The 55,415-nt window shown below is 70.6% G+C and carries 51 protein-coding genes and 1 tRNA gene (2 of these 52 cut by a window edge); 25 read left to right on the forward strand and 27 right to left on the reverse strand.

Annotated elements, in window-relative coordinates:
- The 5 genes from ACN4JJ_RS03645 to ACN4JJ_RS03665 form a co-directional block, all read right to left on the reverse strand.
- On the reverse strand, positions 1-245 hold the start of the coding sequence (locus ACN4JJ_RS03645; protein ID WP_440708539.1) for an LLM class flavin-dependent oxidoreductase. It extends 853 nt beyond the left edge of the window; the window shows 245 of its 1,098 coding nt (coding positions 1-245); its start codon is at positions 243-245; its stop codon lies beyond the left edge, outside the window.
- A 26-nt stretch (positions 246-271) separates the two neighbouring features.
- Complete coding sequence (locus ACN4JJ_RS03650) at positions 272-1,951, reverse strand: asparaginase domain-containing protein (protein WP_440708540.1); 1,680 nt, start codon at positions 1,949-1,951, stop codon at positions 272-274.
- A 100-nt stretch (positions 1,952-2,051) separates the two neighbouring features.
- Positions 2,052-3,683 carry a DUF2142 domain-containing protein gene (locus ACN4JJ_RS03655; protein WP_440708541.1) on the reverse strand — a complete coding sequence of 544 codons (1,632 nt, stop codon included), beginning with the start codon at positions 3,681-3,683 and terminating at the stop codon, positions 2,052-2,054.
- Positions 3,680-4,063: a DUF2304 domain-containing protein gene (locus ACN4JJ_RS03660; RefSeq protein ID WP_440708542.1), complete on the reverse strand. Its 384-nt coding sequence runs from the start codon at positions 4,061-4,063 to the stop codon at positions 3,680-3,682. The genes ACN4JJ_RS03655 and ACN4JJ_RS03660 overlap by 4 nt, the downstream gene beginning before the upstream one ends.
- On the reverse strand, positions 4,060-4,821 hold the full coding sequence (locus tag ACN4JJ_RS03665) for a glycosyltransferase family 2 protein (RefSeq protein WP_440708543.1): 762 nt from the start codon (positions 4,819-4,821) through the stop codon (positions 4,060-4,062). Before ACN4JJ_RS03665 ends, ACN4JJ_RS03660 begins: the two co-directional genes overlap by 4 nt.
- 140 nt (positions 4,822-4,961) lie before the next feature.
- On the opposite strand from ACN4JJ_RS03665, the gene ACN4JJ_RS03670 reads away from it, so the two are divergent.
- A complete protein-coding gene (locus ACN4JJ_RS03670; protein WP_440708544.1) occupies positions 4,962-6,326 on the forward strand; it encodes a hypothetical protein in 1,365 nt (454 codons plus the stop codon).
- 187 nt (positions 6,327-6,513) lie between these two features.
- On the opposite strand, the gene ACN4JJ_RS03675 is transcribed toward ACN4JJ_RS03670, so the two are convergent.
- Positions 6,514-7,458 carry a glycosyltransferase gene (locus tag ACN4JJ_RS03675; RefSeq protein ID WP_440708545.1) on the reverse strand — a complete coding sequence of 315 codons (945 nt, stop codon included), beginning with the start codon at positions 7,456-7,458 and terminating at the stop codon, positions 6,514-6,516.
- 56 nt (positions 7,459-7,514) lie between these two features.
- On the opposite strand from ACN4JJ_RS03675, the gene ACN4JJ_RS03680 reads away from it, so the two are divergent.
- Together ACN4JJ_RS03680 and ACN4JJ_RS03685 are read left to right on the forward strand one after the other, a co-directional pair.
- Positions 7,515-8,807 carry a hypothetical protein gene (locus ACN4JJ_RS03680; protein ID WP_440708546.1) on the forward strand — a complete coding sequence of 431 codons (1,293 nt, stop codon included), beginning with the start codon at positions 7,515-7,517 and terminating at the stop codon, positions 8,805-8,807.
- Positions 8,804-9,586: a glycosyltransferase gene (locus ACN4JJ_RS03685; protein ID WP_440708547.1), complete on the forward strand. Its 783-nt coding sequence runs from the start codon at positions 8,804-8,806 to the stop codon at positions 9,584-9,586. Before ACN4JJ_RS03680 ends, ACN4JJ_RS03685 begins: the two co-directional genes overlap by 4 nt.
- 42 nt (positions 9,587-9,628) lie before the next feature.
- Here ACN4JJ_RS03685 and ACN4JJ_RS03690 read toward each other — a convergent pair whose 3' ends face one another.
- The 4 genes from ACN4JJ_RS03690 to ACN4JJ_RS03705 are packed head-to-tail and all read right to left on the reverse strand — an operon-like array spanning position 9,629 to position 14,504.
- Positions 9,629-10,519, reverse strand: a complete 891-nt coding sequence (locus tag ACN4JJ_RS03690) for a glycosyltransferase family 2 protein (protein ID WP_440708548.1) — start codon at positions 10,517-10,519, stop codon at positions 9,629-9,631.
- Positions 10,516-11,907 (reverse strand): O-antigen ligase family protein, encoded by a 1,392-nt coding sequence (locus ACN4JJ_RS03695; protein WP_440708549.1) that lies wholly within the window; start codon positions 11,905-11,907, stop codon positions 10,516-10,518. Before ACN4JJ_RS03695 ends, ACN4JJ_RS03690 begins: the two co-directional genes overlap by 4 nt.
- Positions 11,904-13,286 carry an O-antigen ligase family protein gene (locus tag ACN4JJ_RS03700; protein ID WP_440708550.1) on the reverse strand — a complete coding sequence of 461 codons (1,383 nt, stop codon included), beginning with the start codon at positions 13,284-13,286 and terminating at the stop codon, positions 11,904-11,906. The genes ACN4JJ_RS03695 and ACN4JJ_RS03700 overlap by 4 nt, the downstream gene beginning before the upstream one ends.
- Before the next feature lie 39 nt (positions 13,287-13,325).
- A complete protein-coding gene (locus ACN4JJ_RS03705; protein ID WP_440708551.1) occupies positions 13,326-14,504 on the reverse strand; it encodes an acyl-CoA dehydrogenase family protein in 1,179 nt (392 codons plus the stop codon).
- Between the two features lie 176 nt (positions 14,505-14,680).
- Here ACN4JJ_RS03705 and manA point away from each other — a divergent pair, with 176 nt between their 5' ends.
- Positions 14,681-15,964, forward strand: coding sequence for a mannose-6-phosphate isomerase, class I (gene manA / locus ACN4JJ_RS03710; protein ID WP_440708552.1), 1,284 nt, complete (start codon positions 14,681-14,683; stop codon positions 15,962-15,964).
- A 19-nt stretch (positions 15,965-15,983) separates the two neighbouring features.
- Here the strand turns inward: manA and ACN4JJ_RS03715 are convergent, their stop codons facing one another.
- Positions 15,984-16,940 carry a GlxA family transcriptional regulator gene (locus ACN4JJ_RS03715; protein ID WP_440708553.1) on the reverse strand — a complete coding sequence of 319 codons (957 nt, stop codon included), beginning with the start codon at positions 16,938-16,940 and terminating at the stop codon, positions 15,984-15,986.
- A gap of 187 nt (positions 16,941-17,127) precedes the next feature.
- Between ACN4JJ_RS03715 and ACN4JJ_RS03720 the strand changes: the two genes are divergently transcribed.
- From ACN4JJ_RS03720 to ACN4JJ_RS03730, 3 genes are all read left to right on the forward strand, one after another.
- Positions 17,128-17,448, forward strand: a complete 321-nt coding sequence (locus ACN4JJ_RS03720) for a WhiB family transcriptional regulator (RefSeq protein ID WP_440708554.1) — start codon at positions 17,128-17,130, stop codon at positions 17,446-17,448.
- A gap of 160 nt (positions 17,449-17,608) precedes the next feature.
- The gene (locus tag ACN4JJ_RS03725) at positions 17,609-21,037 is read left to right on the forward strand and encodes a glycosyltransferase family 2 protein (protein WP_440708555.1); all 3,429 of its coding nucleotides are present in this window, start codon (positions 17,609-17,611) and stop codon (positions 21,035-21,037) included.
- On the forward strand, positions 21,027-22,490 hold the full coding sequence (locus ACN4JJ_RS03730; protein WP_440708556.1) for a DUF5719 family protein: 1,464 nt from the start codon (positions 21,027-21,029) through the stop codon (positions 22,488-22,490). The genes ACN4JJ_RS03725 and ACN4JJ_RS03730 overlap by 11 nt, the downstream gene beginning before the upstream one ends.
- Positions 22,491-22,505: 15 nt before the next feature.
- On the opposite strand, the gene ACN4JJ_RS03735 is transcribed toward ACN4JJ_RS03730, so the two are convergent.
- Positions 22,506-22,946, reverse strand: a complete 441-nt coding sequence (locus ACN4JJ_RS03735) for a metallopeptidase family protein (protein WP_440708557.1) — start codon at positions 22,944-22,946, stop codon at positions 22,506-22,508.
- 117 nt (positions 22,947-23,063) lie between these two features.
- On the opposite strand from ACN4JJ_RS03735, the gene ACN4JJ_RS03740 reads away from it, so the two are divergent.
- Positions 23,064-23,267, forward strand: a complete 204-nt coding sequence (locus ACN4JJ_RS03740) for a DUF3499 family protein (RefSeq protein WP_440708558.1) — start codon at positions 23,064-23,066, stop codon at positions 23,265-23,267.
- Positions 23,268-23,307: 40 nt separating this feature from the next.
- The gene (gene ahcY, locus ACN4JJ_RS03745) at positions 23,308-24,807 is read left to right on the forward strand and encodes an adenosylhomocysteinase (protein WP_440708559.1); all 1,500 of its coding nucleotides are present in this window, start codon (positions 23,308-23,310) and stop codon (positions 24,805-24,807) included.
- A gap of 81 nt (positions 24,808-24,888) precedes the next feature.
- On the opposite strand, the gene ACN4JJ_RS03750 is transcribed toward ahcY, so the two are convergent.
- A complete protein-coding gene (locus tag ACN4JJ_RS03750) occupies positions 24,889-25,707 on the reverse strand; it encodes an RDD family protein (RefSeq protein ID WP_440708560.1) in 819 nt (272 codons plus the stop codon).
- A gap of 47 nt (positions 25,708-25,754) precedes the next feature.
- Here ACN4JJ_RS03750 and ACN4JJ_RS03755 point away from each other — a divergent pair, with 47 nt between their 5' ends.
- On the forward strand, positions 25,755-26,750 hold the full coding sequence (locus tag ACN4JJ_RS03755) for a stage II sporulation protein M (protein WP_440708561.1): 996 nt from the start codon (positions 25,755-25,757) through the stop codon (positions 26,748-26,750).
- A gap of 244 nt (positions 26,751-26,994) precedes the next feature.
- Here the strand turns inward: ACN4JJ_RS03755 and ACN4JJ_RS03760 are convergent, their stop codons facing one another.
- The 5 genes from ACN4JJ_RS03760 to ACN4JJ_RS03780 all read right to left on the reverse strand — a co-directional run bounded on the left by ACN4JJ_RS03760 (position 26,995) and on the right by ACN4JJ_RS03780 (position 32,660).
- The gene (locus ACN4JJ_RS03760; protein WP_440708562.1) at positions 26,995-28,302 is read right to left on the reverse strand and encodes a DUF58 domain-containing protein; all 1,308 of its coding nucleotides are present in this window, start codon (positions 28,300-28,302) and stop codon (positions 26,995-26,997) included.
- A 37-nt stretch (positions 28,303-28,339) separates the two neighbouring features.
- Complete coding sequence (locus ACN4JJ_RS03765; protein WP_440708563.1) at positions 28,340-29,332, reverse strand: AAA family ATPase; 993 nt, start codon at positions 29,330-29,332, stop codon at positions 28,340-28,342.
- A gap of 75 nt (positions 29,333-29,407) precedes the next feature.
- Positions 29,408-30,667 carry a DUF4350 domain-containing protein gene (locus ACN4JJ_RS03770; RefSeq protein WP_440708564.1) on the reverse strand — a complete coding sequence of 420 codons (1,260 nt, stop codon included), beginning with the start codon at positions 30,665-30,667 and terminating at the stop codon, positions 29,408-29,410.
- Positions 30,664-31,350: a DUF4129 domain-containing protein gene (locus ACN4JJ_RS03775; RefSeq protein WP_440708565.1), complete on the reverse strand. Its 687-nt coding sequence runs from the start codon at positions 31,348-31,350 to the stop codon at positions 30,664-30,666. Before ACN4JJ_RS03775 ends, ACN4JJ_RS03770 begins: the two co-directional genes overlap by 4 nt.
- On the reverse strand, positions 31,347-32,660 hold the full coding sequence (locus tag ACN4JJ_RS03780; protein ID WP_440708566.1) for a hypothetical protein: 1,314 nt from the start codon (positions 32,658-32,660) through the stop codon (positions 31,347-31,349). The genes ACN4JJ_RS03775 and ACN4JJ_RS03780 overlap by 4 nt, the downstream gene beginning before the upstream one ends.
- 117 nt (positions 32,661-32,777) lie before the next feature.
- Between ACN4JJ_RS03780 and mtrA the strand changes: the two genes are divergently transcribed.
- From mtrA to secA, 6 genes are all read left to right on the forward strand, one after another.
- Positions 32,778-33,455 (forward strand): MtrAB system response regulator MtrA, encoded by a 678-nt coding sequence (gene mtrA / locus ACN4JJ_RS03785; RefSeq protein ID WP_440708567.1) that lies wholly within the window; start codon positions 32,778-32,780, stop codon positions 33,453-33,455.
- 13 nt (positions 33,456-33,468) lie between these two features.
- Complete coding sequence (gene mtrB / locus ACN4JJ_RS03790) at positions 33,469-35,199, forward strand: MtrAB system histidine kinase MtrB (RefSeq protein ID WP_440708568.1); 1,731 nt, start codon at positions 33,469-33,471, stop codon at positions 35,197-35,199.
- Positions 35,192-36,907: an LpqB family beta-propeller domain-containing protein gene (locus tag ACN4JJ_RS03795; protein ID WP_440708569.1), complete on the forward strand. Its 1,716-nt coding sequence runs from the start codon at positions 35,192-35,194 to the stop codon at positions 36,905-36,907. Before mtrB ends, ACN4JJ_RS03795 begins: the two co-directional genes overlap by 8 nt.
- Positions 36,908-36,970: 63 nt before the next feature.
- A complete protein-coding gene (locus ACN4JJ_RS03800; protein WP_440708570.1) occupies positions 36,971-37,729 on the forward strand; it encodes a ComF family protein in 759 nt (252 codons plus the stop codon).
- Between the two features lie 96 nt (positions 37,730-37,825).
- Positions 37,826-38,551, forward strand: coding sequence for a ribosome hibernation-promoting factor, HPF/YfiA family (gene hpf, locus ACN4JJ_RS03805; RefSeq protein WP_440708571.1), 726 nt, complete (start codon positions 37,826-37,828; stop codon positions 38,549-38,551).
- 140 nt (positions 38,552-38,691) lie between these two features.
- Positions 38,692-41,607, forward strand: coding sequence for a preprotein translocase subunit SecA (gene secA, locus ACN4JJ_RS03810; protein ID WP_440708572.1), 2,916 nt, complete (start codon positions 38,692-38,694; stop codon positions 41,605-41,607).
- 35 nt (positions 41,608-41,642) lie between these two features.
- Here secA and ACN4JJ_RS03815 read toward each other — a convergent pair whose 3' ends face one another.
- Entirely contained in the window at positions 41,643-42,074 is a 432-nt protein-coding gene (locus ACN4JJ_RS03815) for an Rv3235 family protein (RefSeq protein ID WP_440708573.1), read from the reverse strand.
- 389 nt (positions 42,075-42,463) lie between these two features.
- On the opposite strand from ACN4JJ_RS03815, the gene ACN4JJ_RS03820 reads away from it, so the two are divergent.
- Positions 42,464-43,957, forward strand: a complete 1,494-nt coding sequence (locus ACN4JJ_RS03820) for a sensor histidine kinase (protein ID WP_440708574.1) — start codon at positions 42,464-42,466, stop codon at positions 43,955-43,957.
- Positions 43,958-44,003: 46 nt separating this feature from the next.
- Here ACN4JJ_RS03820 and ACN4JJ_RS03825 read toward each other — a convergent pair whose 3' ends face one another.
- Positions 44,004-44,252 carry a WhiB family transcriptional regulator gene (locus tag ACN4JJ_RS03825; protein WP_055808652.1) on the reverse strand — a complete coding sequence of 83 codons (249 nt, stop codon included), beginning with the start codon at positions 44,250-44,252 and terminating at the stop codon, positions 44,004-44,006.
- A 193-nt stretch (positions 44,253-44,445) separates the two neighbouring features.
- Here ACN4JJ_RS03825 and ACN4JJ_RS03830 point away from each other — a divergent pair, with 193 nt between their 5' ends.
- The gene (locus tag ACN4JJ_RS03830) at positions 44,446-44,892 is read left to right on the forward strand and encodes a hypothetical protein (RefSeq protein ID WP_440708575.1); all 447 of its coding nucleotides are present in this window, start codon (positions 44,446-44,448) and stop codon (positions 44,890-44,892) included.
- 15 nt (positions 44,893-44,907) lie between these two features.
- Here the strand turns inward: ACN4JJ_RS03830 and bcp are convergent, their stop codons facing one another.
- Positions 44,908-45,390, reverse strand: a complete 483-nt coding sequence (gene bcp, locus ACN4JJ_RS03835) for a thioredoxin-dependent thiol peroxidase (protein ID WP_440708576.1) — start codon at positions 45,388-45,390, stop codon at positions 44,908-44,910.
- Positions 45,391-45,474: 84 nt separating this feature from the next.
- Between bcp and ACN4JJ_RS03840 the strand changes: the two genes are divergently transcribed.
- Positions 45,475-45,550, forward strand: a tRNA-Lys gene (locus ACN4JJ_RS03840).
- Positions 45,551-45,881: 331 nt separating this feature from the next.
- Here the strand turns inward: ACN4JJ_RS03840 and ACN4JJ_RS03845 are convergent.
- Entirely contained in the window at positions 45,882-46,373 is a 492-nt protein-coding gene (locus ACN4JJ_RS03845; RefSeq protein ID WP_440708577.1) for a hypothetical protein, read from the reverse strand.
- A gap of 354 nt (positions 46,374-46,727) precedes the next feature.
- Between ACN4JJ_RS03845 and ACN4JJ_RS03850 the strand changes: the two genes are divergently transcribed.
- Positions 46,728-47,222, forward strand: a complete 495-nt coding sequence (locus ACN4JJ_RS03850) for a hypothetical protein (protein ID WP_440708578.1) — start codon at positions 46,728-46,730, stop codon at positions 47,220-47,222.
- 32 nt (positions 47,223-47,254) lie between these two features.
- On the opposite strand, the gene ACN4JJ_RS03855 is transcribed toward ACN4JJ_RS03850, so the two are convergent.
- Complete coding sequence (locus ACN4JJ_RS03855) at positions 47,255-47,545, reverse strand: hypothetical protein (RefSeq protein ID WP_440708579.1); 291 nt, start codon at positions 47,543-47,545, stop codon at positions 47,255-47,257.
- Positions 47,546-47,768: 223 nt separating this feature from the next.
- On the opposite strand from ACN4JJ_RS03855, the gene ACN4JJ_RS03860 reads away from it, so the two are divergent.
- Together ACN4JJ_RS03860 and ACN4JJ_RS03865 are read left to right on the forward strand one after the other, a co-directional pair.
- Complete coding sequence (locus ACN4JJ_RS03860) at positions 47,769-48,005, forward strand: helix-turn-helix domain-containing protein (RefSeq protein ID WP_440708580.1); 237 nt, start codon at positions 47,769-47,771, stop codon at positions 48,003-48,005.
- Positions 47,998-49,308: a HipA domain-containing protein gene (locus tag ACN4JJ_RS03865; protein ID WP_440708581.1), complete on the forward strand. Its 1,311-nt coding sequence runs from the start codon at positions 47,998-48,000 to the stop codon at positions 49,306-49,308. Before ACN4JJ_RS03860 ends, ACN4JJ_RS03865 begins: the two co-directional genes overlap by 8 nt.
- Positions 49,309-49,344: 36 nt before the next feature.
- Here ACN4JJ_RS03865 and ACN4JJ_RS03870 read toward each other — a convergent pair whose 3' ends face one another.
- From ACN4JJ_RS03870 to ACN4JJ_RS03885, 4 genes are read right to left on the reverse strand one after another with little or no spacing between them, the layout of a single operon-like run.
- Positions 49,345-50,148 (reverse strand): ABC transporter ATP-binding protein, encoded by an 804-nt coding sequence (locus ACN4JJ_RS03870; RefSeq protein WP_440708582.1) that lies wholly within the window; start codon positions 50,146-50,148, stop codon positions 49,345-49,347.
- Entirely contained in the window at positions 50,145-51,206 is a 1,062-nt protein-coding gene (locus ACN4JJ_RS03875; RefSeq protein ID WP_440708583.1) for a FecCD family ABC transporter permease, read from the reverse strand. Before ACN4JJ_RS03875 ends, ACN4JJ_RS03870 begins: the two co-directional genes overlap by 4 nt.
- Positions 51,203-52,246 carry a FecCD family ABC transporter permease gene (locus ACN4JJ_RS03880; protein WP_440708584.1) on the reverse strand — a complete coding sequence of 348 codons (1,044 nt, stop codon included), beginning with the start codon at positions 52,244-52,246 and terminating at the stop codon, positions 51,203-51,205. The genes ACN4JJ_RS03875 and ACN4JJ_RS03880 overlap by 4 nt, the downstream gene beginning before the upstream one ends.
- 10 nt (positions 52,247-52,256) lie before the next feature.
- Positions 52,257-53,291 carry an iron-siderophore ABC transporter substrate-binding protein gene (locus ACN4JJ_RS03885; protein WP_440708585.1) on the reverse strand — a complete coding sequence of 345 codons (1,035 nt, stop codon included), beginning with the start codon at positions 53,289-53,291 and terminating at the stop codon, positions 52,257-52,259.
- Between the two features lie 231 nt (positions 53,292-53,522).
- Between ACN4JJ_RS03885 and ACN4JJ_RS03890 the strand changes: the two genes are divergently transcribed.
- From ACN4JJ_RS03890 to ACN4JJ_RS03900, 3 genes are all read left to right on the forward strand, one after another.
- Positions 53,523-53,693 carry a hypothetical protein gene (locus ACN4JJ_RS03890; protein ID WP_440708586.1) on the forward strand — a complete coding sequence of 57 codons (171 nt, stop codon included), beginning with the start codon at positions 53,523-53,525 and terminating at the stop codon, positions 53,691-53,693.
- Positions 53,694-53,891: 198 nt separating this feature from the next.
- A complete protein-coding gene (locus ACN4JJ_RS03895) occupies positions 53,892-55,211 on the forward strand; it encodes a phenylacetate--CoA ligase family protein (protein WP_440708587.1) in 1,320 nt (439 codons plus the stop codon).
- A gap of 41 nt (positions 55,212-55,252) precedes the next feature.
- A protein-coding gene (locus ACN4JJ_RS03900) for a hypothetical protein (protein ID WP_440708588.1) crosses the window boundary here: on the forward strand, positions 55,253-55,415 show its 5' portion. The gene runs 41 nt beyond the window's last position; 163 of the gene's 204 nt are visible here — the first part of the coding sequence; the start codon lies at positions 55,253-55,255; its stop codon lies off the right edge, out of view.

Here is a 55,415-nt window from a genome sequence, read left to right on the forward strand (position 1 = left end):
ATCGTGGAGGTGACCGGGGCCAGCGCCGCCATCAGCGTCATCGGGTCGATCGTGTGGTTCCAGTGCTGGGTCTCGCCCCCGTAACCGCGGTACTTCAGCATCGCCAGCGCGAAGTCGAAGCCGTGCTTCTCGGCGCGCTCCACGACGGCGCGCTGCAGCGCGAAGGTGGGCTCGTACTGGGGCGAGGTGTTCGAGAGGATCCAGCCGTTGTTGCCGACGGGGAGGAAGACTCCGTAGCTGACCATTTGTGGTGCTCCTATCGGTCGAAAGATCAGTGCGAGTCGAAGACGGCCTGGTACTCGGCCACCTTCTCGCGGATGGCGTCGAGCTCGGCCGGCGTCGGGGCATCCGGATCGGCCGGCACGGGCAGGGCGCCGAACTTCAGAAGGCTCGCCATCAGCAGGATGCGGGCCTTCGGCGCCGAGAGGTTGCTGCCGCGGATGAGCAGGCCGCCCATCGTCGACTGGCCGAAGGCGTACCCGCCGCCGCCACGACCCACAGCCACAACCGGCATGCCGCGGAACACGCCCTGCAGCAGCGCGGCGCGCATCGACTCGTAGACGCCGCCGTAGGGCGCCGATCCCTCGGCCACGATGCCCGAGAGCGGGTGGTCGCGCAGGTTCTTCTGCACCCGGGCCAGGATCTCGACCTCGCTGTCGGCGGAGTCGGAGAAGTCGTCCTGCCCGTAGTTCACGTAGCGGGCGATGGTGACCTTGGGCAGCGCGTCGGCCCGCAGGTGACCGTTCTCGTCGCGCGTCGGCACCGGCGAACCGTGGATGCCGGTGACCGCGGTGGGCAGCTGGTCGAGGGTCAGCGCGGACGTGTGGGTGTGCCGGGCCACCGGCACGAACGAGAGCACCGGGTCTTCGACCGTGTTGCCCACGATGCCGCCGTGACCGCCGTAGGCGATGTACCCGCCGGGGCGGGCATCCGCCTTCTGCACCTCGCGCGAGGTGAACACCTGACCGTTCTGGATCATCACGGCGCCGACGCGATCGCGGCCCTCGGCATCCGACCACACCTTCGAGGCGATGTAGGTCGCCGACTGCACCAGGTTGTGGTCGCCGTCGTTGCCGAACACCCCGTGGCCGTACTGCGAGCAGTTGCCGATGAGCGGCTTCGTGGTGGGGATGAGCAGGTTGAACCAGTACACCGTCTCCTCGGTGGTGGGGCTGCCCTCGAGCCAGATGGCGCCGTCGTAGTCGCCGCCGGCGAGGGTGTCGTAGACGATGTTGGTCAGTGCCGCGAGCGTCGGCAGCGCCGGCTCCTGGCGCATCGGCATGTAGGGGAAGAAGTGCTCGCCGAGCGTCTCGGGGGCGAGGTCGCCCGGTTCGCCGCGGTGCCCGGCCGGCGTCGGGGTGTCGGTCCGTTCGGCGGCGGGCTGCCCCTTGGTGTAACCGCCGGAGGGCGCGGCCCGCACGAAGTCGAAGTCGGCGAGGTCGCTCATCAGGTTGTTGGCCCCGTAGCCGTCGAGTCCGAAGTGGTCGATCTCGCGCACGATCCGCGAGGCGTCGGGGTAGAACAGCTGCCGGGCGGTGCCGGCGTCGTCGAAGGGCCCGTCCCAGGGCTGCCCGTTCGCCTGCGTGGCGGCGTAGGGGAGGGGGAAGGGGCCGTCGGCGGGGTCGAGGGTGACCTTGTAGACGGGAGTGCCCCCGGGGGTCTCCTCGGCCGAGAACGCGCCGGTGTCGGGGTCGAGCCAGCCGTCGACCGGACCGTAGAGCTCGGCGGCGTCCTTCTCGAGCGGATGCGCCGAGAACGCCGACACGTAGGCGGTGACCGGCGCGGCCAGGTTCTGCGCACGCAACGACTCGGGCCGGGTGGCGTCGGCCCCGGCGAGACCGCGCTCGCGGCGCACCGACTGGCTGGTGCGCAGGGCGGGGCTGTTCTGGATGGTGGCGCGTGGGCCGGAGAAGATCACGATCCGAGCGCGTTCTGCGGGGGTGGAGGCCATGTCCCGAAGCGTAGGCGGCCGGTGTTTCACCGAGGTTGCTGCTGTGTGTTCACCGCGCTTCGCCACCCCGGATGCGGCATCCGGCCCGGAACGACGGGGATCAGTCGGAGGTTACGCCGCTCGGCCGGCGGTCGCGGCCGGCGAGCACCACCCAGAGCGCGAACAGCGCGGCGGTGACGGCGAAGGCGATGGCGAGCGGGACGGCGCCGATCGGTGGCGCCCAGGCACCCGGATCGGCGACCTGGGCCCACTCGTTCTCGTACCCGATGGCGAAGCGGCGCATGGTGGTCTGGAACGAGTACGCGATCGCGTAGGTCCAGGCGATCCCGGCCAGCACGGCCACGACCGTGAGCACCCAGCGGCCGCGGCTCCAGCGCAGGAAGCGCGGCGACGCGGCGATGCACGCCGCCATCCCGAGCAGCAGTGCCATGGCGAGGATGAGCGTGTAGCGGCCCTGCCAGATCAGCCCGCCACGGGTCACATAGAACGACTGGATCAGCGGGGGGAGGAAGAAGAACGCCAGCGCCAGCGCGATCACGAACACGAGCTTGCGGCCGCGCACCCAGATGACCGTGCCGAGCGCCAACAACCCCACCAGGGCGTAGGTGACGAAGTAGACGGTCGGATGCAGCGGGGTGTCGAGCCAGCCCAGGATGCCCACCATCTGCCGGGCCTGCAGGTAGAACTGGCCGATCATGGCGAAGAAGCCCTCGACCGGGGTGAGGCCCACGCCGGGGGCCTGGGAGACCACATCCGGGGTCGCACTCGGCCCGGTGCCCAGGGAGTTGCTCGACAGCGTCCAGCCGATGCTCGCCACGGCTCCGATGGCGATCAGCAGGATGCTGATGATGACGCCGGGCCGTTTCAGCAGCGCGCCGAGTTCGCGCCCGGTGAGCAGGATGAGCGGCAGCACCAGCAGCACGGCCACCCAGAGCGGCGAGATGCCGCGGGTGTTGCACACCAGGGCGGCCGCGATCACCAGTATCGTCAGCCGGGATCCCAGCAATCGGGGATCGGGTTGCAGCACGATGCCGAGCATGGCCGCGAACATCGCCAGGCCCGCGGTGAACTCCAGGGTGTTCGGGTTCACGGTGCCCATCAGGTAGAGCACGATGGGCGTGATCGCCGCCATCACCGCCAGCGTGGGCACGCGGTGCGAACGCCAGGCGCCGATCATCCAGAACGTGGCGGCCAGGAAGAACGCGGTGAGCACGGCGCTGACGATCCGCATCGCGTAGATGCCCGTGTAGTCGGGCGCGATCAGGGTGGGCCAGCCCACCATCCAGTAGTAGACGGGGTTGTACAGGCTCGCGGCCGAGTAGCTCTCGACGATCTCGTTCGGGTCGCCCGTGAACGCGGGGGCGCAGGCGGCCGAGACGTCGGCGAAGAACGCGAAGCAGCCCTGTTCGTACTCGAAGGCGAGGGCCGCCGGCACGTGCAGCACGCCGCCGCTCGGGATCATCTCGCTCGGCAGCAGTTCGCCGCGCACCACGGAGCCGGCCTTCACCACGTGCGCCGGCTCGTCGGGCGAGCCGCCGATCGGGGTGGCGAGCGCCCAGAGCGCTCCGAGCACCGAGAGCAGGATCCAGGGCAGCAGCAGCCAGCGCCAGACGGATCGGCGGGGGGCGGGCTGGGAGCCGTACGCCGACCCGGCGGCACTGGCGGGTGCGGAGACGGTGCCGTCGCCGTGGCCGTCGGAGCGGGCGCCGGATGATGCGGGGGCGTACGTCATGGGTTCCTTCGGGTCTCGAGAGCCTCGGCGAGGGACTTCTCGAGCTCTTTGATGCGCAGGTCTTGCAGGGCGACCGCTTCGGCCAGGGTGCGGGTCTCGCTCTCGAGCTCGGTGAGCTCGCCCGAGTGCTGGATCGACACCAGGAACAGCACCGCGATGCTGAGGAAGAAGACGAGGTTCGTCGGCACCGTCACCCCGAACAGGCCGGCCAGAGCCCCGAGCAAATTGGGGAAGACGCCGATGACCAAGGCGATCACGCCGGCCGCCAGCCACCAGATGGCGTGGCGCTCGCGCAGGTGGTGCCGGCGCAGCGACTCGATCACCACGCCGAGCACGATCAGCGCGGCGACGATGCCGAGGATGTAACTGGCGACGCTCATCCGCCCACCACCGGGATCGCGGAGGTGGAGGCGGGCGGCTCGGAGATGGTGATGCGCGGGCGGATCAGCGCCACGAACAGGGCCATTCCGGCACGGCCGAGGTAGATCGCGGCCTTGTACGGGTTGTGCGAGGGCACGCCACCGGCCCGCGGCCGCATGGCGACGGGCACCTGCGTGACGGTGAGGCCCGAACGGGCGGCGATCACGAGCGACTCGACGGTGTCGCCGAGGTACTCGGAGGGGTAGTGCTGGGCGAACAGGGCCACCGCGCGCGGCCCGCTGGCCCGGAAGCCCGAGGTGGTGTCGGTGAGCTTGGTCTTGGCGATCTTCGACAGGATGCCCGAGAGCACCTGCATCGCCCAGCGACGGGGACCGCGCACCGCGTAGTCGCCCACCCCCGCGAACCGGGCGCCGAGCACGAGGTCGTACCGGCCGAGCTGGGCCACCAGCTCCTCGATGCCGCGGGGGTCGTGCTGGCCGTCGGAGTCGACCTGGATGACGTTGGAGTAGCCCGAGGCCACGGCGTACTTGAAGCCCGCGCGCATCGCACCGCCGACGCCGAGGTTGATCGGCAGCCGCAGCACGGTGGCCCCGGCGGCCTCGGCCTCGCGGGCCGTGGCGTCGAGCGATCCGTCGTCGACGACGAGGCAGGCGACCCCCGGGGCCGTGGCGAACACCTCGCGCACGACGGCTCCGACCGCCTCCTCCTCGTTGAACGCGGGCATCACGATCAGCGTGCGTTCGAGGGCGGTCGGCATGACCCCCATCATAGCTGCGGGCCTCTCGGGCGAGCCCTGGGAGCCCGCGCGGCGCGGGTCCCGATCCGGGCCCGGGGATGGCCTATCGTGAGTCGGAACAAGGGACGCCGCGAGGCGCCGGCGCACCGGAAGGGGAACGGGTGGACCATCGATCCGTCCGCGCCGCCACCCGCTTCGGGCTCCTCGTGCGGCGGCACGAAGCGCTCGCCGCGATCACGCTGGGGCTGCTGGCGCTGGCCATCGGACTGCTCAGGATCCCTCCGGCCGACAGCGACGTGATCTGGGCCGAGGACGGCCGCGTCTTCCTGGCGCAGCGGCTCGCCGCCGGCCCGTTCCAGGGCTGGTTCGCCGCCTACGACGGCTATCAGCACCTGTTGCCGCGCATCCTGACCGATCTGGTGGTGTCGACGCTGCCGCTGGCCTCGTTCGGGCTCGGCATCACGATCGCGACCTGCGTGGTGGCGGGCGGTGTCGCCGCCCTGGTCTACGTCTGCTCGCGCGATGCGGTGGGCTGGCTGCCGGCGCGGGTGGCGCTGGCGCTGCTCGTGGTGCTGCTGCCGACGGTGACCTTCGAGGTGCTGGGCGACGTGGCGAACGTGCACGGGCTGCTGCTCTGGCTGGCGCCGTGGCTGGTGATCGTGCGGCCGCGCGGGCTCGCCGGCGGCATCGCGCTGGGCGTGGTGGGGCTGCTGGTCGGGCTGACCGAGATCCAGGCGCTGGTCGTCGTGCCGTTCCTCCTCTGGCGGCTGCGGGACCGGATGCGCTGGCCGGTTCGGGCGGGCCTGCTGCTGGGGCTGGCCGGCCAGCTGCTGACGCTGCCGTTCAGTGCGCGGGCGCCGCGGCCGGCCGGCCTGCCCGACCTCGCCTCGACCTTCCAGGGCTTCGTGGTGAACGCGATGATGATGCCGTGGATCGGATCGGGTCACACGGCGGCCCTGGTCGTGCGCACCGGCTCGCTGATCGTCGTCCCGGTGGCCCTGCTGGGGCTGGTGGTGCTCGCCTACATCCTCTGGCGGGGGACACCGGCCCAGAGGGTGGCCGGTGGCCTGCTGGCGTTCGGCGCCGTGGCGGTGTGGTCGGCGGGGTTCGTGCTGAATCCCAACCCCGGGTTCTACTACTCGACCTTCGACGCGGCCACCTGGCAGCAGCTCGGGGCGCTCCGCTACGGCATCGTGCCCGCCCTGTTCGTGGGCGGCCTGGTGGTGGTGTTCGCGGCCGTGCTGGTCGGGCGGGTGTCGCCCGGGCGGGCGGCTCGCGGGCGGACGCGCCGGCTGCCGCGGATCCTCGGGGTCTCGGTGCTCGTGCTGGGCCTGCTGCTCACGGTGTGGCAGCTGCGTTCGGCGGTCTCGACCATCCGCAGTGGAGGCCCCAGCTGGTCGGCGGCGGTCACCGACGCCCGCGAGGCCTGTGCCCTGCCGGAGGCCCCCGCCACGGTGGAGGTCCCCATCCTCCCCGACACCTGGACCGTCCCGATCGCCTGCGACACCCTCGAACGCACCCCCTGAAGAAGAGTGCACCCCCCGAAGAAGAGTGCACCCCCCTTGAAGGAACCGGTCTCAGGCCGCTCTCGACGACCCAGGGTGAGCGCGCGGCCGCGACAGCGACCGCACGCGAACATGCCGCCTCGCACCGGGCGGGGACCGGCGCGACCGCGAGAGGCCCCTCGCCGCAGGCGAGAGGTCTCTCGCGCAGCTAGCCCGGCATGCGGCCGGTCCGGCCGGCCCAGCCGGCGCGGAGGCCTGCGAGCATCGCGCGGCCCCGCGCGCGGCGGCCGGGCACGAGCAGCTGCACGATGAGGCAGTGGCGGAGGTCGGCGAGGGTCTGCTGCACGGCCCAGGCGCGGTGGGTGCGGGCATAGCGGCGGTTCAGCAGGATGCGGTTGCGCACGAGGTAGTAGTACCGGAAGGGCTTGCTCACCACGAGCGCCAGGGGCGCGCCGCCCGGCGCGATCGGGCGGCCGAGAAGGCGCGGGACGTGGCGCTCGCCGAGGCTGTGGCCGAGTTCGGTGCCCACGGCCAGCAGCACCCGTCGCCCGGAGGCGGTCACCCGCAGCGCGAAGTCGGTGTCGACCCCGTCGATGAAGAGGGCTTCGGCGAACGGGCCCACGGCATCCAGAGTGCCGGCGGGGATCAGCATGCCGGACTGGATGGGGGTACCGCCGATCAGGAAGCCCTTCTCGCTCGACACGGCGGCCGAGGGCAGTCCCTCGATGCGGGCCGGGGCCACGAGTCCGACCCGGATGCCGGCGGTCGCGGCATCCTGAGCCGTCGCCACGAGCCGGGCGGTGAGCGTCGCGTCGATGCGGGAGTCCTGGTCGAGGGTGAGGAGGTAGGCGGGGGAGGGGGTCTGACGGGCGGCGGCGATGCCGGTGTTCAGGGCGGCGGCTATGCCGCGGTTCTGCGCATGCCGCAGCACGGTCGCGCCGGCGGCCTCGGCCCGGGCCAGCACGGCGTCCGATCCGGAGCCGCTGCCGTCGTCGACCACCACGACCGCGCCCAGCACGGGCGCGAGCGTCTCGACCAGCCCCACCAGGTTCTCGCCCGCGCCGAAGGCGGTCACGACGGCGGCGACGGAGCGCAGGGTGCCGGTCGCGGAGTCGGCGGCGCCCGGTCGACCGGGGGTGGCGGCGGCGTTCACAGAACCTCCCTCGCGCCCCGGAACCTCCGAGACGGCGACTACTATGCTTGCACCTTATGACCGATCCGAGCGGCGCCCAGGACGGTCCGGCCACCGGCCCCACCATCGGCCGGCGCTCCTTCGTGGGTGTCGGCGCCGCCTCGCTGATCTCGGCCGGCGTCGGCTTCGCGGTGCTGCTGATCGTGCCCATCGTGCTCGACACGGCCGCCGCGGCTGTGTTCATCGCGTTCTGGTCGTTCCTGTTCGTCTGGTTCGGCATCCTGGGCGGTCTCTCCGCCGAGACCACCCGCGCGGTGCACAACAGCGACCGCATCACGGTTCCGGATGCCCAGCGGCGCGAGCCCCGGATGGTGCCGGTCGGCCTCGCGGTCGGCGTCACCCTCGGGGTGCTGCTGTGGGCCACGAGCTTCTGGTGGGCGCCGCTGGTGCTGGTGCCGCAGTTCGCGTACCTCGCCGTCCCACTCAGCTGCGCCGTCGCGCTGTTCTCGGGCCATGCGACCATCGTCGGCATCCTGGGCGGCCGGCTGCAGTGGGGCACGTACACCCGCCTGCTGATCGGCGACTCGCTGCTGCGGCTCGGGCTGGTGGTGGTGGCCGCGATCGTCGCCGCGAGCGTCGGCGGGTTCGCGGTGGCCGCGAGCGTGTCGACCGTCACGTGGCTGATCGGGCTGCTGCTCTCGCCCACGCTCCGCTCGGCGGCGCGGGCTCGGGCGGATGTGCCGCTCGGTGCCTTTCTCAAGCGCGTGGGGCACGCCAGCCTCGCGTCCGGCTCGAGCGCCGTCCTGGTCGTCGGCTTCCCGGTGGTGCTCCGCCTGACCTCGAGCGAGGCGGTCTACCTCGCCGCGGCTCCGCTGCTTCTGGCGGTGACCTTCACCCGGGCTCCGCTGCTCATCCCGCTGAACGCCTACCAGGGTGTGGCGATCGCGCACTTCGTGAACAACCGGTCCGCCGGCCTGCGCGCCCTGGCGCCGGTCGCGCGCCTGATCGCGCTGATCGCCGTGGCCGGGGCGGTGCTCGGCTGGCTGCTCGGACCGCTGCTGCTGACGCTGGTCTATGGTCCCGACTACTACGTCGACCCGTGGACCATAGCCGGCCTCGTGCTGGCCGCGGGGATGCTCGCTCTGGTCACCATCACGGGCGCGCTGTGCCTCGCTCTCGACAAGCACCGCGCGTACTCGACCGGGTGGATCGCGGCGACCGTGCTGGCCGTGCTGATCCTGCTGCTTCCGCTGCCGATCGAACTGCGGGCCGTGCTGAGCCTGCTGCTCGGCCCGCTCGCCGGGCTCGCGATCCACTTCGCGGCCCTGCGACCGCGCGCCACCGCGACCGACCCGAAGGGAACCGCATGAGCCGCGGCATCCGCGCCAGTGTGTGCATGGCCACCTACAAGGGCGCCGCGTACGTCGCCGAGCAGATCGAGTCGATCGTGGCGCAGCTCGGCCCCGACGACGAGCTCGTGATCGTCGACGACTGCTCGCCGGACGACACCGCCGCCGTCATCGTGGAGACCATCGACCGCCTCGGCGAGTCCCGGGTCTTCCTCACCAAGACCGACACGAACGTCGGCTACGTGCGCGCCTTCGAGGCCGCGATCCGCCGCGCGCGAGGCCGATTCGTGTTCCTCTCCGACCAGGACGACGTCTGGACCTCTGGCCGCCACGAACTGATGATCGCCGGCCTCTCCCGCTCGCTCGTCGTCGCCGGCAACCACTCCATCCTCGGCCGGAACGGAGCCCGCCTCTGGTACCCGCCGCTGCGCGCGGGCGGTTCGCGCCACCACCTGGCCAACCTGTTCGCGATCATGATCGGCTATCGGCCGTATTTCGGATGCGCCATGGGTTTCCGGCGCGAGGCGATCGACGGCGGCATCCTGCCGATCCCCGACTACGTCACCGAGTCGCACGACATCTGGATCGCCATCACGGGGAACGTGCGCCACAGCATCCGTCACCTCGACGAGGTCGTGGTGGAGCGCCGCCTGCACGACAGCAACCAGACCCCCCTCGGCATCCGCGGCCTCCCCACCATCCTCGCCGCGCGCCGCCGCTTCGCCCGCCTCATCGCCGAGGCGCACCGCCGAGCCCGAGCCGCCCGCCGCGCCCCCGCGTCACGCCCCTCCCGCCCCTGAGGCTCTACCCGCCCTCGAGGAGGGGGTGCGGGGTGCGCGCGGCTAGCGGCCGAAGGCGTGCCGCAGCAGGGCCCGGCGGCCCTGCGCGTCGCGGGCGCGCAGCGCCGCGGGCAGCTCGCTCAGCGCATTCAGGCGTGAGGTGACGTGCAGCCGCGCCGCGCGGGCGGCCGCAGGCCAGCCGCGGGCGCGCATCCGCGAGGCCGCCTCGGCGAACAGCGCGCGCTCCTCGGCGAACTTCGCGCCGTCGGGGCCGGTGACCGCCGAGACGCTGGCCGCGTGCCGGCGGTAGGAGAAGCACACCTCGTCGTCGAGCACGAACGAGCCGCCGTCGAGGATGATGTCGATCATCAGCGCCAGATCCTGCACCACCTCGAAGCCCGGCCGGAATCCGTGCCGCCGCAGCTCCTCCGAGCGCCACACGATCGACGGGAAGTACGCCCAGTTGCCGCGCAGCAGGCTCGTCGCGAGTGGTTCGCCCGAGTACGAGCGGGCTCCGGATCCGCGAAAGCGCAGCAGCCCCTTCACCCGGTCGGCCAGCGGATGATGCACCGCACCCTCCGCGTCGATCACCTCGACCCCGGGCTGCAGGATCGAGGCCGACGGGTAGGCCGCCGCGAGCGAGGCCATCCGCTCCACGTACCGGGGATGCATCCGGTCGTCGCACCCCATCAGCACCGCCCGCTCGTTCTCGAGCAGCCGCACGCACTCCCGGAAGTTGCCCCCCACGCCGAGGTTCACCGCGTTGCGGAGGTAGTGCACCCGCGGGTCGGCCGCCGCCAGCGATGCCGCCCACTCGCCCGGTGCGGTATCCGGGTACACGTCGTCGACGATCACCAGCCGCCAGTCGGGGTCGCTCTGGGCCAGCACGCTCTGCACGGCCTCGCGGAAGTGATCGGGGCGGCCGTAGAACGGCATCATGATGTCGAGGGTCATCGGGTGCTCTCCGGGGAGTTCTGCGGATGCGGATACGGATGCGGGCCGGGGCCGGGGTGCGCCGGCCCGCCGGGTTCGGGATGCGGCTCGTCGGCCCGCCGCAACCGCATGCGCCAGCTCAGGTCGCGCGCGGCCTTCACCGAGCAGATCACCAGCAGCAGCCAGCCGTACTCCACCAGCACCGCGCTCTCGGCCACCGAGGTGGCCAGCAGCACCACGAGCACGAGCGCGAGCCAGAGGTACACGATGCTCTTCTTGGCCGCCGCCAGCACCCAGGCGCGCCCGACGGTGAGCCCCACGAACCCCACGAAGATCACGAAGCCGATCAGCCCGAGCTGGAAGTACACGTCGATGAACGCGTTCAGCGCCGAGGTGTGCGCCCGGTTGCCGATCACGTCGAGCGCGAAGAACGGCGACACGTCCGGCCGCCAGTAGCCCGCCCAGCCCCAGCCCTCGAGCGGGTTGAGGTCGATCAGCCGCCCGAGCTCGCGCCAGATCTCGAGCCGGTAGGTGAACTCGCGCCGGCTCGAGAGCAGCTCGAGCACCCGCACGCGGCCGAAGAACAGCAGCGATCCGGTCAGTAGTCCCAGGGCCAGCAGCACGAAGTGCCAGCCGCGCCGGGTCTCCGGCGCCGCTCGCCGCAACGCCAGCAGGATGCCGGCGGCCAGGGCCGTCACGAGCGTGACCCCGAGCGTCACGGGCGATCCGGAGAACACCACGCACAGCGCCGCCACCACGACGCTGTAGACGCCCACCCCGCGCCGCACCGAGCGGGTCGCGAGCTCCACGGCGAAGGTCACGATCGCGATCAGCGCCACGAACCCCAGCATGTTGCGGGTGCCCAGGATGCCCTGGGCCGGGCCGCCCGCGGCGAGCGACCCGGTGATGTTGAGGAAGCGGATCGGCGTGTCCAGCAGCACCCCGGCGATGATCTCGAGCACCAGCGAGAGCGTCAGCACCACCCGCAGCACGTCGCCGACGGCGCGCACGATCTGGATCAGGTCGCGCACCACCGCGATGTACACGCCGAGGAACGCGTAGGCCAGCAGGTAGGCCAGCCCGTTCAGCGTCGAGGGCAGGTACTTGCTCCAGAACATCGTCATGACGCACCAGCCGAGGAACACCAGCAGCGACACCGGCAGCAGACCGTGCCAGTCCAGCTGCGCCCACCGGCCGACCAGGCTGAGGGCTGCGAAGAGCACGAGCGCCGACACCACGGCGATCAGCCCGGGCCAGCCGATCGTGGCCCGCAGGGCGAACGAGCCGAACCCCGTGGCGAGCACGGTGACGGTGAGGGCCTTGGCGAAGCGGGTGTGCCCGAAGAAGGCCAGAACGGCGGTCGATCCGGGTCGCGGATCGGGCCGGGAGGGGGCCGGCGGCGCCGTCATCGGCGGGCGGACGCCGTTCGCTCCGACAGCCCCCGCAGCCCCCTGAGGTTCGTGCGACCGCGCGAGTCGTCGTCGAGGTCGAGCGCCACCGCCCCCAGCTCGAGCTTGGTCTTGACGGCCACCAGCACGAACAGCACCCAGCCGCCCTCGACCAGCATCCGGCTCTCGAAGAAGCTCTGGGCGATCAGCGCGGTGAGCAGCAGCATCGGCGTGAGCGCGACGGCGAGGCGGGGGAGCGGGCGCCCGCCCGCGTCGAGCGGGTGGTCGACGGCGAACCACCAGCTGCGGTACCAGGCGCCCACCATCAGCAGCACGATCAGCACCAGGCCGACGATGCCGAGCTGCAGCCAGACGTCGAGCCAGGCGTTGTGCGCCTGGAGGTAGGTGACGCCCTTGCGCACGGCGAGGTCGTCGAACGGCTCGACCCACGGCACCCAGTAGCTCACCCAGCCCCAGCCGAAGACGGGGCGCTGCTGGGCGAGCCCGGTGACGGCGTTCCAGATGTCGAGCCGCCCGGTGAGGTCTTCCGACTTGCCGAACAGGCCGAGGATCTGCGACCAGAAGGCGCTCACGCCCACGGCGGCCAGAGCGGTGACGGCCGCGCATCCGGCCAGCACCCAGGCGCGACGGCCGGGGCCGACCCGGCGCGCCAGCAGAAGCACGCCGAGCATCGCGGCCACCAGCACGGCGGCGGCGATGGCCGTGGCCGAGCGGGTGAGGGCCAGCACGAGCACGGCGACGGCGATCCAGGCGATGGTCGGGCGGGCGCGGCGCAGCTTCTGCACCAGCTGCACGCCGAGCACGATCAGGGCGAGCACGGCGACGAAGGCCAGGATGTTGCGGTTGCCCACGATGCCCTGGATCGGGCCCCCGCTGAACAGCGTGCCCTGCGTCCAGTAGAAGGCCTTCGGCACGGCCGCATCGCCGTAGTCGGTCCAGAACGGGAAGATCGGGGCGCGCACGAACACGGCCACGAACAGCTCGAAGCCGAGCGAGAGCCCGAGGATCCAGTTCAGCGCCGAGGCCAGCGCGCTCACCAGCCGCGGCCAGCTGAGCGCCACGCACAGGTAGAGGGCGCCCAGTGTGGTGGCCGCCTGGGCCAGGATGCCGATCACCGAGGCGCCCGGGTAGTACGACCAGGCCAGCGAGAGCACCATCAGGATGCCCAGCAGCAAGAAGGTGCGCGGGAGCCGCCGCAGGTCGAGCGCCCGCCACAGCCGCTGCCGGGTCATCAGCACCGCGATCACCACCGTGAGCGCACCGACGAGCGCGAGATACCCCCACCAGCCGATCAGGTCCCGCCAGAACTCGCCCGCGAAGACCGTGAACAGGATGAACACCGAGAGAGCGCGGGTGGCGGCATCCGTCGGGTATCGCATACGGAGAGCCTACTTACTCGCCGGGCGTGCCGGCGCGGCCTACACGAAGGCGGCGAACCCGGTGAGGCTGCGGCCCACGATGAGGGTGTTCATCTCGCGCGTTCCCTCGTAGGAGTAGAGCGCCTCGGCATCGGCGAAGTGCCGCGCCACGTCGTACTCGAGCGTGATGCCGTTGCCGCCGAGCGCCTCGCGGCACCAGGCGACCGTTTCGCGCATCCGGGCCGTCGTGTACGCCTTCGCCAGCGCCGAGTGCTCGTCCTTCTGGGTGCCCTCGTCGAGCATCTGCGAGACCCGCACCACCATGCCGAGGCTGGCGGTGATGTTGCCGATCGACTTCACCAGCAGGTCTTGGATGAGCTGGTGCGAGGCGATCGGCTTGCCGAACTGCACGCGCTCCTTGGTGTAGCGCAGCGCGGCCTCGTAGGCGCCCACCGAGTTGCCGACGGCGGCCCAGGCCACCTCGGCCCGGGTCAGCCGCAGCACCTTCGCGGTGTCGCGGAACGAGTTCGCGTTCTGCAGCCGCAGGCGCTCCGGGATGCGCACGTCTTCGAGCGTGATGTCGGCGTTCTGCACGATCCGCAGGCTCTGCTTGCCCTCGATCTTGGTGGCCGTGTACCCCGGAGTGGAGGTCGGCACGATGAAGCCCTTGACCTGGCCGTCTTCCGCATCCTTCGCCCAGATCACCGTGATGTCGCTGAAGGTGGCGTTGCCGATCCATCGCTTGGAGCCGTTCAGGATCCAGTCGTCGCCGTCGCGGGTGGCGATCGTGCGCAGGCCCTGGGCGCTGTCGGAGCCCGACTGCGGCTCGGTGAGGCCGAAGGCGCCCACGATCTCGCCCGAGGCCATCTTGGGCAGCCACTCGGCGCGCTGCTCGGCACTGCCCGTGACGCTGATCGAGCCCATGGCCAGGCCGTTCTGCACGCCCACCAGGGTGGCGATCGAGGCGTCGACGCGCGCCAGCTCGAGAGCCACGAAGCCGCGGAAGACGGCCGAGTTCTCGAACGGCTTCGTCTCGTCCCAGGCGAACGCGAAGGCGCCCGTGGCGGCGAGGCCCTTCATGATGCCCTCGGGTGAGGTGGCCTTCTCCCAGTGCTCGTTCACGACCGGCTTGACCTCGGTCTCGAGGTAGTGGCGCAGGGCGGCGATGGCCTCGGCCTCCTGCTCGGTGAGCAGGCTCTGGTAGCCGTAGAAGTCGCTGGCGAGGGGCTCGAAAGACATGGGTGCTCCGTTGCGTTTTTCGTTGCGGTGAGGCGGTGGTCCGCGCGATCCGGGATCGGCGAGCCGAGCCTAATCCGGTGGACCGGGAGGGGCATCCATGGTTGGTAGTTTGGTCTAACCGGCCCGAACGCCCGAGACGCGTGCGTTGTAGGTCGCTGATAGTCGGAGGATCAAGGATGTTCGTCGAGATCGCCAACACGCCCCGCGATTACGCCTGGGGCTCCACGACCGCCATCCCGGAGCTGCTCGGCACGCCCGAGACCGGGGAGCCGCAGGCCGAGCTCTGGCTGGGGGCGCATCCCGGAAGCCCCTCGAAGATCGTCGACCCCTCGCTGACCGACGGCGCCGCCGACCTCGCGGAGTGGTTCGCGCGCTCGCCGCAGGCCGCCGGGGCGACCGGTTCGCTGCCGTTCCTGTTGAAGGTGCTCGCGGCCGAGCATCCGCTCTCCCTGCAGGCCCACCCCACGCTCGAGCGCGCCCGCGAGGGCTTCGCCCGCGAGAACGCGGCCGGAATCCCGCTCGACTCGCCCGAGCGCAACTACAAAGACCCGCTGCACAAGCCCGAGATCGTGGTGGCGCTGAGCGAGCGGTACGAGGCGCTGTGCGGATTCCGGCCGCTCGAGGAGGTGCGCGAGATCGTCTCCCTGCTCGTGACCATCGACAACTCCTCCACGGCGCCGCGCTGGGAGCTCTACGGCCCGATCGTGCACCTGCTCGAGGACTCGATCACCGAGACCGAGACGGATGCCGAGGTGCTGCAGTCGGTCGTGGCCTGGCTGCTGGAGGGCGGCGAGGCCGTGTCGGCACTCGTCGGCCACCTGGTGCGCACCGCCGAGAAGGCGCTGCACCCGGCGCACGCGCACATGACCGACCCGTACACGCCGTCGCTGGAGACCGTCGTACGGCTGAACGAGGAGTACCCGGGCGACCCCGGGATCATCATCTCGCTGCTGCTGAACCGGGTGACGCTGGCGGCCGGCGAGGCGCTCTACCTGCCGGCCGGCAACATCCACGCCTACCTCCGGGGGCTCGGTGTCGAGTTGATGGCGGCCTCGGACAACGTGCTGCGCGGCGGCCTCACTCCCAAGCACGTCGACGTGCCCGAGCTGCTCGAGGTGCTGGAGTTCCGGCCCGTGCCGGTGCCCCGCCTCGTGCCGTCGCAGCCCTCGGCCGGTGTCACGCTGTTCAAGCCCGACGTGCCCGACTTCGAGCTGGCCCGCATCGACCTGGCCCCGGATGCCGCGTCCGAGGCGTCGTTCGCGCCCCAGGGTCCCTCGATCGTGCTGTGCATCGCCGGCGAGCTGCAGGTCACGGCGGTCTCGGGTGCCACGTTCGCCCTGGTGCGGGGTACAGCGCTCTACGTCACCCCCGACGAGGGCTCGCTCGCCTTCGCCGGCTCCGGTACCGCCTTCGTGGCGGCCCCCGGAGCCCCCGCGCACGCCCTCCCCACCCAGGCCTGAGGGCGGCGCCGCGGCGCCGTCAGGCGGGGATGCGGAGGGTGAACGCGCGGCGGTAGGCCGCGGGGGTGGTGCTGAGCGTCTTCGCGAAGTGGTGGCGCATCACGGCGGCGGTGCCGAAGCCGCTCTCGGCGGCGACGCCGTCGAGGCTGAGGCTGCTCTCCTCGAGCAGGCGTTGCGCGTGCAGCAGGCGCTGCCGGTTGAGCCAGGCGCCCGGCGTGGTGCCCAGGTCGGCCTTGAAGCGGCGCGCGAAGGTGCGCGGCGACATGAGTGCCTTGCGGGCCAGCTCGTCGACGGTCAGCTCCTGGTCGAGGTGTTCGAGCATCCAGGCCGTCACCTCGGCGAACGAGTCGCTCTGGCACACCGGTATCGGCGTCGCGATGTACTGCGACTGCCCGCCCGAGCGCTGCGGCGGCACCACCATGCGCCGGGCCACCACGTTCGCGGCCGAGGCGCCGAGCTCCTTGCGGATGAGGTGCAGGCAGGCGTCGATGCCGGATGCCGTCCCTGCGCTGGTGATGATCCGCCCGTCCTCCACGAACAGCACGTCGGGGTCGACCGAGATCGACGGATGCTCCGCGGCGAGGCGATCGGCGTGCATCCAGTGCGTGGTGGCCGAGCGGCCCTCCAGCACCCCGGCCTTGGCGAGCGTGAACGCCCCTGAGCAGATGCTGAGGATCCAGGCCCCGCGCGCCGCCGCATCCTGCAGCACCTCCACGACGGCCGGATGCACCTCGGCGTCGATCATGTGCGCGGGCACGGCGACGAGGTCGGCCGTGGCGGCGCAGGAGAGGTCGCTCGCGATGATCATGTCGTAGCCGAGGCTCGTGCGCACCGGGCCGGGCTCGGCCGTGGCGATCGTGAAGTCGAACTCCGGGCCGCCGTGCTCGCTGCGGTCGATGCCGAACACCTCGCAGACCACGCCGAACTCGAACGGGGCGACCCCGGGGATGGCCAGCAGCACGACGTTCTTCAGCATGCTGGCAGGATATCGATGATCACTGAAGAAAGTCCACTGAGTCGGATGCGACACGGTCGTGTCGTAACCCTTAAGGCGGAGTTGAGGGTTTACGATCCGCGACTTGACGTGAGCGAACTACACCGATGTAATTAGTGAACGGGGTTTTTCGGCAGGTCGCAAACGAGTTCAGAGGGTGGAGCGTGATATGGCCATGTCAGAGTATCGCCCAGGCGTTCCGGACGACTGGTTCGTCGATCCGGTCAACCTCGGTGTCCCCGGCGTCCGTCAGCCCAGCGATGACGAGAATCCGCTGGCCTGGCAGGCCGACTCGCTCTGTGCGCAGACCGATCCCGAAGCCTTCTTCCCGGAGAAGGGCGGCTCGACCCGGGACGCCAAGCGCATCTGCACCACCTGCGAGGTCAAGGCCCAGTGCCTCGAGTACGCCCTGCAGAACGACGAGCGCTTCGGCATCTGGGGCGGCCTCAGCGAGCGCGAGCGTCGCAAGCTGCGCAAGAAGGCCGTCTAGGTCCAGCCTCTTCGGTCGTGGGTGCTGTTGCGGCACGCCGGCCCGTAAGTGAAGCTCACCGGCTGACACGGACGGTCGCGTCTCACACGCGATTCATAAGAACCCGGCACGCCGACCGAGTCGCCGGGCATTGCGCACGGGCCCGCTTAGAGTCAGTGCGATGCACGCCCGAGTCACAGCCGTTCTGGTCTCCTCCAACGGAGCCGACCACCTTCCGCGAACCCTGGAAGCCCTCGCGGCCCAGACCCGAGCCCCCGATGCGCTGATCGTGGTCGACTGCGCGTCGAGCGACGACACCTCGAAGCTGCTCGCCGCCGCGCAGCCCACGCGGTTCATCTCGGCCTCCACCCGGCTGAACTTCGGAACCGCCGTCGCGCACGCCCTGGGTGTGGCCCCGCCGCCGGCCAGCGAGAACGAGTGGCTGTGGCTGCTGGCGCACGACACCGCGCCCGAACCGGACGCCCTGGCCGCCCTGATGGCCGCCGTCGAGGTCAACCCCTCGGTCGCCGCCGCCGGCCCCAAGCAGATGGAGTGGGACGACCCCGCCTACATCAGCGAGTTCGGCGAGACGGTCACGAGCCTCGGCGCGAGCGTCCCCCTCGTGGAGACCGAGCTCGACCAGGCCCAGCACGACCGGATGAGCGACGTGCTCGCGATGGGCGCCGCCGGCCTGCTGGTGCGGCACACCGTGTGGAACGAGGTCGGCGGCTTCGATCCCGCTCTGCCCACGGCCGACAACGCCCTCGACTTCTCCATCCGGGTGCGCCTGGCCGGCCACCGCGTGCTGGCGGTTCCCGCCGCCAGGGTCGCCACCGACGGCGACGGCTTCTCCGACCCCGGCCGCTCCACCAAGGGATCGGCGCGCCGCAAGCGCCAGACCGCTCGCCGGGCCGCCCAGCTGCACCGCCGCCTGGTCTACGCACCCCCTTTCGCCGTGGTCTTCCACTGGCTCTCGCTCGTGCCGCTGGCCGTTTTGCGCTCCCTCTTCCAGCTCGTCCGCAAGCAGCCGGGCGCGATCGGCGGCGAGTTCGCGGCGGCGTTCAAGACGGCGTTCGGATCGAAGACCACCGAGGCTCGATCGAGGCTGAAGGCCTCGCGCAAGGTCGGTTGGCGTGCGATCGCACCGCTCCGGATGCCGGGCGACGAGATCCGCCGGCGCCGCTCCCTGCAGCGCGAGATCGCCCTCACCTACCTCCGCGGCGACCGCGACCGCATCCAGTTCATCTCCAGCGGCGGTGTCGCCACCGTTCTGATCGTCGCGCTCGTCGGTGTGGTGGCTTTCATCCCCGTGTTCGGTGCGGCCGCCATCACCGGTGGCGGCGCTCTTCCCCTGGAGAGCACGGTCGGCGGGATGTGGGCGCAGATCGGGACGGGCTTCCGCGATCTCGGCCTCGGCTTCGTGGGGGCCGCCGATCCGTTCGCCACGGTTCTCGCCCTGCTCGGCTCGCTCACCTTCTGGTCGCCGTCGTTCGTCATCGTCTGCCTGTACCTCGTCGCGCTGCCGCTCGCTGCGCTGGCCGCGTGGTTCTGCGCCGCGCAGCTCACCCAGAAGCCGGTGCTGCGCACGATGGCCGCGGTGCTCTGGGTGCTCGCGCCGCCGTTCCTCGGGGCGCTGGACTCGGGCATGATCGGCCCGATCCTGGCCCACCTCCTGCTGCCCTGGCTGATGCTCGCGGGGCTCGCGGCGCCGAAGTCGTGGTCGGCCTCGGCGATGGCGTCGATCCTGTTCGCCGCCGTGCTGGCCGTGGCGCCCTCGCTCTGGCCCGCCCTGCTCGTGATCTGGCTGATGGCCACGATTGCCTCGCGCCGCAACGTGGTGCGCCTGATCGGTGTGCCGATCCCGGCCCTGGTGCTGTTCGCGCCGCTGATCTGGGACCAGTTCCAGCGCGGGACGCCCCTGGCGGTCCTGGCCGACCCCGGCGTGCCGGTGTGGCGCGCCCAGGTGCCCGTGATCGACCTGCTGATCGGCCTGCCGCAGACCGGTCTGGCCGGCTGGGAGTCGCTCGCCGGCACCGTCGGCATCCCCGCCGGTGTCGTGCTGGTGGTGCTCGGCGTCCTCGCGGTGCCGCTCGGGCTGATCGCCCTCGCGTCGCTCTTCCTGCCCGGGTCCTACCGCGCCGTGTTCGCGGTCGTGATCGGGATCCTCGGGTTCGCCACCGCGGTCGGCGCCGGCCAGCTGGCGCTGGCCACCAGCGGATCGCAGGCCGTGTCGATCTGGCCCGGTTCCGGCCTCAGCCTCTACTGGATGGGCCTCGTCGGCGCCGCCGTGCTCGGTCTCGCCTCGCTGCCCAAGCTCGTCGGGCTGCCGGCCGTCGTGGCATCGGTCGCCGTCGGTGTCATCGTGCTGCCGATGGGTCTCGGGGTGCTGCTCGGCACGGCCGAGGCGGCTCCCGGATCCGGCCGGCTGCTGCCGGCCTACGTCACGGCCGAAGCCTCCGCCAACCCGCGGGTGGGCACGCTGGTGCTGGCCCCGCAGGCCGATGGGGCGCTCGGTGCCACCGTCGAGCATGGATCGGGTCCGACCCTGAACCAGCAGTCGACCCTCGGCTCGACCGCCGACTTCGCCAGCGAGGGCCGCACCGAGCTGGCGGGCCTCGTCGGCAACGTGGCCTCGATCAGCGGATCGGACGTCTCGGCCCGGCTGAGCGAGCTCGGCATCGAGTTCATCCTGCTCGCCCCGGCCGCCCCGGCGCAGGCCGGAGAGGCGGCGTCGGCCACGACGGCCCGTAGCGCCAACGCGCTCAGCAGCAATCCGCAGCTCACCTTCATCGGCGCGACCTTCGCGGGCGACCTGTGGCAGGTCTCCGGCGACGGGGCGCTCGCCACGCTACCTGAGCCCGTGCCGACCAACACGGTAACGCCTCTGGGCGTCCTGATCCTGGTCGTGCAGGCCTTCGTGTTCGGCATCGCGCTGCTGCTGGCGCTGCCGGCCGGTCGCCTGCAGACGCAGGGCAATCGGGCCGTGAGCGCCACGGCCCACGTGGCTCCGGCCGACTCGCCCGAAGAGCTGATCGCCGAGAAGAAGCGCTCGGAGTTCGACGACGACGAGGCCGTGGGCGAAGAGCCCGAGGCACTCGACGTGGTCGAGGAGCGCGACGTCGTCGACGACGAGGTGGCTCCGACCGCTCCCGACGCGACGCCTGCTCCGGATGCGGCGGCCGAGCCGGTGCAGACGGCCACGGGTGTCTACGCGGCCTCGTACGTGACGGATGCCCCCGCCGAGGCCGAGGCGCAGGCAGCCCCGGTGTCCACTGCCGACGCCGACGCCGACGTCGAGGCCGACGCCGACGTCGAGGCCGAGGCACCGGCCGCCCCGGCGGTCAACCCCGTCATCGACGTGTACGCCGTCACCCCTCCCGTCCCGGTCGCGCCGCAGCCCGACCTCGACGAGACCGCGGTCCCCGCATCCGGAGCCGCCTCGTCCGGTCCCGAGTTCGACGACTACGACCCCAACGACGAGACCGTGCTGAGCGTGCGCGACGCCCTCGGGCGCGACGCGCAGAGCGAGCGGACCGACGAGAGCCCGCACGCCGAGAACCTGAACGCGCAGAACCCCCACCACGAGGAGGGCCGCACCGATGGCCGCTGATCGCAAGCTCGTGGCGACCGGTGCCCGCGTGGCCACCGGCGTCGTCGTCGCGGCCGTCGCGGCGGCCGTGGCCGGTGCCGCCCTGGTGCTGCCCCTGCCCTCGGTGACCGCGGTACCCGCATCCGTCACCGTCGACCCCGCGCCCGCCGAGGAGGTGCGCGCCTGCGCCGGTCCGCTCGTGCGGCTCTCCGACGACACCGGGCAGGATGCGACCGCCATCTCCGGTGTGGGGAACCCGCAGCTCGTCTCCGGCTCCTCCTCGCCCTCGGCAGCCTTGGACATCGCCGGCCTGACCTCCATCGACGACCGCGCCGCCACCGAGGCGTCGACGCCGGTGCGGGTCGCCCTCCCGGCCGCGGCCGCCGGCGCCGCCGGGACGGCCGACGACGCCTCCGCCGGCGTGCTGTTCGGCGCCGCCCAGTCGCAGTCCGTCGCCACCGGCGAGCTCAGCGGCTTCGCCGCGAGCGCGTGCGGAGAAGCCACCTCCGACAGCTGGCTGGTCGCCGGCTCCACCACCGTGGGCCGCACCAGCTTCGTGGTGCTGGCCAACCCGGGCGACGTGGCGGCCGTGGTCGACCTCGCCATCTACGGCGACCAGGGCGTCGTCGTCTCGCCCGGAGCGAACAACATCGACGTGCCCGCCCGCTCGACGCGCACCCTGTCGCTGGCCGGTCTCGCGCCGTCGCTCGCCGACCCGGTCGTGCATGTCACGGCCAGTGTCGGGGCGGTGTCGGCCTTCGTGCAGCAGAGCGTCGTTCGCGGCCTCGAGGCCGGGGGAGTCGAGCAGGCCGGCCCCACCGCCGCTCCCGCGACCGAGCAGACCATCGCCGGCATCCAGATCGCCGGCACCTCGGCCATCGCCGAGCGCCTCAGCGACCCCGACTACGTCGATCTGCAGAGCATCCTGCGGATGTTCGTGCCGGGCGATGCGCCGGCATCCGTCACCATCCGCATCGCGGAGGAGAAGACCGGCGGCGCGCAGACCGAGTACCAGGTGGGCCTGACGCCCGGCATCGTGACCGAGTTCCCGCTGCAGGACATCCCCGACGGCATCTACTCCGTCCAGATCAGCTCCGACCAGCCGATCGTGGCCGCCGCGCGCACCTCGACGCTCACCGAGGCCGGCAGTGACTTCGCCTGGTACCCCTCGCTGCCCGAGCTCGGCGACGAGTTCTTCGTGGCCGCGGCCGTGGGCTCCACCCCGCGCCTGCACCTCGTGAACGCCAGCGGTGCGGATGCGCAGATCACGCTCACCACGGCCGCCGGCGTACAGACCCCGATCACCATCGTGCCCGGCACCCGATACGTGCCGCTGGACCCGACGACGACCTACACGGTCAGCACCTCGGTGCCCATGTCGGCCTCGGTCAGCTACTTCGGCGACGCGCAGTCCTCGTCGTTCGCGATCGCCCCACCGAGCCCGGCCGCGGCCCCCGTCGTCGTCTACCCCTGAGGCCTGTGCCTCGCGTCAGAGGTGGCGGAAGCGGTCGGGCGCCAGGTCCCACGGGTCTTTGCCGAGCAGCTCGGCGACGGCCCGGAAGACGCACGACTCGATCGCGAGCCGCTTGTGCACCTCGTCGTCGCGGTGCAGGTGCGACATCCGCTCGATCGGCAGCCGGAACAGGATGACCCGGTTCTTGGAGACCGACCAGCGATCGACGTGATCGGGCGAGCCGAACTGCCCGAACGGCATCGGCGCCACCTCGAAGCTCACGTTCGCGAGCTCGTTCGGCCAGACGCTGCGCAGGTACTCCGCCGTGGAGGCGACCGTCATGTCGAACAGGTCCAGGCGCGAGCGCAGGAACGGCAGGTGCGGCCCGGCGGCGGAGGAGCGCAGATCGCGCCCGTGCCGGTTGCGGGTGCGGGCCCGGATCGTCGCGGCGCGCGGGGTGCGGCGGGATCGGGGCATGCGGCCAGTCTACGACCTGACCTCGCCTCAACGACCTGGCAGCGCGGCTGCTCCGGCACCGCGACACGGCTCCGCGCTGAGGGGCAGGCGAGGCCGCCGGAGCTACTGTTGGAACCGATGACGAACAGGGAATGCTCGCGGCCCTCGTGCCGCGGTGAAGCGGTCACCACGCTCACCTACGACTACGCCGACTCACTGATCGTCGTCGGCCCGCTCGGCCTGGTCGCCGAGCCGCACAGCTACGACCTCTGCGCCCTGCACACGGATCGCCTCTCGGCCCCGCAGGGCTGGCAGATCATGCGCCACGTCGGAGTGCAGTAGGGATCGCCCGTCTCGCAGCCTCGTCTGCGAGAATGGAGTCATGACTTCCGCTCCGGCCACCACCGTCTCCCTGCCCTATCGCGTCGCGAACATCGCCCTGGCCGAGGCGGGGCGGCATCAGATCCGTCTGGCCGAGAACGAGATGCCCGGCCTGATGGCCCTCCGCGAGGAGTTCGGCGCCACCAAGCCGCTCGCCGGCGCCCGCATCATGGGCTCGCTGCACATGACCGTGCAGACCGCCGTTCTGATCGAGACCCTCGTGGCCCTCGGCGCGCAGGTGCGCTGGGTGAGCTGCAACATCTTCTCCACCCAAGACGAGGCAGCCGCCGCCATCGTCGTGGGCCCCACCGGCACCGTCGAGGCGCCGGCCGGCGTGCCCGTGTTCGCCTGGAAGGGTGAGACGCTCGAGGAGTACTGGTGGTGCACCGAGCGGGCGTTCGACTGGACCGCCGAGGCCGCGGCATCCGCTGCCCTCGGGGGCGACGGCTCGTTCATCGGCCCGAACATGATCCTCGACGACGGCGGCGACGCCACGCTGCTCGTGCACAAGGGGCGCGAGTTCGAGCTGGCCGGCGCGGTTCCGGATGCCACGGCCGACGACTCCGACGAGTACGGCGTCATCCTGAACCTGCTGCGCCAGTCGCTGGCCGCGAGCGGTGACCGCTGGACGCGGATCGCCGCCGAGATCAAGGGCGTCTCCGAGGAGACCACCACCGGCGTGCACCGCCTCTACGAGCTGGCGGCCGCGGGCGAGCTGCTGTTCCCCGCCATCAACGTGAACGACTCGGTCACCAAGTCGAAGTTCGACAACAAGTACGGCATCCGGCACTCGCTTCCGGACGGCCTGAACCGCGCGACCGACGTTCTGATGGGCGGCAAGGTCGCGTTCGTGGTCGGCTACGGCGACGTGGGCAAGGGTGCTGCCGAGGCGCTCAAGGGCCAGGGCGCCCGCGTGATCGTCTCCGAGGTCGACCCGATCTGCGCGTTGCAGGCGGCGATGGACGGCTTCCAGGTCGCCCGTCTCGACTCGGTCATCGGCGAGGTCGACATCTTCGTCACCGGAACCGGCAACGTGAACGTCATCGGCGTCGACGACATCCTGAAGATGAAGCACCTCGCGATCATCGCCAACGTCGGCCACTTCGACAACGAGATCGACATGGCGGGTCTGGCGCGCGTCGCCGGCGCCGAGAAGGTCGAGATCAAGCCGCAGGTGCACGAGTGGCGCCTGCCCACCGGCCGGAGCGTGCTCGTGCTCTCCGAAGGCCGTCTGATGAACCTCGGCAACGCCACGGGGCACCCGTCGTTCGTGATGAGCAACTCGTTCACCAACCAGGTGCTCGCCCAGATCGAGCTCTACGCCACGCCCGAGAAGTACCCGATCGGCGTGTACGTGCTGCCGAAGCACCTCGACGAGAAGGTGGCGCGCCTGCACCTCGACGCGCTGGGCGTCGAGCTCACCACCCTGCGCCCCGAGCAGGCCGCCTACATCGGCGTCAGTGTCGATGGCCCGTACAAGGTCGACCACTACCGCTACTAGTCCTCCTGCCGACCCGTCGATTCTGGCCCTTCCCGCTCGGTTTCGGGGCCAGGATCGACGGCTCGTGAGGCGTGGGGTGGGTCAGCGGTCGGGGAAGGCGTTCGGGAGGCCCTGCAGCACGGGGGCGACCCGGGCCAGGCGCTCCTGCTCGAGCAGGAGGGCGCGGTACTCGCGATCGCGGCGCATGGTGGCCACGCCGAGCAGGAAGACGTGCGGATGCACGGCCGGCAGCGGCGAGACGAAGGGCGCGGCCTCGGCGGCGAGCTCCGACCCGAGCCGGTCGCGCATGTCGGGCGTCATCTTGTCGGCCTGCGTGAGGAACTGCACGATCCGTCGCGACAGCCGATCCGGCAGCTTCGCCACGTCGGCCGTCTGCGACCACGAAATCAGCTGAGGCGGGATGCCGAGCACGAACGGCACCGGCCGGGGCACCCGCTCGTGCTGGCTGTAGGTGCCGGCGAGCAGATCGCCGAGCCGCTTGGATCGTGAGTTCAGCAGCGAGACCAGGAAGGCGAGCATCCCGAACGTCAGGAAGATCTCGACGAACCCGGTGACGCCCCGGATGACCGCGTGCCGCAGCGAGATGGCCCCGCCGTCGTCGCGCACGATACGGGCGCCGATCGCGAGCCTGCCGAGCGAACGGCCACCGGATGCGCGTTCCACGATGATCGGGGCGAGCACCAGGAAGCCGACCACGAGCGACAGCGACAGCGCCTGGGCGAGTGCCGCGTCGATGCCCGAGTCGGTGAGCAGGACCCCGAAGAACAGGTACAGCGCGATCAGCAGCGAGACGACGTAGACCAGGAAGTCGATGGCGCCGCTGACGCTGCGCAGGAGGAAGCTCGCTGGCCGCACATCGAGCGCGACGGCTTCGCCGGTGAGCAGTTCGCCGTCGTCCATGGAATGATTCTACGAAAGATCGGCCGACACGGAGGGGGATCGCGCAGATGGACCTCGACGCCTACTCCGCCGCGCACCGCGACGAATGGGACCGCCTCGACGAGCTCGGACGCCGCTCCCGGTACACCGGCCGTGAGGCCGACGAGCTGATCGAGCGCTACCAGTCGGGATCGACTCAGCTCTCGGCCATCAAGACCGTCGCCGGGTCCACCGCGGTCGGCGACCGCCTCTCGGTCTCGCTCTCGCGGGCGCGACTGCGCTTCACGGGCGCGGGCACGAACGTGTTCCGGCAGATCCCGGTGTTCTTCGCCGTGCAGCTGCCGGCGGCGCTGTACCGCCTGCGCTGGCTCACCCTGGCGGCCGCCGTGGCCACCGTGGTGATCGCCACGCTCTACGCGATCTGGATCTCGCAGGATCCGGCGGTGATGGCCGCTCTCGGCGACAGCGAGACGCTCAAGAAGCTCGCCGACGAAGACTTCGTCGACTACTACTCCGAGAACCCGGCGGCCTCCTTCATGGGCCAGGTCTGGACCAACAACGCCTGGATCGCCGCCCAGTGCGTGGCCTTCGGGGTGCTCGGCGTCTTCGTGCCGGCCGTCATCATCCAGAACGCGCAGAACCTTGGCGTCAATGCGGCGGTCATGTTCGAGTACGGTCACGGCGACCTGTTCTTCCTCTACATCCTCCCGCACGGCCTGCTCGAGCTCACGGCCATCTTCGTGGCCGCCGCCGCGGGTCTGCGGATCTTCTGGGCCTGGGTGGCACCGGGCGCGATGACGCGCGGCCGCTCGCTGGCCGAGAACGGCCGTTCGCTGTTCACGGTGGCCATCGGCCTGGTGTTCGTGCTGTTCGTCTCGGGAATCATCGAGGGATTCGTCACGCCGGCGCCGTGGCCCTGGCCGGTGAAGATCGGGATCGGTGTGCTGGCGCTGGCGGCGTTCCTGGCGTACATGGTCGTGCTGGGCGGGCGGGCTGCGCGGGCTGGGCAGACGGGGGATCTCGAGGAGTTCGAGGCCGGGGCGACGCAGCTGACGGCTGCTTAGTTGCCGGTCGCGCCGGGCTTCGCTCGGCGTGACCGGGGCTCGCCGGTCCCTGCCCGGCGAGCCGCGACATGTGAGCGCGCGGTCGAGGCACCCGGCCTGCGGTCGGGCGCCTCGGCCACACGCTCACCTCGGGTCGGCGAGTACGGCCTGAGACTTCGGGTGCTCGTTGGAGGCTTTGGGCGGGGTGCGGGGTGCGGGCTGCTGGGCGGCATGCGGAGGCGGGGGGGCTATGGGGGGCGACGCGTTAGAGGCGGCCGGCGGCCTTGAGGGCGAGGTAGCGGTCGGCCACGGCCGGGGGGAGGTCGGCGGGGGAGCCCGTGACCACGTCGGCGCCGTAGCGCTTCAGGACCGTGGTGACACGGGCCACGTCGAGGAGGGCGCGCTCGGCGGCGGCGGCGCGGTAGACCTCTTCGCGGTCGCCGCGCTCGAGAACGCCGGCCAGGACATCCGGATCGGTCACCGAACTCACGAGCACCAGGTGGTTGCGGGTGAGCTGCGGCACGATCGACATCAGCTCGCGCGAGATGCCGGGCGCGTCGATCGCCGTGCAGAGCACCACGAGCGAGCGCTGCGTCGTGACCTGGCGCACGAGCCCGGGCACGGCGGTCCAGTCCATCTCGATCAGCTCAGGCTCGATCGGCGCCATCACGTCGACCATCCGCGACAGCAGTTCGGGTCCGGATGCCCCGTGCACGCGACCCCGCAACCGGCGGTCGAACGCGATCAGATCGACCCGGTCGCCCGCCCGGGTGGCCAGGGCGGCGAGCAGCAGCGCGCTCTCGAAGGCGGTGTCGATGCGCGGCTCGTCGTCGATGCGGGCCGCCTGCGTGCGGCCGGTGTCGATCACGATCACCACACGCCGGTCGCGCTCGGGCCGCCAGGTGCGCACCATCGTGTCGCTGTGCCGCGCGGTCGCCCGCCAGTCGATCGAGCGCACGTCGTCGCCGCGCACGTACTCGCGCAGGCTGTCGAACTCCGTGCCCTGCCCACGGATCATCACGCTCGTGCGCCCGTCCAGCTCCCGCAACCGCGCCAGCCGCGACGGCAGGTGCTTGCGCGAATTGAACGGCGGCAGCACCCGGATGCGCCCGGGCGCCAGCAGGGTCGCCTGCCGGGCGGCCAGCCCGAGCGGTCCGAACGCCCGCACGGTCACCCGCTCGGTGCGCCGCTCGCCCCGCCGGAACGGCGTGAGGGCGATCGCGTACGAGCGCCGCTCGCCCGCAGGGATCTCCACCCGCGCGCGCGCCGAGGCCGGCCCCGCCGAGGGCTGCCAGGCGTCCCGCACGACTGCCCGCAGCATCCGTCGCCCCGTGTTGGTCAGGTAGAGCGTCGACACGGCGGTCTCACCCAGTCGTACCCGCCCCGGGATGGACCGCTCGACGGCCACCCGCCGAGGCGAGGCCGCGAGCACCAGATCGAGCACCACGAGCGCCACCACGAACAGCAGCCACACCCCCAGAGCCCCCAGCGCCAGCCCGAACAGCTCGCCGAACAGCACCACGGGCACCACGCCCAGCGCCACCAGCGCCACGAACCGCCCCGAGAGGGTCACCGGGCACCCCTCCCCATCCGGTGGGAACCAGCACCCATCAGATGGGAACCTGCACCTGCGTCATGATGCTGCGGAGGATGCTGTCCACCGCGACGCCCTCGAGCTCGGCCTCGGGCCGCAGCTGGATGCGGTGCCGCAGCACCGGCAGCACCATCGCCTGCACGTGGTCGGGGGTCACCCCCGTGTACCCGTTCAGCCATGCCCACGCCTTGGCGGAGGCCAGCAGCGCGGTGCTGCCGCGGGGGCTGACGCCGAGCTTCACCGACGGGCTCTGCCGGGTGGCGCGCGCGAGATCGACGATGTAGGCGAGCACGTCCGGCCCGGCCTGCACCCGCACCACGGCCTGCTGCGCGTACAGCAGCTCGGCGGCGGTGAGCACCGGTCCGACCCCGGCCGCCGCCAGGTTGCGCGGGTCGAAGCCGTTCGCGTGCCGCTGCAGCACGGCCACCTCGGTGTCGCGCTCGGGCAGGTCGAGCACGAGCTTCAGCAGGAAGCGGTCGAGCTGTGCCTCGGGCAGCGTGTACGTGCCCTCGTACTCGATCGGGTTCTGGGTGGCGGCCACCAGGAACGGGTCGGGCAGCTTGCGGGTCACGCCGTCGGCGCTCACCTGCCGCTCCTCCATCGCCTCCAGCAGCGAGGACTGCGTCTTCGGAGGCGTGCGGTTGATCTCGTCGGCGAGCAGGATGTTCGTGAACACCGGCCCCTCGCGGAACGAGAACTCGCCCGCCTTCGCGTCGTAGATCAGCGAGCCGGTCACGTCGCCCGGCATCAGGTCTGGGGTGAACTGCACGCGTTTGGTGTCGAGGCTGAGCGCCTGGCTGAGGGTGCGCACGAGCAGCGTCTTCGCCACACCGGGCACGCCCTCCAACAGCACGTGACCGCGGGCCAGCAGCGCGATGATCAGGCCGGTGACGGCGCCGTCTTGCCCCACGACCGCCTTGGCGACCTCGGTGCGCACCCGGGAGAGCGCCTCCCGCAGCTGGGCGTCGGTGGGAGCGGAGTAGGGGGAAGGGGAGGAGATGTCGGTCATCCATGGTTCCTAACTGCGAAGACGGCGGGGGAGTTCAGGATCGGGGTCGCGGAGAGCGGGGCCATGCCGGCCGGCCTACCCCGGGGTGGTGGCGCGGGCCACCTGCTGTTCGAGCACGAGCAGGGCGTCGGAGTAGCGCAGCAGATCGGCTTCGGATCGGGGCGTCCCGCCCACCAGCAGGTCGTGCACCTCGTCGACGTGCCGGCCGGTGACGGCGGCGACGGATCGGCTCACCTCCACCACGGTGGCGTGCCGGGGCAGCGCGAGCTGCACCGTGAGCCGGGAGAGCGTGCCGATGCGCAGCGAGTCGAGCGCGCGGGCATGCGCCCCCTGCCGCGCGTAGAGCCGGGCGCGGCCCTCGAGCGTCTCGCTCGCCCGCACGGTGACCGGCAGGTTCTCCACCACGACCGGCCCGAAGCGCCGCCCGCGCCAGATGCCGGCGGCGACGGTGGTGACGATCAGCAGCAGCAGAACGGGGGTGACCCAGTCGGGCGTCAGCTCACCGAGGGTGGCGGGGGCACCGGCCTCGACGTCGTCGTAGCCCGGCAGGTACCAGACGAGCGTGGCGTTCTCGCCGAGCAGGTTGAGCACCAGCGCGCCGTTGCCGTAGGCGGTGGCGGCGTCGTTGGTGAGCGCGTCGCCGGCGCCGAGCACCGTGGTGCTTCCCGCATCGGAGGGGAGCCCGATGACGGCGTAGGCGTCGTCGTAGGAGCGGAAGCAGGTCTGCGCGGCCGAGGCGGCGCCCGAGGCGTTCGCGTCGAGCACCCGGTAGGTGAGGTTCGGCCGCGAGATCTCGCCCGCCTTCTGAGCGGCCGGCAGAGTGCATCCGGCGCTCACCGAATCGGCGTCTTCGGGGGAGCCCGCCGTCGCGATGCCCGGGGCCAGGGCCTCGAGCTCCGAGGAGCCGGGTTCCACCAGCACGAGGTCGTCGCCGAGACCGGCCACCTGCTCGAGCCGTTCGTCGTCGAGGAAGCCGAACGGATCGGCGAACAGCACCGTCACCGGCCCGGTCGCGGCGGCGGCGGCATACTGGGCCTCGCCGAGCGTCGACGCCGCGATCACGTCGACGCCCTGCTGACGCAGCACCTCGGCGACGGCACGGCTGCCCTCGGGCCCCGCGTTCTCGATCGAGAAGACATCGGTGTCGGGCGCGGCTGAGGAGGTGGCCAGCGTGGTGACGATCGCGAAGACGACGGCGGCGAGCACGGCGACGATCCAGAACAGCCAGCGCCGGGCGGTGCGCCCCACGGTCGCCGTCTCGACGGTCGCGGCCTGAGGGCGGGCGGTCCGGCCGGTCTCGGGCCCGGTGGTGGTGCCGGTGCCGGGCGCGCTCATCGCACGGGCTCGCTCACGACGGGTTCGAGGCGAACGGGCTGCTCCGACTGCAGGCGCCGGTCGAGCGCCGCGATGCGGTCGTACTCGCCGCGGCTGCCCGGCCGATCCAGGTACCGCACCCCGTCGAACAGCCCGGCGCCCGCGAGCAGCTCCTCACCGGAGGAGGGGAAGGCGGATGCGGCCCGGCGCGCGAAATCCTGCGCGGTCGTGCCGGGTGCGGTCGACACCACGGTGCGCTCGGCCAGCTGCCGGGCCAGAGCCCGGAAGGCCTCCTCGATCGCCAGCCGGAAGTCGCCGGCCGCGGCCGCGCGCTCGGCGGAGCGCCGCAGCTCCTGCGAGGAGCGGGTGTCGTCGCTGCCGAACAGCGCGCCGGGCTCCACCCGGCTGCGGCGGTTCAGGCGCGGGCGGCCGTAGACCACGAAGGCCACCACGATCAGCGCCACGACCACCAGCACGACGATCAGCACCACGATGCCCTGCAGCGACAGCCCCGATCCGTCGGGCAGCCGGAGCGAGTCGAGCCAGTCCTGGAACCCCTGGGCGAGCAGGTCGAACCAGGTCGGCCGGGCGGCCTGGTAGGGCGGCTTGCCGAGCTCGGTCGAGAGCCACTCACGCGCCCGATCGGCGTCGGGATCGACCGGGAGGTCGTTCACGAGCCGGGAGACGAGGGCAGCCGCGATCATCCGCGCGGCTGGGGAAGGTAGGGGTCCGGCCACTCGTCCAGGCCCGACTGGCGCGACTCCACGAAGCGTGTGAGCTCGATTCCGAGCCCCTCCTTGCGCATCCGCAGGTCGATGTAGATCACGGCCACGGTGGCGGCCTGCACGACGGCGCTGATGGCGCCGAGCACGATCGTCACCACCACGAACACGAGGTAGAGCACGATGATCGCGGCGATGCCCGAGCCGGAGTTGTTCGGGTCGATCACGGTCGCCACGATCGGCATCAGGAACGAGAACGGCGTCGAGATCAGCTGGGTGGCGAAGCTCAGGATGACGGCGACCAGCCAGATCACGCCGAGGGTGCGCCAGAAGTTCGCCATCCCCGCGGTGAGGCGCCACGAGCGACGGATGGCGGCGCCGACGCCCAGGCGTTCGAGCACGATCACGCTCGGCACCATCGACAGCTTGGTGCCGATCCAGGCGGAGAGCACGCCGAGCCCGAGGCTCAGCAGCACGGCGACCACGATCGCTATGGCGAGCCCCGGGCCGCCCGCGAACGCGCCGAGCACCACGATGCCCACGATGATCGCCAGGCCGACGAGCACGGCGGCCGCCACCAGGAAGAACCAGCCGGCCAGCGGCAGGGTGCGCCGCAGCGCCACCTTCCAGAGCTCGCCGAGACGGCGCTTCTCGCCGAGGGTGGCGCGGGCGACCTCCACCACGAGCACCGCCTGCAGCAGGGCCGAGGCGAAGAGCGAGAGGGCGAGCGGAATGACGATCGAGACGATGAGCACGGCGACGTTTCCCGCGCTGATGGCGTCGGCCTCGTCACTGGAGGCCGGCAGCGAGGCCCAGCGGGAGAGGGCCCAGAAGGTGGCGACCCCCACGAACACGGCGGTGACGACCACCACGATCAGCTGCACCAGCAGGCCGCTGCCGAAGGTGGCCTTGGGATTGCGGCGCAGCACCTGGAACGGTGCCGCCATCAGCGTGCCGAAGCCGAGCGGGCGCAGCGGGATGAGGCCGGGCTTGGGCGGCGGGGCCCACTGCGCCGAGCTCTGCCAGCCCGGACCGTAGGCGCCGGGTTGCGGACCGTATCCCGGATGCGGCTGACCGTGACCGGGCGGCGCATACGCGGGAGCGGGCGGCGGAGCGTATTGCCCGTACTGCGGCTGCGGCTGCGGCGGCGCGGGCGGCGGGGCGTACTGCCCGTACTGCGGGACCGGCGGCGGGTACTGCTCGTAGTGCCCAGCGGGAGGCGCCGCAGCGGGAGGCGCCGCATCCGGAGCCTGAGGCTCGGAGCCGGGAGCCGCCCAGGTGTTCTCGTTCATCGGTGATCCTCACGTTTCAGCCGGTGCCGACCCACACCCCGTCCCCTCACCCATGTTTCCACACTCCTTGGGAGTTTTCTCGGAGTGGTCCACGATCCGCTCCACTAGCCTTGTGCGATGGACCCTCGCATTCTCGTTGTCGACGACGACACCGCCCTTGCCGAGATGATCGGCATCGTGTTGCGGGCCGAAGGCTTCGAGCCCACCTTCTGCGCCGACGGCGGGGAGGCGCTCGCCGCCTTCCGCGAGTCCAAGCCCGACCTCGTGCTGCTCGACCTGATGCTCCCCGGCATGGACGGCATCGAGGTCTGCGGCCTGATCCGTGCCGAGTCCGGCACGCCCATCATCATGCTGACCGCGCGCACCGACACCACCGACGTCGTGAAGGGGCTGGAGTCCGGCGCCGACGACTACGTGGTGAAGCCGTTCAATCCCAAGGAGCTGGTGGCGCGCATCCGCACCCGTCTGCGCCCGGCCTCGGAGAGCACGCCCGAGCTGCTGCAGATCGGCGACCTGCAGCTGGATGTCGCCGGCCACGAGGTGCGCCGGGGCGACGTGCGCATCAACCTCACGCCGCTCGAGTTCGACCTCCTGCTCGCCCTCGCCACGAAGCCGCAGCAGGTGTTCACCCGCGAGATGCTGCTCGAGCAGGTCTGGGGATACCACTACAAGGCCGACACGCGCCTGGTGAACGTGCACGTGCAGCGCCTGCGCGCGAAGGTGGAGGAAGACCCCGACAACCCCAAGATCGTCATGACGGTGCGGGGCGTGGGCTACCGCGCCGGCTCCGCGTGAGACGCGACCGGCCGTGACCACCGCAGCGAACGCGCGGCGGAACCAGGCCGTCGGCCCCGCCATCGCCCGCAACTGGCGTGGCTGGCCGCGCCAGATCGCGCGGCTGTGGCGGCGTTCGCTGCAGTTCCGCACCATCGTCATCACGGTCGCGCTCTCGGCCGTCGCCGTCGTGGCCACCGGAACGTACATGTCGATCTCGATCGGCAACGACCTCTTCCAGTCGCGCCTGAGCCAGGTGCTGGTCGAGTCGGAGAACGCGGCGAACGCGGCGCAGACCATCTTCGACTCCTCGGATCCGGCGGGCGAGGCCTCCACCATCTCGCTGCTGAGCTCGGCCAAGTCGGCCATCATCGCCTCCTCGTCCAGCCGCCTGATCGCGCTGTACGCCACGCCGGGGCGAACCTCGGATGCCACGACCGTGCTCTCCTTCGCGAGCCCCGAGCTCGCCAGCCCCACGGTCATCACGCCTGAACTCCAGGCCCAGGTCGGAAGCGACACGGGCGACGTGCAGCAGTACTGGCAGTCGGTGCCCTTGTCGAACGGGCAGGGGGGCACCGATCCCGGCATCATCGTCGGCTCGCCGCTCACCATCCCGGGCGCCGGCGACTTCGAGCTCTACATCGGCTACAACCTGTCCGAGGCCGAGCAGACGCTGGTGTTCGTGCAGCAGACGCTGTGGCTCGGCGGTCTGGCCCTGGTCATCCTGATCGGCCTGGTGGCCTGGGTGATCGTGCGCCTCGTGGTGCAGCCCATCCGCACCGCCGCCGACACCAGCGAGAAGCTCGCCGCGGGGCAGCTCGAGGTGCGCATCCCCGAGCGCGGGGAAGACGTGATCTCCACGCTCGCTCGCTCGTTCAACGGGATGGCCGACAGCATGCAGTCGCAGATCACCCAGCTGGCCGAGCTCTCGCAGGTGCAGCAGCGCTTCGTCTCCGACGTCTCGCACGAGTTGCGCACCCCGCTGACCACCATCCGCCTGGCCGGCGACGTGCTCTACGACCAGCGCGACACCTTCCCCCCGGCCACCGGCCGCACCGCCGAACTGCTGCACACCCAGACGGCGCGGTTCGAGCTGCTGCTCAGCGACCTGCTGGAGATCAGCCGCTTCGATGCCGGATCCGCGTCGCTGGACACCGAGCCCACCAACCTGGTGCGGCTCGCCGAAGACGCCGTCGACCAGATGGAGTCGCTCGCCGAGCAGGCCGGCTCGCCGCTTCGGCTGGTGGCGCCGGGAGGCTACTTCGAGGCCGAGGTCGACGGGCGCCGCATCCGTCGCATCGTGCGCAACCTGCTCGGCAACGCGATCGAGCACGGCGAGGGCAAGCCGATCGTGGTGAGCGTCGACAGCGACGAGCGCTCGGTGGCCCTCTCGGTGCGCGACTATGGCAGCGGCATGACCGAGGTGGAGGCCGAGCGGGTGTTCGACCGGTTCTGGCGGGCCGATCCCTCGCGCAAGCGCACCATCGGCGGTACGGGGCTCGGTCTCGCGATCTCGCTCGAGGACGCGGCGCTGCACCGGGGCTTGCTCGAGGTGTGGTCGCGGCCGGGGGCGGGGAGCAACTTCCGGCTCACGCTGCCGCGGACCCCGGGGCGCCAGCTCGGCGAGTCGCCGCTTCCGCTGGAGCCCGCCGACGCCTACGGCGAGGTGCCGGCGGTGGCCGAGCTGCGGCCGCCGGCGCGGCACGACGAGGCCGGCGAGCCCGAGCCGGCCCGACCCGAGGCCGAAGGGGCCGACCATGCGTAGACGATCCGGTCGTGCGATCGCGGCCCTGCTCGGCGTGCTGATGCTCGTCGCCCTCACCGCCTGCAGCGGCATCCCGCGCTCGGGCCCCGTGCAGCCGGGCGACGCCATCGGCACCGACGACGACATCGACGTGATCTTCCTGGCCGCCGACCCCACCAAGGGCGCCAGCCAGCAGCAGATCCTGAACGGCTTCATCCAGGCCGCCAAGAGCCCGCAAGACGACTACGCCATCGCCCGTCGCTACCTGGCCCCGGATGCGGCGGCGTCCTGGCGCCCCAACGCCAAGACCACCGTCGACACCGGAACCCGGCCCACCTCGGCCCAGAACGACAGCACCCTGCAGATGAACGTCACGCAGGTGGCATCCGTCGACGCCAACGGCTCGTACGCCCAGAGCACCACGAATGCGCCGCTCACGCTCGGCTTCGGATTCACCCAGGTGGACGGCGAATGGCGCATCAACCAGCTCGACGACGGGATCGTGATCGAAGACCTGTTCTTCGACCAGGTGTTCAGCGCGCACGCCCTGTACTTCTACGATCCGACGTTCACCTACCTGGTGCCCGACCTGCGCTGGTTCCCGACCTCCACGGCGGTCGGCACCCGGGTGGTGAAGGCCCTGCTGGTGGGCCCCTCGGCCTGGCTCGGCGACGGCGCGGTGGTGACCGCCTTCCCGGACGGCACCACGACGCCCGCGGTGGTGACCACGGGCGGGCAGACCCAGGTGGAGCTCTCGAGCAACATCCTGCAGGCCGACGCGACCGACCTTCAGCGGATGCGGTTCCAGCTGAACGAGAGCCTGCGCGACCTGGCGTCGACCTCGAGCGTGGCGATCTCGGTCGACCAGAACATCGTGCCGATCCCGGGCTCGGACGTGCCCCCGCCGGATGCCGACCCACGGGTCGATGCGCGCCCGCTGGTGCTGCGGGACGGCTCCCTCGGCTACCTGACCTCCAGCGGCGTGACCGTCATCCCCGGCATCAGCGACGCCGTCGAGGCGCTGAGCCCCACGGCGGTGGCCTATTCGGCCACGGCGGAGTCGGCGGCGGTGCGCGCGGCCGACGGCACCGTGCACGCGGTGCGCGCTCCGGGGTCGCCGGGGTCGGCTTCGGGGTCGGGCAGCACCGCGACCGTGCTGCTGGATCAGCGCAGCGGGCTGATCGCCCCCGCGATCGACCCCTGGGGCTTCGTCTGGTCGACCCCGAGCAGCAATCCCGCCGCCGTGTCGGCCTATGCGCCCGACGGCACCGCGCTCGGCATCCCGAGCACCTGGGACGGCGCCTCCGGCATCACCTCGCTCGAGATCTCGCGCGACGGCACCCGGGCCGTGGCCTTCCTGTCGATCGACGGGGTGCCGAAACTCGTGGTGGCGGCGGTCATCCGCAACCAGGACGGCGTGCCGGAGCGGCTGGGTCAGCCCGTCGAGCTCACCAGCGGGGTCGGCACACCCCTGGACGCCACCTGGGTGGACCAGTTCTCGGTGGCGGCGGTCACCGAGCTCTCCACCGGCGAGACGCGCGCCGTTGCGCAGCGGCTCGGCGCCCGTAGCTCGAACCTCGGGGCTCCGGCCGCAGCGGTCTCGATGGCGGGCGGGAACGATCTCGAGGGCCTCCGGGTGCTGGCCTCCGACGGCGAGCTGCTGCAGCAGCGGGGGAGCAGCTGGCAGTCGTCTGCTCCCGGCATCACGCTGCTGGCTGTGCAGAACTGACGTCCTCTCCACAGATCCGCCGGCGGGCGGATGCTCGGCCGGCCGGGCGGCGACACTCGGGGCATGTCCCTCTTCACTCGCCCGCTCATCCCCTCGCCCGCTCTCCTCGCCCCCGATCACCCGCTCGGCCAGTGGCTCACCGAGGCCGCCGCCGTGCTCGTCCCGGTGGTGTGCCTGGGCTGCGGCGAGGTCGACCGGGCGGTGTGCCGCCGGTGCGGGCCGCAGCTGGGGCCGCCCCCGGTGAGGGTGGCCGACCTGTGGCCGCACCATCTCGAGGTGGCCGTCGGTCTCGACTACGGCGGGGTCGTCGCGACGGCGCTCGGCGCCCTGAAGGAGCGCGGGCGAACGGATGCCGTCGCCGCGCTGGCTCCGGCCCTGCGCGCGGTGCTGGCGTTCGCGATCGAGCGCTGGTCGGCACCGGGGCTTCCGCCTCCGCTGCTGGTGTGTGCGCCGTCGGATCGGAGCGCGGTGCGGCGCCGTGGGTACCGGCCGGTCGACGACCTCGTGCGGGCGGCGGGGTTCGTCGCCGGGCGCGTCCCGATGCTCACGCTGAACCGGCCGATCGCCGACCAGGCGGGTCTCTCGGCGGCGGGCCGCCGGGCGAATCTGCTCGGCGCGATGACCGCGCATCCTCGGGTCGGGGGCCGGTGCGTGCTGCTCGTCGACGACGTGCTGACCACCGGTTCCACGCTGATCGAAGGCCGGCGTGCGCTCGAAGAGGCGGGCGCGACCGTGCTCGGTGCGGCCTGTCTCGCGCACCGCGAGCGACGCTTCGTGACCCCCAGCGTAACGAAAGACGACGTACAGGTGATTAGTCGGTGACTATCCGGTGCGGGCGTACTAGCGTGAACCCCACAAGGCGCGAACGGTCCCGACCTTGGTCGGCACCGCGTCACCAAAAATGGCTAGGAGGTCTCCATGGAAATCAACATCACTGGACGAAACCTAGGGCTTACGGATCGCTTTCGCGAGTACGCGAGCGAGAAGGCGGAGAAGGTCGAGCATCTCGCTGACAAAGCTCTCGCCCTCGAGATCAAAGTGAGTCGCCACAACTCGGCGAACGGCACCCAGAGCGGAGACGATCGGGTGGAGCTGACCCTGATCGGTCCGGGTCCGCTGGTGCGGGCGGAGAGCGCCGCATCCGACAAATACGCGGCGTTCGACCTCGCGATCGCCAAGCTGATTCAGCGGGTACGCCGGGCGAAGGACCGCAAGAAGGTGCATCGCGGGCAGCACCGCCCGGTCTCGCTGCACGAGGCGGCCACCGGCAGCTTCAGCGCCGTCGGTGTCGAGCCGGCCTCCGTGGAGGCCCTGACGAGCATCTCGGCCGACGGTTCGGCCGCACCCGTCGCCGGGGCCTCGGCTTCGGCCTCGGCGGATGGCACGCCGGTGGAGGCCGACGACGAGTACTGCCCGGTCGTCATCCGTAAGAAGGTGTTCGGCGCCTCCCCGATGACCGTCGACGACGCGCTCTACCACATGGAACTGGTCGGGCACGACTTCTACCTGTTCATCGATTCCGAGTCGAACCGTCCGAGCGTGGTCTACCGGCGCAAGGGCTGGGACTACGGGGTGATCGGGCTCGACGAGAACGCCGACGCGTTCACCGAGCTGACCACCGAGACCGTGGGGGCCGCCGGCTAGGCGGTTTCCCGAGGCCACGGAGTCTCTCCCGCCCCGCGCTGCGCACTCGGCGAACGTTCCGCCGACGCCCAGGCGTGAGCAACTAGTATGGCTTACGCTTGCGCGGACAGCGCAGCGACGACTGCAGTGGGAGAAGCTCCGTGGCCTCAGTTCTTGAAAAGGTCCTTCGTGTCGGCGAGGGCCGGCTCCTTCGCAAGCTCCAGAACTATGCGAAGGCGATCAACGCTCTGGAAGAAGACTTCCAGGCGCTCTCCGACGAGGAGCTCAAAGACGAGACGCCGCGGCTGCGCGAGCGCTACGAGGCGGGCGAGAGCCTCGACCACCTGCTCCCCGAGGCCTTCGCGGCCGTGCGTGAGGCCTCCAAGCGCACCCTGGGCCTGCGGCACTTCGACGTTCAGCTGATGGGTGGCGCCGCCTTGCACCTGGGCAACATCGCCGAGATGAAGACCGGTGAGGGCAAGACGCTGGTCGCCACCACCGCGGCCTACCTCAACGCCATCGCCGGCAAGGGCGTGCACGTCATCACCGTGAACGACTACCTCGCGGGCTACCAGAGCGAGCTGATGGGCCGCGTGTTCCGGGCCCTCGGCATGAGCACCGGATGCATCCTCGCCGGTCAGACGCCGGCCGAGCGCCGCGTGCAGTACGAGGCCGACATCACCTACGGCACGAACAACGAGTTCGGCTTCGACTACCTGCGCGACAACATGGCCTGGCAGGCCAGCGACATGGTGCAGCGCGGCCACTTCTTCGCCATCGTCGACGAGGTCGACTCGATCCTCATCGACGAGGCCCGTACCCCGCTGATCATCTCGGGCCCGGCATCCGGTGAGGCCAACCGCTGGTTCAACGAGTTCGCTCAGATCGCCACCAGGCTCGTGGCCGAAGAAGACTACGAGGTCGATGAGAAGAAGCGCACCGTCGGCGTGCTCGAGCCCGGCATCGAGAAGGTCGAGGACTACCTCGGCATCGACAACCTCTACGAGTCGGCCAACACTCCGCTGATCTCGTTCCTGAACAACGCCATCAAGGCGAAGGCCCTGTTCAAGAAGGACAAGGACTACGTGGTGCTGAACGGCGAGGTGCTCATCGTCGACGAGCACACCGGCCGCATCCTGGCCGGGCGGCGCTACAACGAGGGCATCCACCAGGCCATCGAGGCCAAGGAGGGTGTGGCGGTCAAGGCCGAGAACCAGACCCTCGCCACCGTCACCCTGCAGAACTACTTCCGCCTCTACGACAAGCTCGGCGGCATGACCGGTACGGCCGAGACCGAGGCCGCCGAGTTCATGAGCACGTACAAGCTCGGCGTTGTCGCCATCCCGACCAACCGCCCGATGCAGCGCATCGACCAGTCCGACCTGGTCTACAAGAACGAGCAGGCGAAGTTCGACCAGGTGGTCGAAGACATCGTCGAGCGGCACGAGAAGGGCCAGCCGGTGCTGGTCGGCACCACGAGCGTCGAGAAGAGCGAGTACCTCTCGCGCCTGCTCGCCAAGCGCGGGGTGCGGCACGAGGTGCTGAACGCCAAGAACCACGCCCGTGAAGCGGCGATCGTGGCTCAGGCCGGTCGCCTCGGTTCGGTCACCGTCGCCACCAACATGGCCGGTCGCGGTACCGACATCATGCTCGGCGGAAACGCCGAGTTCCTCGCCGTCGCCGAGATGCACGCGCGCGGTCTCAATCCCGCCGAGACCCCCGAGGAGTACGAGGCGGCGTGGGACGAGGTGTTCGACACCGTGAAGGCCGAGGTGCAGACCGAGGCCGACAAGGTGATCGAGGCCGGCGGCCTCTACGTGCTCGGCACCGAGCGCCACGAGTCGCGCCGCATCGACAACCAGCTCCGCGGTCGCTCCGGCCGCCAGGGCGACCCCGGGGAGAGCCGGTTCTACCTCTCTCTCACCGACGACCTGATGCGCCTCTTCAACGCCGGTGCCGCCGAGAGCCTGATGGGCCGGGCCAGCGTTCCGGATGACCTCGCGATCGAGTCCAAGGTCGTCTCCCGTGCCATCCGCAGCGCCCAGTCGCAGGTCGAGGGCCGCAACGCCGAGATCCGCAAGAACGTGCTGAAGTACGACGACGTGCTGAACCGTCAACGTGAGGCCATCTACAGCGACCGCCGGCACATCCTCGAGGGTGACAACCTGCAGGATCGGGCGCAGAAGTTCCTCGACGACGTGGTCGACGCCGTGATCACCGACCACGCCTCCAGCGGAACCGGCGACGACTGGGACTTCGACGCCCTGTGGGCCGAACTGAAGACCCTCTACCCGATCTCCATCACCATCGACGAGGTCATCGCCGAGGCCGGCAGCAAGGGTCGCATCAACCGCGACTTCGTCGCCCGCGAGATCCTCTCCGACGCCAAGCTGGCCTACCAGCGCCGCGAGGAGACCCTCGGCGAACAGGCCATGCGCGAGCTCGAGCGCCGCGTGGTGCTCTCGGTGATCGACCGCCGCTGGCGCGACCACCTCTACGAGATGGACTACCTCAAAGACGGCATCGGACTGCGCGCCATGGCGCAGCGCGATCCTCTGGTGGAGTACCAGCGCGAGGGCTTCGCCCTGTTCCAGTCGATGATGGGCCAGATCCGCGAGGAGACCGTGGGCTTCCTGTTCAACCTCGAGGTCGAGGTGAACTCCTCGCCGAGCGCGGTCGGCGCGCCGGTCGTCGAGGCCAAGGGACTCACCCAGCCCACCGCTCCGGCCGAGAAGCTCAGCTTCTCCGCGCCGAGCGACTCCGGCGGGGTCGAGGTGCGCAACCAGCGCGGCCAGATCGAGCAGGCCGCCACCGCGCGTGCTCAGCAGGCGGAAGAGAAGTCGGCTCCGGTGGCGAGCGCCTTCTCCCGCGGCGCGGGTGCCCAGCCCTCCTCCGGCGCGGCGTCGCAGTCGGGTTCCGGGTCGGCCGGGAACAGCTCTGCGGCGAAGTCATCGGGCTCGGGCTCTAACTCCGGTACCGCGGCCAAGGGCTCCAAGCCCGCGGCCCAGGGTGCCAAGCCCGCGGCTCAGGCTCCGGTCAACCGCGCTCAGCGCCGTGCCCAGGGCAAGAAGAAGTAGCCCCCGCCCGTCTTCGAGGCTCATCCTTCATCGGATCAGAGCACGTGTACGGCGCTGGCCCGCCAGCGCATCCCCAGCGCCTCCAGGCGGATGGCCACGGCGCGTGACCGAGCGCGCCCGTGCACGATCACGACCGCCTCGACCACCCCGTCACGCGGTTCGCTGACCACCGTCGAGCCCATGCGGAAACTCAGACGACCGGGTGCCTCGCCGCGCGCCGTGCGGGCACGCTGCGAGAGCACCACGCGCTTCATCAGGTGGGCGTGCACGTCGCTGGAGAGCCACCGGGCGATCTGATCCAGGCTCCGCGTGCCGGCCAGGATCTCGATCACGCACCGCGCGAGGTTCTCGGCCAGAGCGCGCGCATCGCCGCGCAGTGCTGCGTCGTCGTCGACCGGCTCCGGCTCGAGACGCGCCGGTGGGCCCGACACGAGTTCTCGAGGCATCTCCAGGGTGGTCGAGGTCATGAGCGCTCCTTCTGTTCAGAGGCAGCACCGCAGAGGTAAGGATTGCTCACCATGGTGCTGAGGGCTGTTACTCAACCAGTGTCGAGAAAGCTTGTCCAGCAGCGTTTGTGCCCTGTGGAATCCGTCCCGCTGCCGGCTGTATTAGGTGGCAATTGCTCATAACACCCAGGTGGCGCCCGCTGGTGTACTGAAGGCACGCGAAAGCACGAGTTTCCGACCGGGGTGCCCGTTCCCCCGATCTGCCGCAGCCCCGGTCGGAATGTTACGGCTCCCGTGGCCACTTCGTAGGGAAACGTGGTCACGGGAGCTCCCCTTCCGTCGGCCCTCGAATCGGGCTCTCGATCGGCCTCTGATTCGAGTGCCAGGCGAGTCGCCGTAGGCTAGTTCTCGTGTCAACACTCAGCGATCTCGTCTCGGCCCACGGCAGCTCCACCGAAGCCGATGTGGAGTGGCTGCACCTGCTCGTCAGCGATTGCCAGCTGCTGGCCGACCTGGCTTTCGCCGACATCGTGCTCTGGGTTCCCACCGCCGACGGCACCTTCGTCGCGGTGGCCCACTCGCGCCCCTCCAGCTCGGCGACGCTGTTCTACCGCGACTTCGTCGGGCAGACCATCAAGCCCGAATGGCGCAAGCAGGTCACGGATGCGTTCGAGAGCGCTCAGATCGTCGACACCGCGGCGCCGGACTGGTACGAGGAGACGCCCACGCGCGTGCGCGCGGTCCCGGTGCTGCGGCGCCTCTCGGTCTCCGAGCAGACCACCACCGACAAGCCGATCGCGGTCATCACCCGGCACACCAATCTCAGCGAGGCCCGCACGCCGAGCCGGCAGGAACTCACCTTCAACGAGTGCGCCAACGACCTGTTCGCCATGATCGCGGCGGGCGACTTCCCCGATCTGGGCGCTCCGACCGGCCCTCGTCGGGGAGCCCCGCGAGCATCCGACGGTCTCATCCGTCTCGACGTCGACGGTGTGGTGACCTTCGCGAGCCCCAACGGGCTGTCCGCCTTCAACCGGATGGGCTTCGCCGGGGAGCTCGAGGGCCAGTCGCTGGCCGAGGTCACCACGGGGCTGCTGGCCGGGCGCCTGGTGGTCGACGAGTCGCTGCCGCTGGTGGTCACGGGCCGGGCGCCGTGGCGCACCGACATCGAGGCACGCGGCGTCACCGTGTCGCTCCGGGCCATCCCGCTGCGCACCCGCGGCCACCGCTTCGGGGCCATCGTGCTGAGCCGCGACGTGACCGAGCTGCGCCACCAGGAGCGCGAGCTGATCACGAAAGACGCGACGATCCGCGAGATCCACCACCGCGTCAAGAACAACCTGCAGACGGTCGCCTCGCTGCTGCGCATCCAGGCCCGTCGTACCCACTCCGACGAGGCTCGGGACGCCCTCACCCAGGCCATGCGCCGGGTGGCGGCGATCGCGGTGGTGCACGACACGCTGTCCGAAGGGCTGAACCAGAAGGTCGACTTCGACACCGTGTTCGACCGGGTGCTGCTGCTGGTGGCCGAGGTCGCCTCCGCGCACAACACCACGGTGCATCCGAAGTCCTCGGGCAGCTTCGGTGTGCTGCCGAGCGAGTACGCCACGCCGCTGGCCCTGGCGCTCACCGAGCTCGTCACCAACGCGGTGGAGCACGGGCTGGCGGGTCAGGAAGGCGAGGTCGAGATCGTCGCCACGCGCTCGGAGGAGACGCTCACGGTGGAGGTGCGGGACAGCGGAACCGGCCTGCCCGAGGGCAAGGTCGGCTCGGGGCTCGGCACGCAGATCGTGCGAACGCTCATCCAGGGTGAGCTCGGCGGCACGATCGACTGGCACACCATGGTGGGCAGCGGCACGGTCGTGACCATCGAGATCCCGTTCCGCTGGCTCAAGAAGCCCTAGACACGCAAAGAACCCGCTGACACCGGGTCAGCGGGTTCTCAGAGATTCAGGATGCGCGGCGGGCGCGCGCGGCGCGACGCTTGAGAGCGCGGCGCTCGTCTTCGCTCAGGCCACCCCAGACGCCGGAGTCCTGACCGGTTTCGAGTGCGTACTGCAGGCAGACCTCGGTGACGGTGCAACGGGCGCACACGGCCTTCGCCTTGTCGATCTGGTCGACGGCAGGTCCGGTGTTCCCGACGGGGAAGAACAGCTCGGGGTCTGCGGTCAGGCAGGCGGCTTTGTCGCGCCAATCCATAGCGGGTGCTCCTTATGTAGCCAGGTGCGTAGGTCGAACGACCTAAGGGGGGATTCGGGTGAATAGTCAACGGCACGGTAGACGTTGCAATCAGAGGAGATTGCACCCGCTCACGTCACTGTGAGCAACGTTGACCTCAAATATGGTCGCATACTGGTATTTGCAAATCAAGGGTTTTCTCGGGAGTACGAGCGTGAGTGACGAGACGAACAGCCGCGGAACAACGGGTGAACACGGTGTGACGGGCCGCCGTGAGCCGGTTCGGCGACCGGCTCTGCTGGTGCTGCTCGCGGTGATCGTGGGCGCCGAGGCGCTGGTGATGATCGGCGTGGTGGTGTGGCTCGTGCTCGAGCTGCTGACCGCGCGGCCCACCTCGTACACGACGGCGCTGGCCATCCTGGTGCTCGCGGCCGTCGCCGCGCTGTTCCTCTCGTTCGTCGCCATCCACACCCTCCGGGCGCGCCCATGGACCAGGGCGGCGACCCTCACCTGGCAGCTGCTGCAGATCGTCATCGCGATCGGCTGCTTCCAGGGCCTGGTGGCCACGCCCACCATCGGCTGGTACCTACTGGTGCCCGCCGTGCTGGCGATGCTGCTGCTGTTCACGCCACCCGTCGTGGCGGCCACCCGCCGCGAGTGACGGTGCGGCGCGGGCTCAGGCGTCGATCTTGAGCTTCTTGCGCAGCGAGGCGACGTGCCCCGTGGCCTTCACGTTGTAGAGCGCGAGGGTGAGGATGCCGTCTTCGTCGACGACGAAGGTCGAGCGCAGCACGCCGGTGACGGTCTTGCCGTAGAGCGACTTCTCGCCCCAGGCGCCGTAGAGGTGGTGCACGGCGACATCCGGGTCGGAGAGAAGCGGGAAGTTCAGGCCCTGCTCGTCGACGAACTTCGCCAGCTTCTCGGGCTTGTCGCGCGAGATGCCCAGCACGACGTAGCCGGCGCTCTTCAGCGAGTTCAGGTTGTCGCGGAAGTCGCAGGCCTCCGTGGTGCAGCCCGGCGTTCCGGCCTCGGGGTAGAAGTACACGATGACCCGCTGACCGCGGAATTCCGACAGCGACCGGGAGTTCCCGTGCTCGTCGAGGAGGGTGAAGTCGGGGGCCGTCTGTCCGGCCTCGAGGCGTGCGCTGGTGTCGGTCATGGCTCCAGTATTTCGCATCCCGGGCTCGGTTTCACATCATCCTCGGAGCATGCTAATGTTGACGACTGGCTCGCCAAGAGCCTCGCACCTCTAGCTCAATCGGCAGAGCAACTGACTCTTAATCAGTGGGTTCTCGGTTCAAGTCCGAGGGGGTGCACCACGCAAGCGGCCCGGGTCTCCAAACCCGGGCCGTTTTTTCGTTGTGCCAGGGAGTCGAACGGCGGGGCCGATCCGGTATCTACCAGGTGCCTGCTTCGCTCTTCGGGTGGTGCTGGCGACGAAGCCCGTCGACGTCGGTACTGCTGTGTTGCTGCGGGGACAATCTTCGGGGTCGGTTATGGTGTCGGCCATGGGAGCGTTTCCCCCGCTCGTTCCCTAGCCGGGAGTGCGCGATGGGTAGGCGCACTCCCGGCGTTCACATTCCTCCTGGGAGCACGGGCGCGGCACGTTGAGCCGGTGCGGAGGAGTGAATCAGCGCATCGTCCGCCTGGTCATCCGTAGGTGACGGGCAGTGCTGTCGATTCCGACCGGAACCCGGTGGCGGTGAACGTCAGGGTGGCGACGGGTGGCGGTGTCTGGCCGGAGGTCCTCTTGCCGAGGTACATCAGCAGCGGTCCGGCGGTGTCGTGGGCCGGGATGGTGGCGTAGTAGGCGAAGGGCGTGTCGCCGGAATCGTCGAAGGTGCCGTAGTTCCAGCTGATGTCGCCGCTGAAACCGGCGAAGAAGTAGCCGTCGGGCGAGTAGGGCAGAGTCGCGAGGAGGCCGCCCGCAGGGATATCCGTGTCACTGTCGTTCGTGACCCGGATCAGATACCTGGTGAGGGGCCCGTCCTGCGACGGAGGGGAGACGTCGAGGACGAGGCGGCGCGTGTCTTCGCTGGCCGCGGCCGCGGGAACAGCGATCGCTGCGAGCACGACGGGCGCGGCCCAGGCGGCTCCGACGACCGTACGGCGGCTGAGAGTGTGAGGGGCATCCTCGGTCATACGGTCACCGTAACGGAAGGTCCGCGCCCTGAAGCGGTCATGTCCTGAAGAGGCGACACTTCCAGCTCCCGCGGCCGGCTTGCGACGGCGATGTATTCAGGACCGGTGGAACGGAAACGAAGACGTGGTGCCGTGCGCACGCCCCCGAGGCTGCCTCGAGCGACACGAAGTAGCCGTCGCCGATGACCTTCTCCAGCTCCGTCGGATTGCCGGACCCGGTGCCCCAGACCTTCTCCTTCAGGATCACCTGAAGCACGACGATGAGCGGCAGTTGCCCCTAACATGAGGCCGGGGGGATCGACGTGACAGACAACACCACTACTCGCACCACCACGGCCCGATGAGTCGCCACGCATGACGGGGGATGAGCCGACGGTCGAACGGCGCGTGCTGCTTCTCGGCGGGGTGGGCGCAGCGGCCGCGGCGGTGGCCGTCGCATCGGGCGCCGGTCCGAGCGCGGCTGCGTGGGCGAAGCCGGTGATCCAGCATGCTCTGTCGCTTCCCTCCGCCGCTGCGTCGGAGCCGCAGAGCACCGGGTCGACGAGCTTGTCCGAGGAGTGGTACGGCGTCACCAGCTTCTTCGGTGGTACCGCCGACGTCGCCGGGGTGTTCACGCTCGAGACGGGCACCACCTACCCGAAGGGCACCGACCTCTCGGTGACGTTCGCCGACCCGCTGGAGCTGACCGTGGACCAGCCGATCATCGTGGATGCAGGCGACGGGCTGTTCAGCTTCACCGTCCGCTACACGCCGCTGAGACCCGCACAGTACTCGGACACCGTGATGACGGTCAGCGCTCCCGGGTTCACACCGGCGCAGGCCTTCGTGTACATCCCCGAACCGGACTGACCGCCCCTCGGAGCAGGTCGTGCGCCGGGAGCCTACATTCCCCGCCCCGCGTGCGACGGCGACGTGTTCAGGATGCGCGGGACCGAGACGACCACGTGATGGTGCGCGCACGCCTTCGCGGCGGCCTCCAGCGTCGAGTAGTAGCCGTCGCCGATCAGTTCCCTCGGGACCTGCCACGTCACCACGCGGAACCGCCACACCTCGAAGCCGTCAGCGTCCAGGACAGGCAGATAGCGGATCTCTGCGAACGGTTCGGCAGCCCCGCTGATCCGGTACACCCACGTGCTGGGCACCAGATTGTCCACGGGGTGCCAGCCGGCCAACGGGTGCTCCTCTCGGATGGGAGTGCGCCGGCCCGCGCAGTCGTCATCGTAGAACCGACCACCGACGACACGCCAACCGGGCGCCCGCCTCAGCCGGTCGTCTCGAAGATCGCCGTGGGCTGCACGCCGCCGAGGAAATTACCGAACGGTTATGCGTGCGTTCGCTACTACCGATCGGTAATCACGGCTAGACTGATTACCGAACGGTAATAGAGGAGGCGGTATGCGCTCATTGCTGGAGAAACCACAGGATCTCGGGCGCTTCGTGCACCGCATCCGCGTGGAGGCCGGTCTGACACAGAGCCAGCTCGCGGCGGCATTGGGGACGAGTCAGCGTTATGTTTCCGAGCTGGAGGCAGGCAAGCCCAAGCGCATCGACGCGAACTACTTCGACGTCCTGCGAAGGCTGGGCATCACGCTCCATGCGGAGACGGTCGCCGAAGACTGGAACAATGACTGACGAGTCCGCACTCCCCGTCAGCCTGTTCGGCACCCGAATCGGCGAGCTCGTCCCGCACGAGGGCAAGGCCCTGCTGCGCTGGTCGGATGACGCGGAGTCGCGGTGGGGCCTGAACTCGCCGGTCTTGAGTCGCAGCCTGCGCGTCTCGCGCTCGGACGTGGAACAGACCGAGTCCTTCTTCGGCGCTCTGCTGCCCGAGGGTGCGCACATCGAGCGGTTGGCCAAGGACGCGAAGACGGTGAGCAACGACCTGCTGGGGCTGCTCCGGTATGTGGGGGCCGACCTCGCCGGTGCGCTTCGGATCGGCGACCCTCCAGACCCCGGTGAGCCGCAGAAGCTCACTGCGGAGGAGGTTGCGGCTCTCCTGCAGAACGCCTCGGGATTCCTTGTGGGCGGCGGCGGATCGGCGCACCCGGGCTTCCAGCGCAAACTCACGCTGACGCGGCAAGGCGGCCGCTGGTGGCGGGGCAACGGAACGGTCCCCTCCACGCACATCCTGAAGCCCGTCGAGGCGGGACAGCGCGCCGCGATCGAGGGCGAGCACTACGTGCTGCAGATCGCTCGGCGACTCGGACTCGCCGGATTCGGCACCGGGATCGAGACGATCGGAGATCTCGATGTGCTCGTGATCGAACGGTACGACCGCCGGGTCTCGCAGTCCGGCACCATCGAGCGTCTTCATCAGGAGGACGCCGGACAGGCGCTGGGCCTGCCCTGGGGCGGCGACGACAAGTTCGAGACGCGGAACCCGGCCTCGACGCTGCGGGCGGTGGCGGGCCTGGTGGACTCCGGTCGATCGGTCGTGGACCCGCGTCGATTCTCCGACCGGCTCGAACTGCTCCGATACACCGTGCTGAATGTCTCCGCCGGGAACACGGATCCGCACGCCAAGAACTTCTCGCTCCTGCACGACGACACCGGACGCACCCGGCTCGCGCCCTTCTACGACGCCGCTCCGCTGGCCCTCGACTTCTCCCTCGGCACGGCGCTGGCCATGAAGATCAACGGCGTCTCGCAGCTCCCAGACGTCACGGTCGATGATCTCGTCGCCGAAGCGGAGGCCTGGGGCGTGCCTGCCGACTCCGCACGGGAGACGATCGCACGCACTCTCGAGGACATCGTCGAGGCGACCTGGGAGCTGTCCGCGCATCCGTCGATCGAGAAGCACATCCCGGGCTACGTCCGCGGCCAGGCCGAGAACCTGGCGGCCGGCCGCCCTGCCCGCATCGAATCGGCCGTGCCGCTGATGGCGATGCCGAGGATCGGGACACCTGCCACGCACCAGCAGCAGGAGCGCAGATAGACGAGAGGGCGCGGGAGCCGCTGACGCGGTGAGCGCTCAGGCGGTGACGTGGTGGCGGCCGAGGGGGAGCATGAGCGGCTTGCCGGTGGTGGGGTCGGCGATGATGCGGTTCTCGAGGCCGAAGACGGCGCGCACCACGTCTTCGGTGAGCACCGTCGAGGGGTCGCCGGCGGCGTGCAGCCGCCCGTCGGCGAGGGCGATGAGGTGGTCGGAGTAGCGCGCCGCGAGGTTGAGGTCGTGCAGCACCATCACGATGGTGGTGCCGCGGGTGCGGTTGAGGTCGGTCAGCAGGTCGAGCACCTCGATCTGGTGGCTCACGTCGAGGAAGGTGGTGGGCTCGTCCAGCAGCAGCAGATCGGTCTGCTGGGCCAGGGCCATCGCGATCCACACCCGCTGGCGCTGCCCGCCCGAGAGCTCGTCGACCGGGCGGTCGGCCAGCGCCACGGTGTCGGTGGCCTCGAGCGCGCTCGCCACCGCCTCGTCGTCGGCGGTGCTCCAGCGCGAGAGGATGCCCTGGTGCGGATGCCGCCCCCGCCCCACCAGGTCGGCCACCGTGATGCCCTCCGGCGCGATGGGCGACTGGGGGAGCAGGCCCAGCGTGCGGGCGAGCTGCTTGGCCGGCATCCGGTGCACCTGCGCCCCGTCGAGCAGCACCTGGCCCGCTCGCGGAGCGAGCAGCCGCGACATCGACCGCAGCAGCGTCGACTTGCCGCAGGCGTTCGCACCCACGATCGACGTCACCCGGCCCGGTGGCACGAGCAGGTCGAGGTGCTCGATCACGGTGCGGTCGCCGTAGCCGAGCGAGAGGTTCTCGACGGTGAGCGTGTGGTCGGTCGTCACAGCGAGCCTCCTCGGCGGTTGGTGCGGATGATGAGGTAGATCAGGTACGGCGCGCCGAGCACCCCGGTGACGACGCCGACCGGATACCGGGTGCCGAGGGCGAACTGCCCCACGAAGTCGGCCACCAGCACGAGCAGTGCGCCGACGAGGGCCGCCGGCACGAGCATCGAACCGCCCCGTCCCACGACGCGCGCCGCGATCGGCCCCGAGAGGAAGGCCACGAACGCGATCGGCCCGGCCGCCGCGGTGGCGAAGGAGATGAGCCCCACCGCCGTCACGATCACGACCAGCCGGGTGCGGTCGACCCGCACGCCGAGGGCCGAGGCGGTGTCGTCGCCGAGCTGACTCGTCGCGAGGTTCTTCGACTGGCCGAGCAGCAGCGGTGCGAGCACGGCGAGGGCCACCAGCACGGGCAGCACCTGCCCCCAGCTGCTGCCGTTGAGGCTGCCGGTGAGCCAGCGTTGCGCCTCCTGCAGGTCCCACTGCGCCGCTTGGGAGAGCACGTAGGCGGTGACGCTGTCGAGCATGGCGGCGACCCCGATGCCGATCAGGATGAGCCGGGTGCCGACGACCCCGCTCTTGTACGACAGCAGGTACACCAGCAGCGCCACCGCCAGCCCCACCACGATGGCGAAGACCGACACCTGTGCGGCGCCGAGCGAGAGCGTGATGATGGCGAACGCGGCCGCCGCGCTCGCGCCCGCGCTGATGCCGATGATGTCGGGGCTCGCGAGCGGGTTGCGCAGCATGGTCTGGAAGGTGACGCCGCCCAGCCCGAAGCAGAGACCGGCGAGCACCGCGAGCACCGCACGGGGCAGACGCAGCCGGCCGACCGTGAAGGTGGCGCCCGAGACATCCTGACCCAGCAGCACGCCGATCACGTCGGCCGGCGGATAGAAGGTCTGGCCCACCATGAGCGTCACGGCGAAGGCGATCAGGATGAGGGCGGCCAGCACCCCGATCACGGCCCGGCGCCGCGCGGCCCGGCTGCGGCGGCTGCGGACGATCGCCGTGGCGGTCGCCGAACGGGCCGGCGCGGGGGAGAGGGCGGTGCTCACAGGGCCCGCACCTTCTGCCGGCGGACGATGAAGATGAAGAACGGCGCACCGATCAGCGCCGTGATGATGCCCACGTCGATCTCGGCCGGGCGGGCCACGATGCGGCCCAGGATGTCGGCCGCCGTGAGCAGCGCGGCCCCGGTCACCGCCGAGAACGGGAGGAGCCAGCGGTGGTCGACGCCCACCAGCAGGCGGCAGGCGTGCGGCACGACGAGGCCGACGAAGGCGATCGGGCCGGTGACGGCGGTGACGGCTCCGCAGAGCACCACGGCCCCGACGGCGGCGGCACCGCGGGCCACGGCCACGCGCTCGCCGAGGCCGGCCGCGAGCTCGTCGCCGAGCGCGAGCGAGTTGAGGCCGCGGGCCGAGAGCAGGCAGATCGCGAAGCCGGCGAGCAGGAACGGCAGCACCTGCTGCACGGCGGCGAAGGTGCCGCCGCCCACCCCGCCGATCTGCCAGGAGCGCACGGCGTCGCCGATGTCGGCGCGCGGCAGCACGATGGCGCTGATGAACGAGACCAACGCGGCGGAGGTGGCGGCGCCCGCGAGCGCGAGCTTCAGCGGGGTGGCCCCGCCGCGGCCGAGCGAGCCGACCGTGTAGACGAACACGGCGGCCAGTGCCGCGCCGCCGATCGCCACCCAGATCTGCAGGCCCGCCGAGCTCAGCCCGAACCACGCGATCCCCGTCACCACGGCGAGCGAGGCCCCCATGTTCACGCCCAGGATGCCCGGGTCGGCGAGCGGATTGCGCGTCACCCCCTGCATCACGGCCCCCGAGACGCCGAGTGCGGCCCCGGCGAGCACGGCGAGGAGGGTACGCGGGATGCGCTTCTCGACGGCGGCACCGCCGAAACCGTCGGCCCGGCCCGTGAACGCGGCCACCGCATCCGCCCAGTCCACCTCGCGCGAGCCGATCATCACCGAGGCGACCGTCAGTGCGAGCAGGATCACGGTCACGGCCAGCAGCCAGAGCGCACGAAGCCGTCTCGGGCGCCGCACGACGGCGGCGCCCGAGACGGGGGAGGGAGCGAGGGTGGTCACCGGTGGGTGATCAGCCGAGCTTGTCGGCGGCCGCACCCAGCAGGGCGAGGTAGTCGTCGAGCACCCACGAGATCGACAGCGGGGTGGGGTTCGCGGCCGTGCCGACCGGGCCCGACCCGTCGAGGTTCACGACGGCGCCGGCGGCGACGGCCGGCATCTGCGAGAGCAGCGGGTCGCCCTTCAGCGCCGTGACAAGCTCGTCGGCGCCATAGGTGACGATGATGTCGATGTCGTCGAAGGCGTCGGCCTGCTCGGCGCTCTGGGTGAGCGAGAACAGATCGGTCGTGGCCGAGGCCGAGGCGATGCTCTCCGGGGTGGCCAGACCGAGGTCTTCGAAGAACGCGGCCCGGGTGTCGTGCGTGGTGTAGAAGCTCACCTCGCTGAGATCGGAGGTGTCGACGTGGGTGAGGAAGGCGGCCGAGACGCCGTCGAGCTGTGGGTAGTCGGCGGCGGCGTCGGCGATCTCGGTCTCGAGCTCGGCGACGAGGGCCTCACCCTCGGCTTTGAGGCCCATGCCCTCGGCGTTGAGTTCGATCATGTCGCGCCACGACGTGCCCCACGCCGTCTCCGGGTAGGCCACGACGGGGGCGATCTCGCTCAGGGTGTCGTAGTCCTCCTGGGTGAGGCCGGAGTAGGCGGCGAGGATGACGTCGGGCCGGGTGTCGGCGACGGCCTCGAAGTCGATGCCGTCGGTCTCGTCGAACAGCACGGGGGTCTCGGCTCCGAGCTCGTCGAGCTTCTCCTCCACCCAGGGCAGGGTGCCGTTGCCGTCGTCGTCCCCGAAGTTCGCGGCGGCCATTCCCACCGGCACGACGCCGAGGGCGAGCGGCACTTCGTGGTTGGCCCAGTTGACGGTGGCGATGCGCTCGGGCTTGCTCTCGATGACGGTGGTGCCGAGGGCGTGCTCGATGGTGACCGGGGTGAAGTCGCTGCTGCCGGCGTTGCTGCCCGACTCGTCGGCCGAGGTGGAGGAGGAGCAGGCGGCGAGGCCGGCGGCGAGCGTGGCGACGGCCGTGAGCGCGATCAGGCGGGAGGCGCGGGGCATGGAGGTGCCTTTCGGTGGGGTGCTGTGGGAGGGGCACACCGCGCGACCGCGATGCCGTCGAATTAGGTATGCCTAACCAAACCTAACTCCCTCGAGCGCGCACCTGCAACCTGCCGGGATGCGGGTCGCGGTGCTCGGCGGTCACCGTTCAGGGTGCTGACTCGGCGAGTGCCGAGCATCCGTTCATATGCCAGAAACCTCTCGGCCCCGGCGTGAGCCTACGGTGGGAGCATGCCTTCGACGACGGGACGTCGCCGGAGGCGACGCAGCAGCAAGTACTACCCCGATCCGCGTGTCGAGAAGCTCAAGCGCTGGGGTGTCGTAGCCGTCATCGTGCTGATCGCGATCGTCGCCGCGGGGCTCGCCTGGGCCGCGATGTTCGCCGACCGCGCGTTCGCGTGATCCGCTGAGCGACCCGTCGAGCCGGTCTCCGCCCCTGGTGTTCCGGGGGCGATCGGTCGATCCTTCGTGTCGGAATAATTCCATTTCCTACTAGTGACGATCGTAACTGCAATGTAATCTGGCCGAAACGAACGAACCCTACTGTCGGAGTGAGTACCCGCTCCGTCACGCCGGAATCGAACGAAAGGTGATTCGCTGATGAATGACAGCCCGTACTGGAACCCCAAGACCGAGACGATGTCGAGGGAAGACCTGTCGGCCCTGCAGTTCGTGAAGTTCAAGCGCGTGATCGAGTGGGCCGAGGCGCGCAGCGTCTTCTACCAGAAGTCCTTCCAGCGGGCCGGGTTCACCTCCGCGCAGCTGAACAGCTGGGACGACTACGACCGGGTGCCCTTCCTCACCCGCGAAGAGTGGATGCGCAGCCAGAACGACTTTCCGCCCTACGGCGAACTGCCGGTGGCCGGGCACGAGAACGCCATCCGCTTCCACACCACCAGCGGCACCTCGGGCAAGACCCCGCTGCGGGCTCTGGATAGCCGCAAGGACTGGTCGTGGTCGGCCGAGATGTGGTCGTATGCGCTCTGGGGCATGGGGGTTCGCCCGCACGACATCGGTTACGTGGCCTTCGGCTACGGCACCTTCATCGGCTTCTGGGGTCTGCACAACGGCCTCGAGAAGCTCGGCGCCACCACGATCCCCGGGGGCGCGCAGCCCACACCGACCCGGGTGAAGCAGATCATCGACTACGACGTCACGGTCGTGGCATCCACCCCCACCTATGCCCTGCGGCTCGCCCAGGAGGCCGAGATTCTCGGCATCGACCTCAAGAACTCCAAGGTGAGCCGGATCGTGCTCTCGGGCGAGCCGATCCCGCCGAAGACCAAGGAGCTGATCGAGGAGCTCTGGGGAGCCAAGAGCTTCGACACCGCCGGCATGACCGAGATCTCGACCATCTTCATGTTCGAGCCGGAGGATCAGCCGGGCGGCACCCACATCATCGAGGACCAGTTCGTGGAGCGCGTGATCGACCCCGAGACCGGCATCGAGCTGCCCTACGGGGAGCGGGGCGAGCGCATCACCACCTCGTTCGGCCGCAGCATGATCCCGCTCATCAAGTACCGCACCTCCGACCTCGTGGTGAAGGTGCCGCACACCACCACCTCGAACGGGCGCACCTGGGATCTCTACCAGGGCGGCATCCTGGGCCGGGTCGACGACATGAAGCTCGTGCGCGGCACGAACGTCTACCCGCGGGCCGTCGAGGCGATCGTGCGGGCGTTCCCCGTGATCGACGAGTTCCAGGTGAAGATCACCCGCGAGGGCATCCGCGACGAGATCACCCTCCTCGCCGAGCCCGTGCCGACGGTGACGGATGCGGAGTGGTCCGAGCTCATCACCAAGCTCGGCACCGAGCTGGCCGACGGGCACGAGGGCCTGCGCTTCATCATCGAGCGCGCGCCCGAGAACACCCTGCCCCGGTTCGAACTGAAGGCCAAGCGCCTTCAAGACCTGCGCTAGCGCCGGCTCTCTGCTGGCCCCCGACACCCAAGGAGTACGACATGGCCGTGGACCTCATCGGCAACGCGCTGACCGCCAAGGAGCAGCAGCTGCTCGACGCCTACGAGAGCCTCAAGGCGCTCGAGGCCGGCGGCGGGCTCGCCCCGAGCACCGAATCGAACGTGCGGGTGGCGCTCAGCGCCCTCGGAGTGGCCGTCGGCGACC

Source organism: Herbiconiux dendrobii (genome assembly GCF_052048175.1).
Classification (GTDB): Bacteria; Actinomycetota; Actinomycetes; order Actinomycetales; family Microbacteriaceae; genus Herbiconiux.

What these genes read in the sequence shown, in the direction of transcription:
- ACN4JJ_RS03650 (WP_440708540.1), bottom strand. Translation starts at nt 1,951, where the DNA reads ATGGCCTCCACCCCCGCAGAACGCGCTCGGATCGTGATCTTCTCCGGC.
- ACN4JJ_RS03655 (WP_440708541.1), bottom strand. Translation starts at nt 3,683, where the DNA reads ATGACGTACGCCCCCGCATCATCCGGCGCCCGCTCCGACGGCCACGGC.
- ACN4JJ_RS03660 (WP_440708542.1), bottom strand. Translation starts at nt 4,063, where the DNA reads ATGAGCGTCGCCAGTTACATCCTCGGCATCGTCGCCGCGCTGATCGTG.
- ACN4JJ_RS03665 (WP_440708543.1), bottom strand. Translation starts at nt 4,821, where the DNA reads ATGCCGACCGCCCTCGAACGCACGCTGATCGTGATGCCCGCGTTCAAC.
- ACN4JJ_RS03680 (WP_440708546.1), top strand. Translation starts at nt 7,515, where the DNA reads ATGACCGATCCGAGCGGCGCCCAGGACGGTCCGGCCACCGGCCCCACC.
- ACN4JJ_RS03685 (WP_440708547.1), top strand. Translation starts at nt 8,804, where the DNA reads ATGAGCCGCGGCATCCGCGCCAGTGTGTGCATGGCCACCTACAAGGGC.
- ACN4JJ_RS03690 (WP_440708548.1), bottom strand. Translation starts at nt 10,519, where the DNA reads ATGACCCTCGACATCATGATGCCGTTCTACGGCCGCCCCGATCACTTC.
- ACN4JJ_RS03695 (WP_440708549.1), bottom strand. Translation starts at nt 11,907, where the DNA reads ATGACGGCGCCGCCGGCCCCCTCCCGGCCCGATCCGCGACCCGGATCG.
- ACN4JJ_RS03700 (WP_440708550.1), bottom strand. Translation starts at nt 13,286, where the DNA reads ATGCGATACCCGACGGATGCCGCCACCCGCGCTCTCTCGGTGTTCATC.
- ACN4JJ_RS03705 (WP_440708551.1), bottom strand. Translation starts at nt 14,504, where the DNA reads ATGTCTTTCGAGCCCCTCGCCAGCGACTTCTACGGCTACCAGAGCCTG.
- manA (WP_440708552.1), top strand. Translation starts at nt 14,681, where the DNA reads ATGTTCGTCGAGATCGCCAACACGCCCCGCGATTACGCCTGGGGCTCC.
- ACN4JJ_RS03715 (WP_440708553.1), bottom strand. Translation starts at nt 16,940, where the DNA reads ATGCTGAAGAACGTCGTGCTGCTGGCCATCCCCGGGGTCGCCCCGTTC.
- ACN4JJ_RS03720 (WP_440708554.1), top strand. Translation starts at nt 17,128, where the DNA reads ATGGCCATGTCAGAGTATCGCCCAGGCGTTCCGGACGACTGGTTCGTC.
- ACN4JJ_RS03725 (WP_440708555.1), top strand. Translation starts at nt 17,609, where the DNA reads ATGCACGCCCGAGTCACAGCCGTTCTGGTCTCCTCCAACGGAGCCGAC.
- ACN4JJ_RS03730 (WP_440708556.1), top strand. Translation starts at nt 21,027, where the DNA reads ATGGCCGCTGATCGCAAGCTCGTGGCGACCGGTGCCCGCGTGGCCACC.
- ACN4JJ_RS03735 (WP_440708557.1), bottom strand. Translation starts at nt 22,946, where the DNA reads ATGCCCCGATCCCGCCGCACCCCGCGCGCCGCGACGATCCGGGCCCGC.
- ACN4JJ_RS03740 (WP_440708558.1), top strand. Translation starts at nt 23,064, where the DNA reads ATGACGAACAGGGAATGCTCGCGGCCCTCGTGCCGCGGTGAAGCGGTC.
- ahcY (WP_440708559.1), top strand. Translation starts at nt 23,308, where the DNA reads ATGACTTCCGCTCCGGCCACCACCGTCTCCCTGCCCTATCGCGTCGCG.
- ACN4JJ_RS03750 (WP_440708560.1), bottom strand. Translation starts at nt 25,707, where the DNA reads ATGGACGACGGCGAACTGCTCACCGGCGAAGCCGTCGCGCTCGATGTG.
- ACN4JJ_RS03755 (WP_440708561.1), top strand. Translation starts at nt 25,755, where the DNA reads ATGGACCTCGACGCCTACTCCGCCGCGCACCGCGACGAATGGGACCGC.
- ACN4JJ_RS03765 (WP_440708563.1), bottom strand. Translation starts at nt 29,332, where the DNA reads ATGACCGACATCTCCTCCCCTTCCCCCTACTCCGCTCCCACCGACGCC.
- ACN4JJ_RS03770 (WP_440708564.1), bottom strand. Translation starts at nt 30,667, where the DNA reads ATGAGCGCGCCCGGCACCGGCACCACCACCGGGCCCGAGACCGGCCGG.
- ACN4JJ_RS03775 (WP_440708565.1), bottom strand. Translation starts at nt 31,350, where the DNA reads ATGATCGCGGCTGCCCTCGTCTCCCGGCTCGTGAACGACCTCCCGGTC.
- ACN4JJ_RS03780 (WP_440708566.1), bottom strand. Translation starts at nt 32,660, where the DNA reads ATGAACGAGAACACCTGGGCGGCTCCCGGCTCCGAGCCTCAGGCTCCG.
- mtrA (WP_440708567.1), top strand. Translation starts at nt 32,778, where the DNA reads ATGGACCCTCGCATTCTCGTTGTCGACGACGACACCGCCCTTGCCGAG.
- ACN4JJ_RS03795 (WP_440708569.1), top strand. Translation starts at nt 35,192, where the DNA reads ATGCGTAGACGATCCGGTCGTGCGATCGCGGCCCTGCTCGGCGTGCTG.
- ACN4JJ_RS03800 (WP_440708570.1), top strand. Translation starts at nt 36,971, where the DNA reads ATGTCCCTCTTCACTCGCCCGCTCATCCCCTCGCCCGCTCTCCTCGCC.
- hpf (WP_440708571.1), top strand. Translation starts at nt 37,826, where the DNA reads ATGGAAATCAACATCACTGGACGAAACCTAGGGCTTACGGATCGCTTT.
- ACN4JJ_RS03815 (WP_440708573.1), bottom strand. Translation starts at nt 42,074, where the DNA reads ATGACCTCGACCACCCTGGAGATGCCTCGAGAACTCGTGTCGGGCCCA.
- ACN4JJ_RS03825 (WP_055808652.1), bottom strand. Translation starts at nt 44,252, where the DNA reads ATGGATTGGCGCGACAAAGCCGCCTGCCTGACCGCAGACCCCGAGCTG.
- bcp (WP_440708576.1), bottom strand. Translation starts at nt 45,390, where the DNA reads ATGACCGACACCAGCGCACGCCTCGAGGCCGGACAGACGGCCCCCGAC.
- ACN4JJ_RS03845 (WP_440708577.1), bottom strand. Translation starts at nt 46,373, where the DNA reads ATGACCGAGGATGCCCCTCACACTCTCAGCCGCCGTACGGTCGTCGGA.
- ACN4JJ_RS03850 (WP_440708578.1), top strand. Translation starts at nt 46,728, where the DNA reads ATGACGGGGGATGAGCCGACGGTCGAACGGCGCGTGCTGCTTCTCGGC.
- ACN4JJ_RS03860 (WP_440708580.1), top strand. Translation starts at nt 47,769, where the DNA reads ATGCGCTCATTGCTGGAGAAACCACAGGATCTCGGGCGCTTCGTGCAC.
- ACN4JJ_RS03865 (WP_440708581.1), top strand. Translation starts at nt 47,998, where the DNA reads ATGACTGACGAGTCCGCACTCCCCGTCAGCCTGTTCGGCACCCGAATC.
- ACN4JJ_RS03885 (WP_440708585.1), bottom strand. Translation starts at nt 53,291, where the DNA reads ATGCCCCGCGCCTCCCGCCTGATCGCGCTCACGGCCGTCGCCACGCTC.
- ACN4JJ_RS03890 (WP_440708586.1), top strand. Translation starts at nt 53,523, where the DNA reads ATGCCTTCGACGACGGGACGTCGCCGGAGGCGACGCAGCAGCAAGTAC.
- ACN4JJ_RS03895 (WP_440708587.1), top strand. Translation starts at nt 53,892, where the DNA reads ATGAATGACAGCCCGTACTGGAACCCCAAGACCGAGACGATGTCGAGG.